Origin of the sequence: Streptococcus sp. VTCC 12905 (genome assembly GCF_049893385.1) — a bacterium.
Taxonomy (GTDB): Bacteria; Bacillota; Bacilli; order Lactobacillales; family Streptococcaceae; genus Streptococcus; species Streptococcus suis_AA.
In genome coordinates this window covers 1-56,903 of record NZ_JBMVJC010000011.1, presented here as the reverse complement: position 1 = coordinate 56,903, position 56,903 = coordinate 1, and the positions used below count along the sequence as shown (strand labels likewise).

General features: G+C 40.2%; 58 protein-coding genes and 3 pseudogenes (1 of these 61 running past the window's edge). 15 read left to right on the top strand and 46 right to left on the bottom strand.

From position 1 onward, the window contains the following. Positions 1-673, bottom strand: partial view of a surface-displayed alpha-enolase gene (gene eno / locus ACPC58_RS05555; RefSeq protein ID WP_024391935.1) — the 5' portion only. The gene continues 635 nt to the left of window position 1, outside the view; the window shows 673 of its 1,308 coding nt (coding positions 1-673); the start codon lies at positions 671-673; the stop codon falls past the left edge of the window. 149 nt (positions 674-822) lie between these two features. Here eno and ACPC58_RS05550 point away from each other — a divergent pair, with 149 nt between their 5' ends. Then, a complete protein-coding gene (locus tag ACPC58_RS05550; RefSeq protein ID WP_289648635.1) occupies positions 823-1,275 on the top strand; it encodes a DUF1694 domain-containing protein in 453 nt (150 codons plus the stop codon). Between the two features lie 77 nt (positions 1,276-1,352). Here the strand turns inward: ACPC58_RS05550 and ACPC58_RS05545 are convergent, their stop codons facing one another. Next, a complete protein-coding gene (locus ACPC58_RS05545) occupies positions 1,353-1,511 on the bottom strand; it encodes a hypothetical protein (protein WP_171988812.1) in 159 nt (52 codons plus the stop codon). Beyond that, positions 1,502-2,629: a glycerate kinase family protein gene (locus ACPC58_RS05540; RefSeq protein ID WP_434065483.1), complete on the bottom strand. Its 1,128-nt coding sequence runs from the start codon at positions 2,627-2,629 to the stop codon at positions 1,502-1,504. The genes ACPC58_RS05545 and ACPC58_RS05540 overlap by 10 nt, the downstream gene beginning before the upstream one ends. Before the next feature lie 109 nt (positions 2,630-2,738). Here ACPC58_RS05540 and ACPC58_RS05535 point away from each other — a divergent pair, with 109 nt between their 5' ends. Continuing rightward, positions 2,739-3,383, top strand: a complete 645-nt coding sequence (locus ACPC58_RS05535) for an HAD family hydrolase (protein WP_277837082.1) — start codon at positions 2,739-2,741, stop codon at positions 3,381-3,383. A 515-nt stretch (positions 3,384-3,898) separates the two neighbouring features. On the opposite strand, the gene ACPC58_RS05530 is transcribed toward ACPC58_RS05535, so the two are convergent. The 14 genes from ACPC58_RS05530 to ACPC58_RS05465 form a co-directional block, all read right to left on the bottom strand. Further along, entirely contained in the window at positions 3,899-4,609 is a 711-nt protein-coding gene (locus ACPC58_RS05530; protein WP_217374000.1) for an ABC transporter ATP-binding protein, read from the bottom strand. After that, positions 4,609-5,373, bottom strand: a complete 765-nt coding sequence (locus tag ACPC58_RS05525) for an ABC transporter ATP-binding protein (protein WP_024391941.1) — start codon at positions 5,371-5,373, stop codon at positions 4,609-4,611. Before ACPC58_RS05525 ends, ACPC58_RS05530 begins: the two co-directional genes overlap by 1 nt. Beyond that, positions 5,373-6,320 (bottom strand): branched-chain amino acid ABC transporter permease, encoded by a 948-nt coding sequence (locus ACPC58_RS05520; RefSeq protein ID WP_274504105.1) that lies wholly within the window; start codon positions 6,318-6,320, stop codon positions 5,373-5,375. The genes ACPC58_RS05525 and ACPC58_RS05520 overlap by 1 nt, the downstream gene beginning before the upstream one ends. Before the next feature lie 2 nt (positions 6,321-6,322). Then, the gene (locus ACPC58_RS05515; protein WP_434065482.1) at positions 6,323-7,210 is read right to left on the bottom strand and encodes a branched-chain amino acid ABC transporter permease; all 888 of its coding nucleotides are present in this window, start codon (positions 7,208-7,210) and stop codon (positions 6,323-6,325) included. A gap of 280 nt (positions 7,211-7,490) precedes the next feature. Then, on the bottom strand, positions 7,491-8,660 hold the full coding sequence (locus tag ACPC58_RS05510; protein WP_434065481.1) for an ABC transporter substrate-binding protein: 1,170 nt from the start codon (positions 8,658-8,660) through the stop codon (positions 7,491-7,493). Positions 8,661-8,824: 164 nt separating this feature from the next. Next, positions 8,825-9,112, bottom strand: a complete 288-nt coding sequence (locus ACPC58_RS05505) for a DUF2129 domain-containing protein (RefSeq protein ID WP_434065480.1) — start codon at positions 9,110-9,112, stop codon at positions 8,825-8,827. Positions 9,113-9,228: 116 nt separating this feature from the next. After that, a complete protein-coding gene (locus ACPC58_RS05500; RefSeq protein ID WP_277837118.1) occupies positions 9,229-9,840 on the bottom strand; it encodes an ATP-dependent Clp protease proteolytic subunit in 612 nt (203 codons plus the stop codon). 100 nt (positions 9,841-9,940) lie between these two features. Then, positions 9,941-10,570: a uracil phosphoribosyltransferase gene (gene upp / locus ACPC58_RS05495; protein ID WP_024391947.1), complete on the bottom strand. Its 630-nt coding sequence runs from the start codon at positions 10,568-10,570 to the stop codon at positions 9,941-9,943. Between the two features lie 79 nt (positions 10,571-10,649). Then, complete coding sequence (locus tag ACPC58_RS05490) at positions 10,650-12,266, bottom strand: glycoside hydrolase family 13 protein (RefSeq protein ID WP_434065479.1); 1,617 nt, start codon at positions 12,264-12,266, stop codon at positions 10,650-10,652. 71 nt (positions 12,267-12,337) lie between these two features. Next, on the bottom strand, positions 12,338-13,786 hold the full coding sequence (gene gtfA / locus ACPC58_RS05485; protein ID WP_318150422.1) for a sucrose phosphorylase: 1,449 nt from the start codon (positions 13,784-13,786) through the stop codon (positions 12,338-12,340). A gap of 68 nt (positions 13,787-13,854) precedes the next feature. Beyond that, positions 13,855-14,685 (bottom strand): carbohydrate ABC transporter permease, encoded by an 831-nt coding sequence (locus tag ACPC58_RS05480; RefSeq protein WP_171989738.1) that lies wholly within the window; start codon positions 14,683-14,685, stop codon positions 13,855-13,857. A gap of 10 nt (positions 14,686-14,695) precedes the next feature. Next, complete coding sequence (locus ACPC58_RS05475) at positions 14,696-15,568, bottom strand: carbohydrate ABC transporter permease (RefSeq protein WP_434065485.1); 873 nt, start codon at positions 15,566-15,568, stop codon at positions 14,696-14,698. A gap of 134 nt (positions 15,569-15,702) precedes the next feature. Then, positions 15,703-16,938, bottom strand: a complete 1,236-nt coding sequence (locus ACPC58_RS05470; protein ID WP_434065478.1) for an extracellular solute-binding protein — start codon at positions 16,936-16,938, stop codon at positions 15,703-15,705. A gap of 12 nt (positions 16,939-16,950) precedes the next feature. Then, complete coding sequence (locus tag ACPC58_RS05465; RefSeq protein WP_434065477.1) at positions 16,951-19,125, bottom strand: alpha-galactosidase; 2,175 nt, start codon at positions 19,123-19,125, stop codon at positions 16,951-16,953. Between the two features lie 104 nt (positions 19,126-19,229). Here ACPC58_RS05465 and ACPC58_RS05460 point away from each other — a divergent pair, with 104 nt between their 5' ends. After that, positions 19,230-20,069, top strand: a complete 840-nt coding sequence (locus tag ACPC58_RS05460) for an AraC family transcriptional regulator (protein WP_434065476.1) — start codon at positions 19,230-19,232, stop codon at positions 20,067-20,069. A gap of 30 nt (positions 20,070-20,099) precedes the next feature. Here ACPC58_RS05460 and ACPC58_RS05455 read toward each other — a convergent pair whose 3' ends face one another. Then, a complete protein-coding gene (locus ACPC58_RS05455) occupies positions 20,100-21,260 on the bottom strand; it encodes a MalY/PatB family protein (RefSeq protein WP_434065475.1) in 1,161 nt (386 codons plus the stop codon). A gap of 1 nt (position 21,261) precedes the next feature. Further along, complete coding sequence (locus ACPC58_RS05450) at positions 21,262-22,353, bottom strand: cystathionine gamma-synthase (RefSeq protein WP_172035806.1); 1,092 nt, start codon at positions 22,351-22,353, stop codon at positions 21,262-21,264. 556 nt (positions 22,354-22,909) lie between these two features. Here ACPC58_RS05450 and ACPC58_RS05445 point away from each other — a divergent pair. From ACPC58_RS05445 to ACPC58_RS05425, 5 genes are all read left to right on the top strand, one after another. Continuing rightward, entirely contained in the window at positions 22,910-24,340 is a 1,431-nt protein-coding gene (locus ACPC58_RS05445; protein WP_434065474.1) for a UDP-N-acetylmuramoyl-L-alanyl-D-glutamate--L-lysine ligase, read from the top strand. 319 nt (positions 24,341-24,659) lie between these two features. Then, entirely contained in the window at positions 24,660-25,445 is a 786-nt protein-coding gene (locus tag ACPC58_RS05440; protein ID WP_434065473.1) for an ABC transporter ATP-binding protein, read from the top strand. A gap of 13 nt (positions 25,446-25,458) precedes the next feature. Next, positions 25,459-26,388 carry an ABC transporter substrate-binding protein gene (locus ACPC58_RS05435; protein ID WP_130555146.1) on the top strand — a complete coding sequence of 310 codons (930 nt, stop codon included), beginning with the start codon at positions 25,459-25,461 and terminating at the stop codon, positions 26,386-26,388. 12 nt (positions 26,389-26,400) lie between these two features. Then, positions 26,401-27,435 (top strand): FecCD family ABC transporter permease, encoded by a 1,035-nt coding sequence (locus tag ACPC58_RS05430; RefSeq protein WP_434065472.1) that lies wholly within the window; start codon positions 26,401-26,403, stop codon positions 27,433-27,435. After that, positions 27,405-28,433: a FecCD family ABC transporter permease gene (locus tag ACPC58_RS05425; protein WP_434065471.1), complete on the top strand. Its 1,029-nt coding sequence runs from the start codon at positions 27,405-27,407 to the stop codon at positions 28,431-28,433. Before ACPC58_RS05430 ends, ACPC58_RS05425 begins: the two co-directional genes overlap by 31 nt. 18 nt (positions 28,434-28,451) lie before the next feature. Here ACPC58_RS05425 and ACPC58_RS05420 read toward each other — a convergent pair whose 3' ends face one another. Both ACPC58_RS05420 and ACPC58_RS05415 read right to left on the bottom strand, forming a co-directional pair. Further along, positions 28,452-28,931, bottom strand: a complete 480-nt coding sequence (locus tag ACPC58_RS05420; RefSeq protein ID WP_434065470.1) for a glutathione peroxidase — start codon at positions 28,929-28,931, stop codon at positions 28,452-28,454. A gap of 2 nt (positions 28,932-28,933) precedes the next feature. Next, a complete protein-coding gene (locus ACPC58_RS05415) occupies positions 28,934-29,662 on the bottom strand; it encodes a pseudouridine synthase (RefSeq protein ID WP_434065469.1) in 729 nt (242 codons plus the stop codon). 137 nt (positions 29,663-29,799) lie between these two features. Between ACPC58_RS05415 and ACPC58_RS05410 the strand changes: the two genes are divergently transcribed. Then, complete coding sequence (locus ACPC58_RS05410) at positions 29,800-30,756, top strand: glutathione S-transferase family protein (RefSeq protein ID WP_434065468.1); 957 nt, start codon at positions 29,800-29,802, stop codon at positions 30,754-30,756. A 368-nt stretch (positions 30,757-31,124) separates the two neighbouring features. Here the strand turns inward: ACPC58_RS05410 and ACPC58_RS05405 are convergent, their stop codons facing one another. After that, positions 31,125-31,829: a glucosamine-6-phosphate deaminase gene (locus ACPC58_RS05405; protein WP_130555140.1), complete on the bottom strand. Its 705-nt coding sequence runs from the start codon at positions 31,827-31,829 to the stop codon at positions 31,125-31,127. 307 nt (positions 31,830-32,136) lie between these two features. Between ACPC58_RS05405 and queA the strand changes: the two genes are divergently transcribed. Further along, positions 32,137-33,165, top strand: a complete 1,029-nt coding sequence (gene queA / locus ACPC58_RS05400) for a tRNA preQ1(34) S-adenosylmethionine ribosyltransferase-isomerase QueA (protein ID WP_434065467.1) — start codon at positions 32,137-32,139, stop codon at positions 33,163-33,165. Positions 33,166-33,189: 24 nt separating this feature from the next. Beyond that, a pseudogene (locus tag ACPC58_RS05395) lies at positions 33,190-33,663 on the top strand (arginine repressor). A gap of 47 nt (positions 33,664-33,710) precedes the next feature. Here the strand turns inward: ACPC58_RS05395 and ACPC58_RS05390 are convergent. The 18 genes and pseudogenes from ACPC58_RS05390 to ACPC58_RS05305 form a co-directional block, all read right to left on the bottom strand. Beyond that, entirely contained in the window at positions 33,711-34,931 is a 1,221-nt protein-coding gene (locus ACPC58_RS05390; RefSeq protein ID WP_434065466.1) for an MFS transporter, read from the bottom strand. A 231-nt stretch (positions 34,932-35,162) separates the two neighbouring features. Continuing rightward, entirely contained in the window at positions 35,163-35,333 is a 171-nt protein-coding gene (locus tag ACPC58_RS05385; RefSeq protein WP_434065465.1) for a hypothetical protein, read from the bottom strand. Positions 35,334-35,450: 117 nt separating this feature from the next. Further along, positions 35,451-36,464 carry an ornithine carbamoyltransferase gene (gene argF / locus ACPC58_RS05380; protein WP_434065464.1) on the bottom strand — a complete coding sequence of 338 codons (1,014 nt, stop codon included), beginning with the start codon at positions 36,462-36,464 and terminating at the stop codon, positions 35,451-35,453. 176 nt (positions 36,465-36,640) lie between these two features. Further along, positions 36,641-37,076 (bottom strand): annotated as a pseudogene (locus ACPC58_RS05375) (GNAT family N-acetyltransferase). Then, positions 37,077-37,683 (bottom strand): annotated as a pseudogene (locus tag ACPC58_RS05370) (arginine deiminase family protein); the annotation flags it as partial. It abuts the pseudogene before it with no gap. Positions 37,684-38,025: 342 nt separating this feature from the next. Beyond that, positions 38,026-38,937 (bottom strand): DNA-binding protein WhiA, encoded by a 912-nt coding sequence (gene whiA / locus ACPC58_RS05365; protein ID WP_434065463.1) that lies wholly within the window; start codon positions 38,935-38,937, stop codon positions 38,026-38,028. Continuing rightward, entirely contained in the window at positions 38,934-39,908 is a 975-nt protein-coding gene (locus tag ACPC58_RS05360) for a gluconeogenesis factor YvcK family protein (RefSeq protein WP_277837102.1), read from the bottom strand. Before ACPC58_RS05360 ends, whiA begins: the two co-directional genes overlap by 4 nt. After that, the gene (rapZ, locus tag ACPC58_RS05355) at positions 39,905-40,792 is read right to left on the bottom strand and encodes an RNase adapter RapZ (RefSeq protein WP_217374024.1); all 888 of its coding nucleotides are present in this window, start codon (positions 40,790-40,792) and stop codon (positions 39,905-39,907) included. The genes ACPC58_RS05360 and rapZ overlap by 4 nt, the downstream gene beginning before the upstream one ends. 22 nt (positions 40,793-40,814) lie before the next feature. Further along, positions 40,815-41,195 carry a RidA family protein gene (locus tag ACPC58_RS05350; RefSeq protein WP_130554943.1) on the bottom strand — a complete coding sequence of 127 codons (381 nt, stop codon included), beginning with the start codon at positions 41,193-41,195 and terminating at the stop codon, positions 40,815-40,817. A gap of 49 nt (positions 41,196-41,244) precedes the next feature. After that, positions 41,245-42,564 carry an MATE family efflux transporter gene (locus tag ACPC58_RS05345; protein WP_434065462.1) on the bottom strand — a complete coding sequence of 440 codons (1,320 nt, stop codon included), beginning with the start codon at positions 42,562-42,564 and terminating at the stop codon, positions 41,245-41,247. A 137-nt stretch (positions 42,565-42,701) separates the two neighbouring features. Further along, the gene (locus ACPC58_RS05340) at positions 42,702-42,905 is read right to left on the bottom strand and encodes an LPXTG cell wall anchor domain-containing protein (RefSeq protein ID WP_130554941.1); all 204 of its coding nucleotides are present in this window, start codon (positions 42,903-42,905) and stop codon (positions 42,702-42,704) included. Continuing rightward, a complete protein-coding gene (locus tag ACPC58_RS05335; RefSeq protein ID WP_171989763.1) occupies positions 42,886-43,224 on the bottom strand; it encodes a type II toxin-antitoxin system RelE/ParE family toxin in 339 nt (112 codons plus the stop codon). Before ACPC58_RS05335 ends, ACPC58_RS05340 begins: the two co-directional genes overlap by 20 nt. Continuing rightward, on the bottom strand, positions 43,224-43,511 hold the full coding sequence (relB, locus tag ACPC58_RS05330) for a type II toxin-antitoxin system RelB/ParD family antitoxin (protein ID WP_130554939.1): 288 nt from the start codon (positions 43,509-43,511) through the stop codon (positions 43,224-43,226). Before relB (ACPC58_RS05330) ends, ACPC58_RS05335 begins: the two co-directional genes overlap by 1 nt. 147 nt (positions 43,512-43,658) lie before the next feature. After that, complete coding sequence (locus ACPC58_RS05325; RefSeq protein WP_130554938.1) at positions 43,659-43,928, bottom strand: type II toxin-antitoxin system RelE family toxin; 270 nt, start codon at positions 43,926-43,928, stop codon at positions 43,659-43,661. Further along, positions 43,918-44,145, bottom strand: a complete 228-nt coding sequence (gene relB, locus ACPC58_RS05320; protein ID WP_130554954.1) for a type II toxin-antitoxin system RelB family antitoxin — start codon at positions 44,143-44,145, stop codon at positions 43,918-43,920. Before relB (ACPC58_RS05320) ends, ACPC58_RS05325 begins: the two co-directional genes overlap by 11 nt. A gap of 281 nt (positions 44,146-44,426) precedes the next feature. Continuing rightward, the gene (asnS, locus tag ACPC58_RS05315; protein WP_130554937.1) at positions 44,427-45,773 is read right to left on the bottom strand and encodes an asparagine--tRNA ligase; all 1,347 of its coding nucleotides are present in this window, start codon (positions 45,771-45,773) and stop codon (positions 44,427-44,429) included. 14 nt (positions 45,774-45,787) lie between these two features. Beyond that, positions 45,788-46,969 carry a pyridoxal phosphate-dependent aminotransferase gene (locus ACPC58_RS05310; RefSeq protein WP_434065461.1) on the bottom strand — a complete coding sequence of 394 codons (1,182 nt, stop codon included), beginning with the start codon at positions 46,967-46,969 and terminating at the stop codon, positions 45,788-45,790. Beyond that, positions 46,966-47,463, bottom strand: coding sequence for a DUF5590 domain-containing protein (locus tag ACPC58_RS05305; RefSeq protein WP_418126605.1), 498 nt, complete (start codon positions 47,461-47,463; stop codon positions 46,966-46,968). Before ACPC58_RS05305 ends, ACPC58_RS05310 begins: the two co-directional genes overlap by 4 nt. Before the next feature lie 146 nt (positions 47,464-47,609). On the opposite strand from ACPC58_RS05305, the gene ACPC58_RS05300 reads away from it, so the two are divergent. Together ACPC58_RS05300 and ACPC58_RS05295 are read left to right on the top strand one after the other, a co-directional pair. Next, entirely contained in the window at positions 47,610-48,050 is a 441-nt protein-coding gene (locus tag ACPC58_RS05300; RefSeq protein ID WP_130554934.1) for a MarR family winged helix-turn-helix transcriptional regulator, read from the top strand. A 75-nt stretch (positions 48,051-48,125) separates the two neighbouring features. Then, entirely contained in the window at positions 48,126-48,638 is a 513-nt protein-coding gene (locus ACPC58_RS05295; protein WP_277843927.1) for an NADPH-dependent FMN reductase, read from the top strand. Positions 48,639-48,943: 305 nt separating this feature from the next. On the opposite strand, the gene ACPC58_RS05290 is transcribed toward ACPC58_RS05295, so the two are convergent. The 6 genes from ACPC58_RS05290 to ACPC58_RS05265 all read right to left on the bottom strand — a co-directional run bounded on the left by ACPC58_RS05290 (position 48,944) and on the right by ACPC58_RS05265 (position 55,971). Continuing rightward, a complete protein-coding gene (locus tag ACPC58_RS05290) occupies positions 48,944-49,378 on the bottom strand; it encodes a CoA-binding protein (protein ID WP_434065460.1) in 435 nt (144 codons plus the stop codon). Positions 49,379-49,425: 47 nt separating this feature from the next. Next, a complete protein-coding gene (locus ACPC58_RS05285; protein WP_434065459.1) occupies positions 49,426-50,184 on the bottom strand; it encodes a glucose-6-phosphate isomerase in 759 nt (252 codons plus the stop codon). 18 nt (positions 50,185-50,202) lie between these two features. Then, a complete protein-coding gene (gene polA / locus ACPC58_RS05280; protein WP_434065458.1) occupies positions 50,203-52,839 on the bottom strand; it encodes a DNA polymerase I in 2,637 nt (878 codons plus the stop codon). 457 nt (positions 52,840-53,296) lie between these two features. Beyond that, positions 53,297-54,058, bottom strand: coding sequence for a type II toxin-antitoxin system toxin PezT (gene pezT, locus ACPC58_RS05275; RefSeq protein ID WP_434065457.1), 762 nt, complete (start codon positions 54,056-54,058; stop codon positions 53,297-53,299). After that, the gene (gene pezA, locus ACPC58_RS05270) at positions 54,058-54,534 is read right to left on the bottom strand and encodes a type II toxin-antitoxin system antitoxin PezA (protein ID WP_434065456.1); all 477 of its coding nucleotides are present in this window, start codon (positions 54,532-54,534) and stop codon (positions 54,058-54,060) included. Before pezA ends, pezT begins: the two co-directional genes overlap by 1 nt. 129 nt (positions 54,535-54,663) lie before the next feature. Then, complete coding sequence (locus ACPC58_RS05265; RefSeq protein ID WP_434065455.1) at positions 54,664-55,971, bottom strand: hypothetical protein; 1,308 nt, start codon at positions 55,969-55,971, stop codon at positions 54,664-54,666. A 227-nt stretch (positions 55,972-56,198) separates the two neighbouring features. Between ACPC58_RS05265 and mazE the strand changes: the two genes are divergently transcribed. Next, on the top strand, positions 56,199-56,414 hold the full coding sequence (gene mazE / locus ACPC58_RS05260) for a type II toxin-antitoxin system PemI/MazE family antitoxin (RefSeq protein ID WP_434065454.1): 216 nt from the start codon (positions 56,199-56,201) through the stop codon (positions 56,412-56,414). Further along, positions 56,404-56,748, top strand: a complete 345-nt coding sequence (locus ACPC58_RS05255; protein ID WP_434065484.1) for a type II toxin-antitoxin system PemK/MazF family toxin — start codon at positions 56,404-56,406, stop codon at positions 56,746-56,748. The genes mazE and ACPC58_RS05255 overlap by 11 nt, the downstream gene beginning before the upstream one ends. The last annotated feature ends 155 nt before the right edge of the window (positions 56,749-56,903 follow it).

Here is a 56,903-nt window from a genome sequence, read left to right as displayed (position 1 = left end):
CTTCGATGATTGTTTCAACGCCATCTTCAGTACCTTCAAATTTAGGAGCGAAACCACCTTCGTCACCAACAGCTGTTACCAAACCACGAGCTTTCAAGATTTTTTTCAAAGCGTGGAATACTTCAGCACCCCAACGAAGACCTTCTTTGAATGATGGAGCACCAACTGGTACAATCATGAATTCTTGGAAAGCGATTGGAGCGTCAGAGTGAGAACCACCGTTGATGATGTTCATCATTGGAGTTGGCAATACTTTAGTGTTGAATCCGCCAAGGTAAGTGTAAAGTGGCACTTCAAGGTAGTCAGCGGCAGCACGCGCAACAGCGATAGAAACACCGAGGATTGCGTTTGCACCCAATTTACCTTTATTAGGAGTACCGTCAAGAGCGATCATAGCGCGGTCGATAGCTTGTTGATCACGAACGTCGAAACCGATGATAGCATCAGCAATCACGTTGTTCACGTTGTCAACAGCTTTTTGAGTACCAAGACCAAGGTAACGTGATTTGTCACCGTCGCGAAGCTCAACTGCTTCGTGCTCACCAGTAGAAGCTCCTGAAGGAACCATACCACGTCCGAAAGCACCTGATTCAGTATAAACTTCAACTTCAAGTGTAGGGTTACCGCGTGAGTCAAGGACTTCGCGAGCGTAAACATCAGTAATAATTGACATTATATTACTCTCCTTTGAGTTTAAAATTGTTACATTGCTATCATACCCTAAAATACGTTATTTTTCAAGAAAAAGTCGGTATTTTTACAGAATGAAACAATGTAAACGCCTTCCTTTTTTCTTACATAGTTTTATGTTATACTAATATTATGAATAACGATATAAATACAAGTATTTTAAGAAAGGCTTCCGGGGAAACTCGTCTAAATCCGGATGAACAACGTCTGTACATGGGAACCTACCGGGAGCGGATTGTTCTCCTACTTTCTTTTGACGAATTGGCAAAGGAACAGGTCTCTCAAGATTTCAATCAGATTTGCCAAAAATTAGTTAGTAACTACCAACCGCTCTTTCTTAAACTATCCCCCTCTCTATCAGATAAGCAACAGATTTCGCTGATGAAAGTGGCACAAACTCACAGCATTACTTCAGCTATTATTGACGAGAAAGTTGGTCAATCACCATATGCTTTGATTTTTCATACTGACCATGCTGTAGATAGAGAAGATGTTACCTTAGAATCAGTATTTCCAAATATTTTCTTAATACAAGATAAAAAGGAAGATACAAAACCTTCCTTCTGGAAAAAATTATTTGGATAGACTGATTTATCAATGAACAAAAATAAGTACAAGACAAATAATCATACTTAATAAACACAGAATTCCTGGCAATCTGCCTATATCATTTTTTCATTGAAAAAGAAAATAGAATCATTTCCTTTCAATACATTCGATTCTGTCCCTCTTTCATTCTTAGAAAGACTTACAAGGGTTTGCAGCTTTGCCAGACAAATTAGAATAAATAAGATAGTTGCCATTGATTTCATCAATTCCATCTTAGAGTTCCTCCTAATTGAATTACTCTTGCCACCTGTTCTGCTGTACGGATCAGGTTTTTTTCTGCATTTTTGAGCGTGTGTTCTAAACTGTCAACACTTGCGATGATAGGAAATGCGGCGCAGATATTTTCAAAAGGAAAATCAGGTAGATCATCTTTGAGACTGCCACATATCGCAATGATAGGAACTCCATCTGGTGTTCGTCGAGCCACTCCTATCGGAGTTTTCCCTGCTAGACTCTGGATATCCATCCGACCCTCACCCACAATAACAAGATCAGCCTCAGCAACTCGGTGATCAAAACTCAATTGATTCATGACAAAATCTACACCCTTTTGGATATGTGCACCAGCAAATTGGACCAATCCAGCAGCCATACCTCCACCAGCACCTGCTCCACTTACAGCAAGTATTTCGGGATTCACATTATTATAAAACTCAGCCATTTCTTCATCAATACGTTCAAACTCTTCAGGCGCTAGACCTTTCTGACCCGCAAAAACATAAGTTGCACCCAATGGCCCACAAAGTGGATTATTCACATCCGTAACCAAGTCAATCCTAACTTGGGATAGGTCCACCAACATTTCGTCTGTTGAATAGCGTACTATCTTTCCCAAATGAGCACCAATAGCCTCGACCTCATCTCCATCACAGTCATAAAATCTAACACCAAGACCTGATGCCATACCAATGCCACCATCATGACTAGCAGATCCGCCAACACCAATTAAAATTCTCTGAGCTCCATTTTGCACAAGTTCAACGATTAGCTCTCCAATTCCTTCTGTTTTGAGCAAAAGCGGATTTCTTTTTTTGTGTGGAATACTGCCAAGGCCAACTATTGCAGCCATTTCAAACACTGCAAGGTCATCTTTCATCGCATAGGTAACCTTGACTTTGTCTCCAAATGGACCAGTAACATAGGTATGTTTCACATCCAGCGATAAGGCATCTGTCAAACTCTCAACAGTACCTTCCCCACCATCACCCAAGGGAAGTAAGTCATAGCTTGCATGAGGATAAACCTTTGAAAATCCAAGTTTAATCGCTTCAGCGACCTGTGCTGCTGAGAGAGATTCTTTAAACGAATCTGGCGCTATGAGAATATACATAGTGGACCAACCTCCTTTATATTAATAGTATACCATTCCCAAAAGAAGCTTTCAATAATTCCTATCAGATTTTAAAAGAGTATGATATACTGAAAGAAAGGAGGCAGCTATGTATCAAACTATATTATTTGATTTAGATGGAACATTAACAGATTCTGGTCAAGGCATTTTAAATTCCGTTGCCTTTGCACTCGAAAAAATGGGGATTGAAGAAACGAAGCCAGATCATTTGAGACGGTTCATCGGACCGCCACTCTATGAATCTTTTTCACAGTTCTATCAATTGAACCCGGAAGAAACACAGGCTGCAGTCGATGCTTTTCGCATCTATTTTAAAGAAAAGGGAATGTTTGAAAATCAACTTTATCCTGGAATTGTTCTACTTCTTGAAAAGTTAAAGTCTGCCGGCAAAACCCTTGTGATTGCTACTTCGAAACCGGAATTATTCGCAAAACAAATCCTTAAACATTTTGAAATTGATCATTTTTTTGATGTGATTGCGGGAGCAAGTCTGGACAATAGTCGTATCAGTAAGGCAGATGTGATTGCATATGCGCTGAAACAATTAGGCAATTTTCCTCAACCTGCAGTCATGGTCGGTGACAGAGAGCATGATATAGAAGGTGCTCACATGAACCAACTTCCTGCAATCGGAGTTCTTTACGGCTATGGAAATACTGAAGAGTTTGAAAAAGCAGGTGCGACTTGTATTGTAAAGAATGTAGCTCAACTGAGTGATTTTCTTCTAAGTTAATACACTTACCGAAAATTTTATATTTTTCCATGCACAGTTGTCATAAAAATTCAGTAGTTATTTTTTGTCAATAGATATTGTTTAAGGGAATTGGTATCAAATGCATAAATCATATCATTAAATATTCTTACAATGGAGAATTACCAAACACTCTCAAAAACAACGATAGGAATTTGTACCTAAGCAATACTTACCCAAAAAGTATTCTACTACATAATGTTAAACAACCACTTAAAAACAATTTTAAAAATGTTTTCGAGTGGTTGTTTCTTTATGATAAAAGAAAAATAAAAACATACTCTCCTTTGAATCGCGACAACTTCCTATTATTTCGTTGTTTGTTTTCAAAACATGATACTTCACTGTGTTGAGAGCGAAATCGTTAACTGATTACAGCTTTGAAAGACTTTTTCTTTTCCTATTTCCAACCTAAAAAAGTCCACCGAACCTTGATATATAGAAAAACGCCTGCCGGCGTTTCTCATTTCCTACCTAAAAAGGTCCCCCGGACCTTTTTAGCCACCCAGATATGCTTTTTTGACTTCTTCTGAGGCGAGGAGTTCTTTTCCTGTTCCTGAGACGACGACTTTTCCTGTTTCGAGGACGTAGCCGCGGTCAGCGATGGCGAGGGCTTTGTTGGCATTTTGTTCAATCAAGAGAACAGTTGTGCCTTGTTTTTGAATATCTTGGATAATATCAAAAATTTCTTGGATGAAGATTGGTGCTAGTCCCATTGAAGGTTCATCAAGGAGCAAGAGTTTTGGTTGGCTCATGAGTGCACGTCCCATTGCTAACATCTGTTGTTCACCACCTGATAGGGTAGCAGCATCCTGATTTTTTCGTTCTTCCAAGCGTGGGAAACGAGCAAATATTTTCTTCAAGTTTGCTTGGTTCTCTTCACGATTATTGCGTAGGAAGGCACCCATCTCCAAGTTTTCCATAACGGTCAAACCTGCAAAAACATGACGGCCTTCTGGAACTTGTGATAAACCATCTGCTACAATTTTACGGGCTGGAACTTTTTGAATCTCATTTCCAAGGAAAGAAATCGTTCCTGAAGATGGGCGAACAAGTCCAGAAATCGTACGAAGGATAGAGGTTTTACCTGCACCATTGGCACCAATCAAGGTAACGACCTCTCCTTCGTTTACTTCAAATGATACATTTTTTACCGCCTCAATGACGCCATAATGTACCGATAAATTTTCAACTTTTAACATTGGCATTAGGCTTCACCTCCGAGGTATGCTTCAATGACACGTTTGTTGCTACGGATTTCTGCAGGAGTTCCATGCGCGATTAAACGGCCATATTCCAATACATAAATTCGCTCTGTAACTTCCATAACCAGACTCATATCATGTTCAATCAACATGATTGTGATGTTAAATTCTTCCTTGATTTTACGGATGAGTTGGGTCAATTCTGCTGTTTCTTGTGGGTTCATACCAGCTGCAGGTTCATCCAAGAAAAGAATTTTTGGTTCAGTCGCAAGAGCACGAACGATTTCCAAACGACGTTGTTGACCGTATGGAAGGTTTTTAGCTAGAGTATCTGCATCGCCATCCAAATCAAAAATTTTCAAAAGTTCAATCGCTTTTGTTTTCAAGGATTCTTCATTCTTATAGAATGCTGGAAGACGGAAAAAACTTGCAAAAACTTCTGCTTTCCCATGGTTGCCAAGACCAATCAAAACATTTTCTAAAACGGTCATGTTTTTGAAGAGTCGGATATTTTGGAATGTCCGACCAAGACCAAGTGAGGCGATTTTTGATGGCGCTTTACCATTTAAAAGTGTACCAGCAAGAGTGATTGTACCTTCGCTCGGTTCATAAACTCCAGTTAAAAGGTTAAAAAGCGTTGTTTTACCAGCACCGTTAGGACCGATAAGCCCAACCAATTCTCCTTCATGGAGCTCCATGGTTACATCACCAACAGCAGTTAGTCCACCGAAGTTCTTGGTTAAATCTTTTACTTCAAGTAATACCATTACTTAACCTCCTTCTTCTTGAGTAGAGCTGCTACGCTAAATTCTTTGGTTCCTAAAAGACCACCAGGACGGAAGATCATCAAAAGAATCAGTGCCAATGAGTAAATGATCATTGAAATATCTGAATAACTCTTCAAGAAGACGTTCAAGATACCAAGTACAATAGCTGCCACAAAGGTACCAGTGATTGAACCCAAACCACCTAATACAATGACAATCAAAATATTCACTGAAGTCATGAAGGCAAAGTCTTTAGGAACAATTGTTCCAACATAACCTGCATGGAGACCACCTGCAATGGCTGCTGTCATGGCACCGAAGACAAAGGCTGAAACCTTAACAAATGTCGGATTAACACCGACAGACTCAGCTGCAATTTCGTCCTCACGAACTGAAATCGTTGCTCTTCCCATTGGGCTACGTAAGAAGTTTACTGTTACCAAGGTTGTGATAATAACAAAAATATAAACTAAAGGCCAGCTTGTAAAGAGTGGAATAGACATGATACCAGCTGCACCGTTGGTAAGACTTCCACCGTTGATAATCAAAATACGAATGATTTCTGCAACACCAAGAGTCGCAATTGCAAGATAGTCACCCTTTAAGCGCAAGGTTGGGATACCAACCAACAAAGCAACTGCACCTGAAATCAACATTCCAACAATCAACGCAATAGCAAATCCACCGTAGGATGGCATCATTTTACCAATAATCCCGACAGAATATGCTCCAATAGCCATAAAACCAGCATGACCTAGAGAAAATTGACCAGAGAAACCAACAATCAAGTTTAAACCAACTGCCAAGATAATTTGAATACCGATTTGTTGCACAATTTGGATATAGTAGAAGTTTAAAATCCCTGCTGCAACAAGACCTTGAATCAGACCAAAACCAGCTAAAAAGATAGCCAACCAAATCGCATTAACTTTTAAATTTTGCTTCATGGTTACACCTTCTCTTTCACATTCTTACCAAGGATACCACTCGGACGTACCAAGAGGATGATAATAAGCACAGCGTACACGATTGCATCACGGAATGTATCTAAACTTATCACATAGGTGAAGGTTTCAATAATACCGATAACAAATCCACCAAGAGCCGCACCTGGAATAATACCAATACCACCTAATACCGCAGCAACAAAGGCTTTCAAACCTGGTGTCATCCCCATCAAAGGCTCGACTTGGTTGTAATAAAGGCCTAAAAGAACACCGGCTGCACCAGCAAGGGCTGATCCAAGAGCAAAAGTAAAGCTGATCGTACGGTTTACGTTAATCCCCATCAACTGCGCTGCATCACTATCAACTGAAACCGCACGCATGGCTTTCCCCATTTTTGTACGCTTCACGATTAATTGTAGAGCAATCATCAAGAACAATGAGACACCAAGAATAATCAACTGAATATTGGTTACAGAAACTGGACCCAAGTGGAAGGTTACTGCCTCAATTGCTTGTGGGAATGCTTTTACATCAGCCGAAAAGAACTTAATCATAGTGTATTCCAGGAAGAAAGAAACTCCGATAGCTGTAATCAAGGCAGCAATACGTGTTGAATTTCGCAAAGGACGATAGGCCAAAAACTCTATTACAACACCGAGAATAGCTGTTCCTACCATTGCCAGAATAAGTGCAATAAAGAAACGAGTTCCTCCATCGGCAATAAACGTTAAATTATTTAATAGAAAATACCCCATAAACGCACCCATCATGTATAGGTCACCGTGGGCAAAGTTAATGAGTTTGATGATTCCGTACACCATGGTATACCCAAGGGCTAATAGTGCGTAAACAGAACCAAGAATCAAACCATTGACAAGTTGTTGAAGCATAGGTTCACCAATCTTTCTAAATATTTTTCTAGCTCAGTAAGCATTATTACATTATACAAAATTTTCTGAAAATAAGCAAGTTCGATTGCCACTCATCAGCCACATAAAGGGTAAAATAAATCTGAGCTAATCAAACAGTTATGTCCACTCAAAAGTCTGCATTGTCTCCTTAAAATTCGTATGATCAATTTGTACAAGCAGAAGAATAAACACTTTTTAAGCGATGTAGCAAAGATAACATAATTTGAAAAAAGAGGGAAATCCCTCTTCTATCTTTTTATTAGTCAGCTGAAATTGTATCCACTGAAGATTGCTCACCATTTGTCAAACCAACAACATAAACTGATTTCACAACGTTATGGTTCTCATCAATAGACATGGAACCAGTAACACCTTCGAAGTCTTTCAAAGCTGCAAGGTTATCTTTCACAGCTACTGAATCTTTTGCACCTTTTGCTGCTTCTGCTGCCATATAAACTGAGTCATATGCAAGAGCTGAGAACATTGATGGCTCTTCGTTGTATTCTTTCACATATGCATCGTAGAATGCTTGTGCTTTTTCACTTGCTGATGTTACAAATGCTGAAAGGTAGTAAACGTTTGAAGCTGCTGAAGCAGTTGCCAACTCAGTAAATTGTGGAGAATCGAAACCGTCTGAACCAAGGATTGGCTGTTCGATACCAAGACCACGCGCTTGTTTCACAATTGTACCAGTTTCATTGTAATAACCAGGCATAATGATAGCATCGAATTCTTTGTCTTTCAATTTTGTCAATGCAGCTTGGAAGTCTTTATCACCAGAAGCAAATGTAATTTCTGAAACAATTTCTCCTGTGTAAGCTTTCTTGAAGGCCTCAGCTACACCTTTACCGTAATCAGATGAGTTGTCAAAGTAAAGAACAACTTTCTTAGATGACAAGTTTTCAGTAGCGTACTTAGCCATGATTTCACCTTGGTATCCATCTGTAAAGGTTGTACGGAAGAAGTATTCTTGTACCTCACCTTTATCATTTTCAACCAAGTTTGTTTGTGTACCTGAAGGAGAAATCATTGGAACACCTGCTGAAGTTAAAGCTGGAATAGATGCTGCTGAAGCTCCTGATGTAGCAGGGCCGATCACGACGTTTGCACCCTCACTTGCCAAGCTTGTTGCAACCGTTGCAGCTTCAGCGGTTTCAGATTTATTGTCTTTTGTGATAACTTCAATCTTTTTGCCATCAATACCACCAGCAGCATTGATTTCTTTTACTGCAAGGTTGGCACCTTTTTCTTCTGTTTGACCATAAGATGAAACAGCACCAGATAACTCCAAGTTATAACCGATTTTAAATGTTTCCCCAATAGTTGAACCAGCTGCGGATGTATTGGTTGTTGAAACATTGCCACAGGCAGCGAGGAGAGCTGCTGAAGCAAATGTAGCGATTGCTACTGCAAATTTTCTTGTTTTCATGAAAATACCTTAAAACTTTCTTAAATTTAACATGTATCTAATATACAGAATTATCTGAAAATTGTCAATACAAATGAACAAAATTTTTAAAAAAATTAAAATTTTAATAATTCTCCAAATAATTCACAAAAAAAGCCATCATTACTGATGACTCCATATTACCATTATGACGATATGCGGGCTGGCTCTGGCTTATCAATCGATTCACGCCATAGACTCCCTACAAAGTTATGATCCAATTCTTTTATATATGAAGGAACTAATTTTTTAACAAACTTCTCCTTCTTTAGTTTTGTAATAGCCACATCTACTTTATCTTTATCCATATAGACAAGAACATACCGTAAGCGTTTGGAGTGATAGACGATATCTCCATATTGGTTTAATTTACGGGCATCACGGTTATAATGTAAATATACTGCTAAACTAATCCGATCTTTCTTCTCAAACATGTCAACTCCTCTAAAATTGATTCTTCCTATATTATACCGCTTTCAATTAAAAATGAAAAGCTCCAACAATCAAGTCGATCATCAGAGCATGTAAGAATAATCTTATAGAAACAACATTACTTAGTCTTTGTATTATACATAATTTGGTCGATAAAGCCGTATGCCAAGGTTTCTTCAGCAGACATCCAATAGTCACGTTCTGCATCCTTATGGATTTGTTTGACTGTCTTACCAGAATTTTCCGCCAAGATTTTTTCTAACTTGTTACGAGTATTTAAGAGGTGTTCTGCTGCAATTGCCATGTCAGTTTGCTGAGTACCACCACCAGTGCCTCCCATTGGTTGGTGAATCAGGTATTCTGCATTAGGAAGCATGAAACGTTTGCCTTTTGTACCACTTGAAGCAATGATTGTTCCCATACTTGCTGCAGTACCCATTACAATTGTCTGTACGTCTGCTTTAATGAAGTTCATTGTATCCACGATGGCAAGACCTGCAGAAACAGAACCCCCTGGTGTATTTACATAGAGATAAATATCTTTTGTTGGATCTTGTGCATCTAGGAAAAGCAATTGGGCAATAATCGAATTGGCCATATTGTCCTCAACCGGACCTGTCAACATAATGATGCGGTCTTTCAGCAAACGTGAATAAATATCATACGAGCGCTCACCGCGACTAGTTTGTTCAATAACTACTGGAATCATAAATTTACTCCTTTTCGAGATTTTCTTTTCCCATTATATAAGAATAGTCAAAATTGGTCAAATAAAAAACACGATTTAAAACCAGAAAAAAGAAATCAGCTCAACTGATTTCTTACGGAGATTATTTAGTACCGAAAAGGCGATCACCAGCATCTCCAAGACCTGGAACGATATAGCCTTTATCATTGAGTTTTTCATCCAAGGCTGCTGTAAAGATATCGATATCTGGATGTGCATCTTGAAGTGCTTTCACACCTTCTGGAGCAGATACCAAGGCAACAAATTTAATATTTGAAGCTCCACGTTTTTTCAAGGAATCCACTGCAAGAATTGCTGAACCACCAGTTGCTAACATTGGGTCTACTACCAAGATATGGCGTTGATCAATATCTTCTGGCAATTTCACAAGGTATTCAACTGGTTGTAAGGTTTCTTCATCGCGGTACATACCAATATGACCAACTTTAGCTGCCGGAACCAAGCTAAGCAATCCATCGACCATACCAATACCAGCACGAAGAATTGGCACAATAGCTAATTTCTTACCTGCAATTTGTTTTTGAACTGTTTTTGTAATCGGTGTTTCAATTTCCACATCTTCAAGTGGCAAGTCACGCAATACTTCGTAGCCCATTAACATGGCAATTTCATTGACCAACTCACGGAAATCTTTTGTAGAAGTTGTTGTTCTACGAAGGATAGACAATTTATGCTGAATGAGTGGGTGTGAAATGACTTGGAATTTACCCATGATGATGAAACCTCTCTTTTTTGTTTTTTCTATTTTACCAAAAATTCATGAAAAAAGCTCGTGAATATTGAAAATTATCTTATTTTTTGAGAACGATTGCCTCATACGGTCTCAATAATTGTCCAGCCAAAAATGCAGCCTCTTCGTAATTATGCATAAACAGGGAATATCCCTCGCTCGATACTTCGAAGGCTTGCTCATCACTTGTGAAATTCACCAGAATGATGAAATCATCCTGTTCATCATATTTACGGTAGGCCATTACCGAGCTATTTCCAGTCTCCATCACTTCATATTTTCCTTCGGACATACAAGGATACTCTTTCCGAAGAGCGATTAATTTTTGATAGGTATAGAAAAGAGATTGTTTGTCTGCAAGTGCTTTTTCAACGTTGATGTCTTTGACAGTATCTCCAAAAGCCAGCCAGGCTTGACCTGTACTGAAGCCTGCTCCTTCTGCTCCTGTCCATTGCATTGGACGGCGAGCATTATCACGACCTTTGGCATTTATAGAAGTAATCAATTCCTCCTTGGTAAAGCCATTTTCAATCCGTTCCGCATACATGCGACGTGTTTCAATATCATCTGCCTGGTTAATATCTGTAATTGGCGTATTAATCATACCGATTTCCTCACCTTGGTAGATATAAGGAGTCCCTGACATAAAATGAAGATAAATAGCCAACATTTTGCCACTTAGCTCACGAAATGCAGGTCGATCATCACCGAAGCGAGAAATGGCACGAGGTAAATCATGATTATTCCAGAAAAGTGAGTTCCAGCCTTTACCAACCAGTTCAGTCTGCCATTTGGATAGAACGTTATGCAAACGAGCTGGATCAAGCGGTGCCAAATCCCACTTTTCTTTCCCTTCCTGCTGATCAAGTCCCACATGTTCAAATTGGAAAATCATCGAAAATTCTTTTCGATCAGGATGCGAATATAACTGAGCATTTTCTGGATTGGCACTCCATGTCTCCCCAACAGTCACTAAGTCGTAAGCACCAAAGGTTTTCTCATTTAATTCCTGAATAAGAGGATGGAGAGTCGGTCCGTCGGCTGTAATTAATTTTTCCGGTTCTTTTCCAATCAAATCAATCACATCTAGCCTGAAACCGCCAACACCTTTTTCAATCCAAAAATTGATCATATCCCAGATTTCTTGTTTCATAGCAGGATTTTTCCAGTTCAAATCCGGTTGCTTAACAGAGAATTGGTGGAGATAGTATTTGTTCAGATGTGGAACGTATTCCCAAGCAGAGCCAGAGAAGGTCGAGCGTAATTCATTCGGTTCATCAGCCCAAACATAATAGTCATAGTAGGGATTATCTGGTCCTTTGAGGGCTTCTTGAAACCAAAAATGTTCATCCGAGGTATGATTGAGCACCAAATCCATGATTATTTTGATATTGCGCTTATGGCCTTCTGCAATCAGCTCTTCCATATCTTCCATGGTCCCAAATTCTGGAGCAATTCCTTGGTAGTCACTGATGTCGTAACCATTGTCATCCATGGGTGACTGATAAACAGGACTGAGCCAAATAGCATCAATTCCAAGCTCGTGAAGATAATCTAATCTGCTGATAATCCCTCGAATATCCCCTACTCCATCTCCATTTGAATCTTGAAAACTACGAGGGTAAATTTGGTAAATGACGGACTTCTTCCACCAATCTGTTTTTTGTATTTCTGACATGTATTGAACCTTTCTGTACAATCTAATTTACGCAATAAAAAGGGGAATTCCCCTCTTTCTATATAATCATATTATAACTCAATTGTAGTAATTTTTTCCTCTTCTATTTCAACAATTTCAAAGGATTTTTCTTTTAGATTTGCTGTTAGGCGGGCAGATACCCCTGCATCTTGATTATTCCAGAAAATTTCCATACTTGTTTCATCCAACATCTTAACAGAGAACTCTCCGTCGAAAGCTGGACTTGTATTGCGGAATTTTAAGAGTTTAAACAAGGATTGTACCACAGGACGTTGCACTTGCTGCTCAATTTCATCCAAATCATAGTAATGGCGATTGATATTGCGACCTTCCTTACTTGATTCTAAAAGTTCAATATCATTTTCGCCTGCAAGTAAACCAACATAGTAAATCTGTGGAATACCTGGTGCAAAACATTGTAGAACACGCGCTAATAGGTAAGCTTGATCGTTATTGCCAAGGGCAGAATAATAAGTACAGTTAATCTGATAAATATCCAAATTATTATAGGCTTCTGTACTATAAATTTTCTTCACATTGGCACCTTGTGCATACAAGGCTTCACGCGTTTCCTCTATCTCCTCATCCGTCAGCAAATCTTTAACGTCCACAACACCTATTCCATCATGTGTATCAAGAGTTGTAAATTGCTTGCGAGGGCAAATCTCCATCCAGTGAATCAGGCGATTGACATGACCAGAATACAAAGCGTGGAGAACTAGCATTGGCAAGGCAAAGTCATAAACATAATAATCCTGTTCCGCAATTTTCTGCTGAATGGTGTAGTGTTCATGAATTTCTGGCAAGATTTCTACATCTTTTGGTGCCAATAACTGACGTGGAAAATGGAGCATTTCCCAAATATCAGGCTCCACAAAGAAACAGTTGGTTCCTATTTTTTTATTAGCATAAGCAAAGGCGTCCAAACGAATGATCGAAGCACCATGTTCTGCCAACTGTTCCAGATTTTCTTGGATGAACTGGCGTGTTGTCTCAGTAGTCACATCCAAGTCAATCTGTTGCTCATCAAAGGTACACCATACCTTCTCCTCGCTACCATCAGCAAATGTTGCAATTCGATATGGAGCACGAGGTTTACGCTTATAGATCAAATCAACATCTTCTTGTGTTGGTTCTCCATTTGGCCAAAAGTTTTTATAGCGAATAAACAAATCCGCATAAGCTGATTCATCTTTCTTTTCAAGAAAATCAAGGAAATAAGGAGATTTTGCAGAAATATGATTGATCATAAAATCGAACATCAGATAATAGTCCTTGCTCAATGCTTCAATATCTGACCAATCTCCAAATGCAGGATCTACCTTTGTATAATCCATTGGCGCAAACCCACGGTCACCTGATGATGGGAAAAACGGCAGAATATGGATACCTCCCACAACATCCTTTAATGGCCCCTCAAGAACATTTTTCAAATCCTTGAGATTCTTTCCTAAACTATCCGAATAAGTAATCAACATAGCTTGATTTTTAATTTTCATAGATTTCCTCCTCGTAAGCCTTTTCTTTTTTCATTGTTAGAAAAGGTTGAACAAGTCAACCTTTAGATTTATTTGACAGAACCACTCGTCATACCTGAAATAATATGTTTTTGGAAGATTAGGTAGACAAGTAGGATTGGGATAATTCCTACAACATAGGAAGCAAATGATGGACCGTAGTCACTAAAGTACATTCCTTTGTAATTATACTGGAACAAGGGCAGGGTCCACATAGCTTGATCTCTGTTTAATACTAGGAGTGGCAAAAGGAAGTCATTCCACACCCACAATGCATTGATGATCAATACCGTCGCATGCATCGGTTTCATCAGAGGGAAAATAATTTTCCAATACATGGTAAACTTATCACAGCCATCAATAGCTGCCGCCTCATCCATTTCTTCAGGAACAATGGTCTTAATATAGCCGACGTAGAGGAAGAGGGCCTGAGGAACTGCATAGGTCAAATATAGAATAATCAAACCGACAACATTGTTCAAACCAAGGCTTGACATTAATTTGGTCATTGGGAGCATAATCACTTGGAAAGGTACAAAAATCCCAATAATCAAGAAAAAGTAGATAAAGTTAAACACTGTCTGGCGTTTCATTTGACGGGCTACGGCGAAAGCTGCCATTGGAATAACCAATAAAATGAGGGCAATTGATACGATTGTAATAATAGCTGAGTTGCTAAAATATTGAACAATTCCATCATTAAATAGGCGTTCATAGTTGCTCAATGTAAACTCTTGTGGCAAACCAAAGAAATTTCCTGTAATTTCCTTTGTTGGTTTAAAAGAACTGATAATGGTCACCAATAGTGGAATAAACATGAACAATATTCCACTAAAGAGAACTAAGTAAACCCACCAATTTTTCTGTTTGTGCTTGTTCATATATACTCTCCTATACTTCAAATTTCTTAGAAATCTTCATCTGAATCAACGAAATCACAATGATAATGATAAAGAGGACCACCGCTAAAGCATTCGCATACGAAAACTTATTATTAACAAAGGCATAGTTATAGACTAATAAACCAAGTGATTCTGTCTTACCATCTGGACCACCACTTGTCAGGGCAAAGATAAGGTCGAAAGCGGTCAAACCTGATTTCATCGCCAAGATAAAGACCATACTAATGGAAGGTAGTAAAAATGGAAGTTCAATATTAAAGAATTGCTGAGACCGTGTTGCCCCGTCAATCGTTGCTGCTTCTTTGACATCTACTGGTATACTTTGTAAACCAGACAAGAAAATGATGACCGGCATGGCTAATCCTTGCCACAAAGCAACAAATAAGACAGAAGGAATAACAGTTTTCTCATTCACTAACAAGTTTTCCTTCAACCAATCAATATTTAAGACTTCACCAATTTGGGTAAAACCATAGTTAAAGAGCTGAACAAAAATCAAACCCAAAGTAACAGTTGACAAGACAGCTGGGAAGAAATACCAGGTTCTAAAGAAACCAACTGCTTTAATCTTACGATTGAGCAGGGTGGCCAACCAAATCCCAATCACTATCTCACCAATGACCAAACCAATGGTGAAGATAATCGTGAAGGTCATTGATGTGTAAAAATCAGGATTTTTTAAAATATCCAGATAATTGTGAAAACCAATGAGGTCAAAATCAGAGGTTAATCCATTCCAGTCTGTTAGACTATAGTAAATCCCTGTAAACAGCGGATAGAAGAAAAAGATTAACTGTAATCCAATCGGTACCGCCACAAATAGATAGGGCCAGTATTTTGCAACAAATCCTTTTTGATTCATCATGGTACTCCTTTTTGATAAAGTTATAGTTACTTAGTCTCAGTTCAAGGAATCCCATAGGGTTACTAAAACTGACACTAGGCAACTATAAGGAGGCTAGGCTGCAACTAGCCTCTGCTTATAGTTTTTCTGACTTATTTTTTCATTGGATCAAAGAATGCGTTCAATTTTTTCACAAATTCTGCTGAATTTGGATTTTTAACCATTTCAACTGTGATATTCCAAAACTCTTCTTCTGATTCCCATTCAGATTGCAACCAAACTACGTGTTTGTCAGTGAAGGCATATTGTGTCACTCCAGCAGTTTCTTCAAACTTGCCTTCAGTGTCTACTCCTTCAACTGAAGTTGGTGAGCCATCTACATCATAGTATTTTTGCATCACTTCTGGACGTGAGAGGTATTCTAAGAATTTTTTAGATTCTTCTGGGTGCTCTGTATCAGCAGAAATTGAAAGAGCAAGGTCTGCTGCACCGATGGTATAGTCGCCACCTTCTTTATCACCAGGGAAGGTAAACATACCATATTCAAATTCTGGTTCTTGTTGGTTAACGACTGTAGCTGCCCATGTACCTTGTGGAAGCATGATAGCATCTCCTGCCGCAAAAGCTGCCACTGCATCTGAATAGAGCGCGCCTGTTGCACCTTGTTGACCATTATCTGTCAACAGTTCCAAGCGTTCTAAGACAGCTTTTGTTGTAGCGTCATCTTGAATTGCTCCCTTTGCACTGCGGATCAGAATATCTTGAGCACCATCAAATCCACCCGCAACAGTTACCCAAGCTAACTGATGGTAGCCATTCAATGACCAAGCATCTTTCAATGAAAGAGCAAACGGTGCTGCACTGCTATCAGCCTTGATTTTGTCTACCAAAGCCACTAATTCTGCATAGGTAGTTGGAACTTCAAGACCCAATTCTTTGAACTTATCTTTATTATAGTAAATACCATAAGCATTAGCTGTCAAAGGAAGGGTGTAATTTTTTTCATTAACAAGATAAGGCGTTACAGCACCATCTTTTAGATGACCGAGACCTGCATCATCACCAATTTCTAGGAAACGACCATCCGCTGCATATGCTTTGAAGTCCGCATTTTGTGGATAAATATTGATGACATCTGGCGCTTCGTTATTTGCCATACGGGTTTTCAGAACAGTTCCTGGATCTGGTACATTCGAAAATTTAACGTCAATCGTAGGATTTTCTTTTTCAAAATCCTCAATTATTTCCTGCAGAGTCGCTTGCATTTCAGGTTTTTGCGAGAAATATTCAATTTCTACCTTATCGCTATTACTTGCATTCCCACAAGCAACCAAGAAGCTAGCAAAAGCAATCACTGACGCACATTTTAAAAATGTTTTCATTTTCATTATAAAATCCTCCTAGATTTTGTTAAAAATATATTGTACACTAAAATAATCTTGTTGAACATGTGGCATTATGAGACCAATGTTCATCAATTCATCTCCGTAGAATGTTTCTCCTAATTGAGGGCATTCATACAAGGCATCTGGGTCTAGGCCCTTCAACCGAACATGAAGCAAAGGCGCTTCTGGCTTGGCAAGAATTTTTATAAATGTAAAGACCGCTTGATTCTTATCTTGACTAACATAATTGGCAGCCCAGGTATTGGTCGTCTTTTTCAGACGGTAGAGCTGACCGAATTGGATAGTTTCACGAATGGAGTGATAGGTTTCGATCTGCTGACTGATTTCATCCAATTCCTTTTCCGAAAGTTTCGTTAAATCCAGCTCGTAACCAAATGCTCCTCCCATCATAGCCACATTGCCTCGTGTAGCAAGAGGTGTGATCCGACCAACCTGATGGTTCGGAACGGCAGAAACGTGTGCGCCAATTGAGGAAGGGGGATAAATCAAACTAGTACCTTCTTGAATAGATATGCGCTCAATCGCATCTGTATCATCACTTGCCCAAGCTTGCGGCATGTAATACATGATTCCCAAATCATTACGACCTCCACCGCCTGCACAGGATTCGAAAAGAATATCTGGGAACCGCTTGGTAAGGTGGTCTAATACACGGTACAGACCTAGCATGTAACGATGGTGGAACTCAAAACACTGGTCATTTGCTAAACCTTCAGGGATATTGGTGATATTACGATTCATATCCCATTTTACATAAGTAATGTTGGCTGATTCTAATATCGAAGAGACGCTATCAATGATGTAGTCACAGACTTCCTGTTTGGTCAAATCCAAAACTAATTGTTCTCGGCTGTAGATTGGTAAGCGTCCTTCTATGTGAATTGCCCAATCAGGATGCTCACGATAAAGATCGCTATCAATAGAAATCATCTCTGGTTCAAACCACAGTCCGAATTTCATGCCAAGCTCATTTATTCGCTCTGCTAAACCATTCAAACCATTTGGCAACTTATCCAAATTGACTTTCCAATCGCCCAATGAACTTTCATCATTGTTTCGTTTACCAAACCAACCATCATCCAGAACAAACAATTCAATACCAACTCGACTTGCAACCTGAGCTAACTGTAAAATCTTTTCTTCTGTAAATTCAAAATAGGTCGCTTCCCAGTTGTTGATTAAAACAGGCCTTGGTTTGTTTACAAACGATGATCGAATGAGGTGTTTTGTAATAAAGTGATGACTATTTTGTGTCATGCCAGTAAATCCTTTATCAGTATATGATAAGAGAACTTCTGGGGTTTGAAACCGGTCATCCTTAGCCAATTGCCATGAGAAATAGTGACTTTCCAATCCTAGTCCCAAACGACAGGTTTCCATGGCTGTCGTTTCGACAAAGGCTGAAAAGTTGCCACTATAGACAAGGTGAGCTGCAAATACATCGCCCTTGTCCTCACCTGCATCGGGTGAGGTAAGTGCTAAGAAAGGTGTTCTTGAGTGACTTGAGGCACCTCGAATGCTACCAATCGAATACTGACCTTTTGTCAGCGGGGTCTGTGTCCACTCTTTTTCATAAGCATAACGTCCAGTCAAGCTGTGAACAATGAAATCTTGATGTGGAAAATCAACCGTTGCAGATAAGGCCTTCTCTAGTTTACATGGATATTTGCCAGTTTGAATTGTAGCTGACCGTGCGAGATAGGAGGCTTCTTCAAAAACAGAATACTGAAGTGTTACAGTAACATCTGTCAACTGATCATAAAGATCAATTTCAAGACTCTCTACTTCTTCTTGATTTCCAAAACTTGCTGGTAAACCATTTAACTCTTTTTTTCCTTTATAGGTTCTATACGATTTAAATTTTAAATCTAGGGTCGTTCCAAATTCACTTCGAACATCTAATGCAGTAGTCCTAAAATCACCCAGACCACTGCTAGAGTATTCGAGTGGGAGGACATCCAACGAAAATGTCCTATCTCCAGTAATTGGACTAGGAGAAAACGCTCGATCTAAATATGTTATTTTGTTTCCATCACTAAATTTTTCGATTTTTTTCCCAAAATAACGATGAACCAGATCTCCTGTTTCCAGCACTTGAATGATATAAGAGAATTCTCTTGTTTTCAGGTGAAAAATCTGTTTTGTTTCATCAATCTCAATCACATTCATCTCCCTCATTTCTTCTTTATGGTCTTATTGTACAAAATGTAAACGCTTTATTTAATAACCTTTTGTTTTTAAAACATGTTATAATGTTTCCTAGGAGGATTGAAATGAATATTCTAAATATCTATAATGAATTGGATAGTCATAATTTTGACCTAAATGTAGACCATTACGGTGGCGAACAATGTGACAAGGGCTATTCCTTCGGTCCTACTACCCGTGATAATTTTGTCCTGCATTTTATTACAAAAGGAAAAGGGAAAATTCTTGTTGACGGAAAAACAATTTATCTATCAGCAGGTGATTTGTTTATTCTGCCAAAAGATGTTTCCATTTTCTATCAAGCTGACGATATAGATCCGTGGACCTATTTATGGGTTGGTTTTAGTGGTTCACGAGCAAAAGACCTACTGAATCAAAGTCAACTGCTAGAAAACTACTATCTCCACTCCAGTCTAGCGTCCCCAATTCTAGACTATATGCATCAGATTAACCATGTTCAGATGCATCCCATCCCCTCTATCACTGAACTAGTCTTAATTGGCTACCTCAATCAACTCTTGGCTACGCTCATCGAGGAATTTCCAAGTGAAAAACTGATGAAACCCGAAACACAAACCAAATATTATGTTCAGCAGGCCATCAAAATGATACATAGCCACTATTCGCATCCAATTAAGGTCTCTGAAATAGCGGACTATTTGGCCTTGAGCCGAAGTTATCTCTATAAGATTTTTAAGCAGGAAACAGGCTATTCTATCAAAGATTATATTTTACAAGTAAAAATGAATCGTTCTTGTCAACTCTTAGAAGATGCTTCTAGGAGTATCACTGAAATTTCCTATTCTGTCGGCTACCAAGATCCTCTCACCTTCAGCGCGGCCTTTAAAAATTATTTTCACATGAGCCCAACAGAATTTCGAAAAACACAAAAAAATAAGGATTAGGTGATTTTACTCCACCTAGTCCTTATTTCTTTATCCAAAAACGTTTCTAAGTCGTTGACAGGCCTCTTCAATGACATCAAATGGAGCTGCCGTATTTAGACGCGCATGATGTTTGCCCTCTTTACCAAAGCTTAAACCATCGTTCAAAATCAATTTTGCCTGATGTTGCAACAATTCGAACAATTGGTCATGTTCCAGCTGATAGTCAGAAAAATCAAGCCAGATAAGGTAGGTTCCCTGGGGCTTCATGACCTTGATCCGAGTATGGGAAGTCAAATACTCTTCAACATAGTCAATATTTTTTTCTAAAACATTTTTTAACTCTGTCAACCACTCATCTCCATAAGTGAAGGCGGCTTCTGTGGTTAACAAACCAATTGTTGGAACTTCATGCTGATTGTTTGCCAATTGACGCTTAGCAAAAGTCTTGCGGATGCTTGGATTTTCAATAATAGCAAAGCTATTTTTCGTTCCAGCAATGTTAAATGTTTTAGTTGCAGATGATAAGATAATTGAAAAATCTTTGAAATTTTCATCTACCGTATTAAAGGTATCATGTTTATGACCATATAAAGCCAAATCTTGATGAATTTCATCTGATACAAGAACGACGCCATGTTTCTGACAGAGACGTCCAATAGCTAAGAGTTCTTCCTTGCTCCAAACCCTACCACCTGGATTGTGTGGATTACAGAAAATATAGAGTTTCACTTGATTCTCTACAATGTCCTTTTCAAGCTGGTCAAAATCAATCCTAAAAACACCATCCACTTCTACAAGTGAATTGGTAACAAGCTGGCGATTGTTTAATTTGACAGTCCGTGCAAAGGGTGAGTAGACTGGCGTGTTAATTAGGACTGCATCCCCTTCTTCTGTCAAAGATTGAATAGCCACAGTTAAGGCAGGAACAACACCTTCGATGAGCAGGATGGACTCTCTTTCAATCTTGTAGCCATGCTGTCTACCTTCCCAGTCAATAATAGACTGATAAAGGCTGTCGCTAGCATAGGGATAACCAAAAATGTGATGATCTGCATAGTCACGGATTACTTGGCGAATTTCTGGAAGTGGCTCAAAGTCCATATCCGCAATCCATAAAGGTAGGAGTTCCGGATCAGCCTCCACTTTTTTCCATTTTTCAGCATGGTGCGTTAAGCGATTTGGTTTACTAGTAAAATCATATCTGGTCATCTTATCCCTCCAAGGCTACTTCCAAGTCGGCAATCAAATCATCCGCATCCTCAATACCGATAGACAAGCGAAGCAGATCATCTGTCAAACCGTAAGAATGACGGGTTTCCACTGGAATGTCTGCGTGAGTTTGTGTGGCTGGATAAGTAATCAAACTTTCTACCCCACCCAAGCTTTCCGCAAATGTAAAGATTTTCAAGGTATTTAGAATGTGTGGAATCTTACTCTCATCAACCACCTTCAATGAAATCATTCCACCTTTACCTGTGTAATATACTTGCTTGACTGCAGGACTCTTCTTCAAAAAGGCAACAATTTTCTGAGCATTTTGAGTCGCCCGCTCCATTCGAAGCGAAAGAGTTTTCAAACCACGCATGAGTAAATAAGAATCCAGTGGTGAAAGAGTTGGACCAGTTGTGTTTTGATCATAGAAAAGCTTATCATATAGGTCCTGATCATTAGTCATTAAAGCACCAGCCAAGACATCATTATGACCTGACAAATATTTTGTCGCCGAATGTAGAACAACATCTGCACCCAATTCAAGAGGATTTTGATAAATAGGGCTATAAAAAGTGTTATCGACAATCACCTTGGCACCTTTGGCATGGGCGATAGCCGAAACCTTAGCGATATCAAACTCCACCATCAAGGGATTAGTTGGAGTTTCCAAATAAACATAGTCCGTCTGGTCTGTGATTGCTGCAATCAGCTCCACTTCACTATTCGCATAGGTAAACTGAAATCTGCCTAGGCTTTCCTGCTCGTTGAACCAGCGGAATGAGCCACCGTACAAATCACGCGCCGCAACTACTTGGCTTCCAACAGGGAAACCATTAAAAAGCAAGACAAGCGCAGCCATGCCTGAACTCGTCGCAAGGGCATGATCTGCTTTTTCGATCGCTGCCAAGGTCGCTTCCAAACCGGCGCGTGTCGGGTTCTTAGTTCTCGTATAGTCAAAACCGGTCGAGTGACCAAACTCAGGGTGCTGATAAGTGGTCGAAAGGTGAATAGGAGAAATCAAGGCACCTGTTTTCTCATCATTGTTAATACCTGCATGGGCTAAAATCGTATCTATCTTATAATCTGTCATAACGAAATCTCCAATCTAACTTATTAAATAGTCTAGCATGAATAGTCTACTTTTGTTAAAAAAATATCCAAAATGACTTATATAATTTTTTTTAACAAATGGTATAAGTAAAAACTATGACAACCTATTTATCATTGCTTTTTGGTTATAAATCATTTACAATAATAGCAAGTTTAGACTATCAGAAGGAGGTTTTACAATGTTTACGTCATTCAATCAACAGTATTACAGTATTATAGAAACTTTTATTTTTAGCATGCACTTGTTTGGTCAATAGTGACAGTAAAGCAATTTGACCGTAGTCCAATCGGTGTGCTATTCCTCCTATTACTACCAATTCAATATTATAATGCTTTTTTTCGCCCTAGCTATAATCTTGTTAAAAATTGGCAATTAGCTATCTGGATCGTTTTTTCAACCATTATGGGTTGTTTCTTTATTTTTATTTAGGAAACGAATGAATCCGCAATCACTAGCAAAAGCATTTTCCTAATTGTTAGATGAGTTGTCTTCCCCCGCACTTGTCAAATTCCTTTCATAAGTTTACAATAGAAGCATGATAACATTTGACCATATAATTGAAATTTTAAAGACAGATGCAAATTTTCGTTCGATTACAAGGAATGAGACTACAGATATTGAATTCGACGCTTTGAGTTATGACAGTCGAACCGTAAGTCCAACAACCCTTTTCTTCGCCAAGGGCTTAGCCTTTAAAAAGGAATTTTTAGAAAAAGCAATTGAAAACGGCTTGGCCTACTATGTATCAGAAATAGACTACGAAGTCAGCATTCCAGCCATTCTTGTTAAAGACATCAAACAAGCCATGAGTCTGATTGCAATGGAATTTCACGGTAACCCACAGAACCAGCTCAAACTCCTGGCATTCACAGGCACCAAAGGCAAAACAACCGCAGCTTATTTTGCCTATAATATTCTCAAACAGAGTCATAAACCTGCCATGCTGTCAACTATGAATACAACACTGGATGGGGAGACCTTTTTCAAATCAACACTGACCACCCCTGAAAGTCTGGACCTCTTTGCCATGATGGCGGAGTCAGTCAAAAATGGTATGACTCACCTTGTAATGGAAGTCTCTAGCCAAGCCTATCTTGTCAAGCGTGTTTATGGCCTTACTTTTGACGTAGGCGTCTTCCTCAACATTAGTCCTGACCATATCGGTCCCATGGAGCATCCGACATTTGAAGACTATTTCTACCATAAGCGTCTTTTGATGGACAATAGCAGAGCAGTTATTGTCAACGCTGGAATGGATCATTTTGAAGTCGTGAGAGACCAAGTGATGTTCAAAGACCATGACTTCTATGGTCCGTCTTCTGAAAATGAAATTACCCAGTCAGCAGGATTCGACTTCACAGCGACTGGGAAATTAGCTGGGCACTACGCTATTCAGCTCATTGGTCATTTCAACCAAGAGAATGCCATCGCTGCTGGACTAGCTTGTCTTCGCTTAGGTGCAAGCCTAGAAGATATTCAAACTGGGATTGCCCAGACCAATGTCCCTGGTCGCATGGAAGTCCTGACCCAGCAAAACGGGGCTAAAGTCTTCGTTGACTACGCTCACAATGGCGATAGCGTAAAAAAACTGCTTGATGTCGTCCTCACACATCAATCAGGAAAGGTCATCCTGATTTTAGGCGCCCCAGGTAATAAGGGAGAAAGTCGCCGTAAAGACTTCGGACTTCTACTTAATGACTATCCACAGGTTGATGTTCTTCTAACAGCTGATGATCCCAATCATGAAGACCCAGCTACTATTGCTGAGCAAATTCGTTCATATATGACCCGTCCGAGCACCTTTATCTTGGATCGTGAAGAAGCTATTCGCACCGCGATGAGGCAAACAACTTCATCGCAAGATGCTGTTATCATAGCCGGTAAAGGGGCCGATGCCTATCAGATTGTGAACGGTAAAAAAACAACTTATGATGGTGATTTAGAAATCGCCAAAAAATACTTATAGTTTCCACCCTTGTCGCTCGTAGCCGACAAGGGTTTTTTATAACGATTCTTATTAAATTAAAATTTTCAGAAAACTCTTTGTTTTGAAGACTTTTTTTGATATAATACAAGTCATACCGTTTTTTTAATGCGTAATATCAGTCATTTGAATGAGCTTTGAAAGATTGTCACTCTAGTCTTGCCTTACTCTACGAAAGTGACTTGTTTCTCAAGTCTTATTTCCAACCTAGAACAGCCTTTAGGCTGTTCTAGGTACTTGGACATCCGTTCCTTATCTGACAGCTTATTCACTCGACTATACAATCGGAAAGGAGAAATATGTGTCTTCCATTCAAGCAGAAAACATCCAAGTGGCATATGATGATCGAGTGATCATAGAAAAACTATCCACCAGAATTCCCAGTGGAAAAATAACCACTATTATTGGCGCCAACGGTTGTGGAAAGTCCACTTTACTCAAGGCATTGACTCGAATACTTCCACTTCAAGAAGGAGCTATCTATTTAGATGGTCAAGCCATTGCCCAATTACCAACTAAAGAAGTTGCAAAAAAACTTGCCCTACTTCCTCAGTTATTGGAAGCGACAGAAGGGATTTCTGTCTATGAATTGGTCTCTTATGGGCGCTATCCCCATCAAAATGGACTCGGCTATCTCACCGATCAGGATAGGCAGAAGATCAACTGGGCTCTAGAAGCGACCCAAACCGCTACTTTCGCCAGGTTTCCCGTTGATGATTTATCTGGTGGACAGAGACAACGAGTTTGGATTGCCATGGCTCTTGCCCAAGATACCAATACCATTTTCTTAGATGAGCCAACGACCTATCTTGACCTCAATCATCAATTGGAAGTTTTAGAGCTCTTGAAAGACCTCAACCTGAGCCAACAGAAAACCATTGTGATGGTTCTCCATGATGTTAATTTATCCGCTCGTTTTTCAGACCACATGATTGCCATGAAAGAGGGAAATATTCGCTACAATGGATCCGTGTCCAGTATCATGACTACTGAGATACTGAGTGATATTTTCAACATCGAACCTCAATTAATACAGGCTCCTGATCAAGAGTATCCTATTTTGCTAACTTACGATTTAAAAAAATAATTAAGGAGAAAAAATGAAAAAGTTTTTAGCTATTTTTAGTTTATTTGTTGGGCTGGTTTTCTTAACAGCTTGTTCTACCTCTTCCTCTTCAACAGACGTTGAATTGTCTAGCATGCCTGAAATTGAAGGCATTACCTACTATGGAGATATTCCAAAAAATCCTAAGAAAGTTGTTAACTTTGCCTATTCTTATACAGGCTATCTCCTGCAATTGGGGATCAAGGTTTCCAGTTATAGTCTGGATCTAGAAAAAGACAGCCCTGCATTTGGTGACCAATTAAAAGACCTACCATTATTAACAACAGCAGATACAGAAGCTATCGCTGCTCAAAATCCAGACCTTATCCTTGTTTTTGCTGGTGATGACAACATAGAAACACTAAAAGAAATCGCGCCAGTTATTGAAATCACCTATGGAAAGAGTGATTACCTGAAAATGCTGACGGATATGGGACAAATTTTCGGAAAAGAAAAAGAGGCTCAAGCTTGGCTTGACCAGTGGGATAAAAAAGTTGCTGCAGCCAAGGAAGAACTCAGTGGAGTTGTAGATACAAGTGCGACATTTACAGTGATGGACTTCTTTGATAAAAATATCTTCCTCTACGGAAACAACTTTGGCCGTGGTGGTGAATTGGTTTACAGAGCGCTTGGTTTCGCTGCTCCTGCTAAAGTCCAAGAAGATGTTATCAACAAAGATGGCTGGTTTGGCATTTCGCAAGAAGCCCTACCAGACTATGTTGGTGACTACCTCCTGGTCAATGTCAATGAAACAACCAAAGACGCCGCATCATCGCTAAAAGAAAGCGATATTTGGAAAAATTTACCAGCTGTGAAAAATGGGCATATCCTTGAAGTAGATTATAACCTCTTCTACTTCTCAGATCCTATGTCACTTGATTTGCAAATAGACGCCTTTGTCTCTGCATTAAAAGAGATTCAGTAAAAGGAATGAACTATGAATAGAGTAATACGTTCTCATTCTTCAAGGAGAGGAACTGGATATCTAGTCCAGCCTCTTCTTATTTTTTTCATCATTAGCCTGCTTTTCGTAATCGGTGCCTATTTGAGTTTACGATTTGGTGCTATTTCTTACAGTCATCAGCAACTTGTAGAAACACTACGCCATCCGATGACAGATTCACCTGTACAGGATGTTGTCATTGATTTACGATTGCCTCGAATGGTGGCTGCCATCTTGGTTGGAGCTGCTATGGCTCAAGCAGGAGCGATGATGCAGGGAATAACGCGAAATGTAATCGCAGATCCTGGCTTATTAGGAATCAATGCTGGAGCAGGCCTCGCCCTCATCCTTGGCTATGCTATTTTTGGTAGCTTGCATTACAGTCAAATTTTAGTGATCTGTTTACTAGGCTCTTGCCTAGCAGCTGGTTTAGTCTTCGGTCTGTCTTATCAAGTGCAAAAAGGCTATAATCAACTCCGTTTGATTTTGTCGGGTGCAATGGTAGCCAGCTTATTTTCCGCAATAGGGCAGGCCATTACAATCTATTTCGATCTATCAACAGCTGTCATCGGTTGGCAAGCAGGGGGCTTAGTACAGGTCAATTGGGAAATGTTAGCTATTATCGGTCCACTTATCATTGTTGGCCTCATCCTTGCCCAACTCTTTTCACATCAGCTGACCATCCTGAGTCTTAACGAGACTATTGCTAAAAATCTTGGGCAACGAACTGCACTAATAACCATGGTATTGTTGGGTATCGTCCTTTTGCTCTCAGCTGCTGCAGTGGCACTGGTAGGTTCCCTCTCATTTGTTGGGCTCATCATTCCACATTTTATCCGCATGTTTACAGGAAAAAATTACAAAATGCTCTTACCTTTAACAGCTTTTGCTGGAGCTAGTTTCCTGATCTGGGTAGACTTGGTTTGTCGTTCAATCAACCCACCTGCTGAAACACCTATTAGTGCAGTAATCAGTATCATCGGCTTACCTTGTTTCCTATGGTTGATTCGAAAGGAGAAACACCTTTGATAAGACGTCATAACTACCTTAAGATTTTTTCATTCCTCTTCATCCTCCTTTCTGCTGGTTTTCTCATCTCCTTATCAATAGGATACGCTAACTCATCCTTTTCAGATGTGATGGATGTCGTCAGTGGACGAGCCAGCTCCTCAACTCTCCTTATCATTGGTAGAATTCGTTTACCGAGAATATTTGCCTCAATGATTGGAGGGGCTTCCCTGGCTTTAGCTGGACTCTTGTTGCAAACATTAACTCGAAATCCTCTGGCTGATTCTGGCATATTGGGAATTAATGCTGGAGCTGGTCTTGTTGTAGCACTCTTTGTTGGCCTTTCATCAACAATCAGTCCGACCTTATTAGATACATTGCCACTATTTGCCATGATAGGAGGCGGATTAACTATTTTTCTCGTTTACTGGATTGCTCGCAAGAAACTATATGGTATCCATCCAACCCGCTTGATTATCACTGGGGTCGGTATCTCAAGCATGTTATCTGGCATCATGGTCAGTCTAATTAGTCGCTTGGATGATTTCAAAATAGAATACATCGTCCAGTGGCTCAGCGGTCGAGTAAATGGTGGAGATTGGAAGACTATCGCCATCTATACTCCACTTCTTCTCATAGTTTGGCTAGTAACATATAGTCGCTGTCGTTCCCTCAATATTATGAATCTCAATGACCAGACAGCTATGGCACTGGGACTCCACTTACAACGCGAAAGACGGATCGTCTTGATATTGGCTACTGCTCTTGCTTCCCTCAGTGTCATTTTGGTGGGAAATATTACTTTTGTTGGCCTCATCGCTGGTCATATCGTACGAAAGTGGTTGGGAAATGATCATCGAATCATCATACCTGCTAGCATGATTGTCGGGAGTCTCATACTTCTCATTGCTGATACAATTGGCCGTGTACTACTTGTTGGAACAGGCATTCCAACCGGTATTATCGTTTCCCTTATCGGTGCACCCTATTTTCTTTGGTTACTAAAACAAGAAGGCTAGATGAATCCAGCCTTCTTGTTATTTTTCTAGGTAAAGTTCAATATCCTCTTTAAGTTTTAATGGACTAGTCGTTGGTAAATACCGTTTGATCACGCGCCCTTGTCTATCGACCAAAAACTTTGTAAAATTCCACTCAATTCGACCGCCAAGTAAGGTAGATTTTTCTTTCTTGAGATAGCGATATAGTGGACTGGTTTCAGCTCCATTTACAGCAATTTTTGCAAAACGAGGAAAAGTTGTACCATAATTCAAACTGCAGGTCTGATTGATTTCTTCATCAGAACCAGGAGCCTGATTTAAAAATTGATTACATGGAAAGTCTAGCACGACAAAACCTTGGTCTTTATATGTATCATATAACTCTTGTAATTCTTCATATTGAGGTGCCAAGCCACAACCTGGCGCCGTATTGACTACTAAAAGAACCTGACCCTGAAAATCTTGCATGGACTGGTCTGTCCCATCTTGTTTTCGAACTGTAATATCGTAAATGCTCATTCTCATTTCCTCCCTTTATCAAAATAAGTTAACAAATGTTCCATTTCATTTGGACTGAGTTGTCTGTACGCACCTCGTTCCAAATCCCCGAGCTCAAATCCTCCAAAAGAGATGCGTTTGAGATAGGTGACCTTGAGACCATAGGCTAAAAACATCTTCTTAACCTGGTGAAATTTGCCTTCAGCCAGCTTGATGATCGCTCTGCTATGGTCCAAAGAAGCTGCCATTATCGTCAATTCCGCTGGCTGACACCGTGTTCCGTCCAAGAATGCAATGCCTGATGCAAAAAATGATGGCGCATCATCTGCCAAAAATCCATTTACCTCAACATGATAAATCTTGTCCACATGATGGCTGGGATGGAGCATCCGGTAGCCGAGCGGACCATTATTGGTGATAAGGACTAGTCCTTCCGTATCACGGTCTAAACGACCAACGGGATAGAGCCCTTCCCTACTATCTTGTGGAGAAATCAAGTCGATGACAGTTTGGTGTTCTTTATCCCTCACAGCTGAAACGACTCCTGATGGTTTGTGAAGTAAATAATAGGCAGAACCTTCTAATGCAACTTTTTTCCCAGAGACTTGAATAGTTTGCAACTCTGGGTCAACAATCTGGCTTAGGCTTTGAGCGGGTTGACCATCAATGACAATCTGTTGGGACTTAAATAATTTTTTCACCTGCTTACGGGAGCCAATCCGAGCCGCCTCCATACACTTGTCCAACCTCATGAGACTATTTTACCATAAATCATTTTGCTTGACTCTTTTTAAAAAAACTTTATAATACTAGTTAGTGATATATTTTTTTACAAAGGAAATCCTCTTTTAATAGGCGGATTTCCTGCTTTTGCATTCAGGAGGATGTTATGGGACTTTTAGTTGAAGGAAAATGGGTAGACCAATGGTATGATACCAAATCAACAGGCGGGAAGTTTGTTCGTACAGTGACACAATTCCGTAATTGGATTACACCTGATGGACATGCAGGGCCTACAGGACATGGGGGTTTTAAAGCTGAATCAGGACGCTATCACCTCTACATCTCTCTTGCCTGCCCTTGGGCCAGTCGGACATTGATCATGCGAAAATTGAAAGGCTTGGAAAATCACATTTCCATTTCTATCGTCCACCCCCTCATGTTGGAAAATGGTTGGACCTTCTCTGACGGACCTGGTGTCATTAAGGACTCCCTTTTTAACAGTGACTATCTCTATCAAGTTTACCTGAAAGCTGATCCAAATTATTCTGGTCGTGTTACTGTTCCAGTTCTTTGGGATAAGCAAACGAACACGATTGTCAATAACGAGTCCGCTGAAATCATGCGCATGTTCAACACTGCTTTCAATAACATTACAGGCAACTATGATGACTACTATCCAGAACACCTGCAATCTGAAATCGATGCCATGAATGACTTTGTCTATCCAAATATCAACAATGGGGTGTATAAGGCAGGTTTTTCAACCAATCAAGCTGTCTACGAAAAAGAGGTAACAAAGCTCTTTGCTGCATTGGATAAATTAGAAGAACAGTTGGCAAATCAGCAATTTCTAGTAGGAAACCAATTAACCGAAGCAGATATTCGTCTCTTCACGACCTTGGTTCGTTTTGATGCTGTCTATTTTGGGCACTTCAAATGTAATATAAAGGCCTTAGTCGACTATCCAAACCTATGGGACTATACAAAACGTCTCTACAATCATGCTGGAATTGCTAAAACTGTGGATTTCGACCATATCAAGCAACATTATTATGGTAGTCATAAAACCATAAACCCAACTGGAATTGTGCCAGTCGGACCAGACTTGGACTGGAAACTCTAAAACAAGGAACAAGTACATAATACTAAGAATGCTTAAATGTTCAGGAAAAAAACATTTGAAGACACCCACGATGGCCACCCATGGGTGTTTTTTTTTTGCTTGCTTAAGACAAGCAATCTATAATCCTGTCGCGTTGTTTATTTGAGTACATTTAAATGAACCTAATGATATTCTCACATTCGGCTACGCATACTTTACTGCTGCTCTTACCTTGGTTCCTTGTCTGAAGGCTGGTGCCTTTGACAATACAAAGCAAAGAAATAATAATTATTAAATAGCATCCATTCCTATTCTAATTATGGGGAGAAAATCAAAAGACCACAATAGGCATTTCTATTGGATAGAACAACCCCTTGTGGTTTTTTCTGTTATCCTAATTTACTCGCAGCTGCTTGGTCAATAATCAATACTACATCGTTATGTTTTTGGAGGATACTTGCTGGAACTTCTTCCGTAACTTCTCCTTCTACCATAGCTTTAATTGCATCTGCCTTTTCTTTCCCATAAGCCATGAGGACAATGGTCTTGGCTGCCATAATATTGGCAATCCCCATTGAAATGGCTTGTTTTGGAACATCTTCTGGATGAGCAAAGAAACGAGCATTGGCTTCAATGGTTGATGGTGCCAAATCAACCACACGAGTAACAGCATCAAATGACGCTCCTGGTTCATTAAAACCGATATGACCGTTGCGGCCAATTCCTAAAATTTGGAAATCTACCGGATGGTCTGCCAAAATCTGATTGTAACGGGCAATTTCCTCGGTCAAGTCGCTTGCCAAGCCATTTGGTATAAATGATTGTTTGAATGGTTTAGCATTGAAAAGATTCTCTTTCATAAAGTGAACATAGGATTGGTCACTGTCTTCACCCAATCCCACGTACTCATCCAGATTGACAGAAGTCACATCAGAAAAGTCCAAATCTGATTCGCGAAGGACCGAATAAAATTCCAATGGGCTAGAACCCGTTGCCAAACCAAGCACTTTTGCACCATTTGCCAACTTTTCTCTCAACAAATCTACAGCTAGTACCGCACCATCAACTTGATTGTTTACAACATGAATTTTCATATGATTCACCTCTTGCCTATTTCTTAAGTATATTATATGGTATATACCAATTTTTGTCAATTGATATATACCAATCTTCATCGATCCACACCACGTTTGATTGAAATTATGATATAATGGAGGCATGACATTAGAATTATTGATCTTATTTTTTACAGGAATTGCTCTCTGCCTCCTTGGTTATCTGATCCCTCACCCCAAAAGTCTAAGAGTGATAATGATGCTACTGGGAGTACTATTAATGGTTCTACCAATAGCACTTTTGATCTATCTAATCACCATCATCGTTTAGAAACAAGGAGAGTCTATGAATACTGCAGATTTTGATTTTGATTTACCAGAAGAACTTATTGCCCAAGTACCGCTTGAGAAGCGTGACAGCTCAAAACTTCTCATTCTCGACCGCGAGAAGCACAGTATGGTTGATAGCCGTTTTGACCATATTATTGACCAGCTTCACCCAGGTGATGCCCTTGTGATGAACAACACGCGCGTTCTGCCTGCCCGCCTCTACGGCTACAAGCCCGAAACAAACGGACATGTTGAACTTTTACTTTTGAAAAATACCCAAGGTGATCAGTGGGAGGTTCTTGCAAAACCAGCGAAGCGCTTGAAAGTCGGTACGACAGTTGCCTTTGGAGATGGACGTTTGACAGCTACCATTGTAGAGGAATTGGAACACGGAGGCCGAATCGTTGAGTTCACTTACGATGGAATCTTCTTAGAAGTCTTAGAAAGCCTCGGTGAAATGCCACTCCCTCCATATATTCATGAAAAATTAGAAGACCGCGAGCGATACCAGACTGTTTATGCCAAAGAAAATGGTTCTGCCGCAGCTCCAACTGCCGGCCTCCATTTTACCCAGGAACTACTTGAAAAAATTGAAGCCAAAGGTGTGAAATTAGTCTATTTGACACTTCATGTTGGTCTTGGAACCTTCCGCCCAGTCTCTGTCCAAAACGTTGATGAGCATGAGATGCATTCAGAATTTTACAACCTAACCGCTGAAGCCGCTCAAACACTCAATCAAGTCAAAGAAAATGGTGGACGTATCGTTGCAGTTGGAACCACTTCTATTCGCACGCTGGAAACCATTGGAAACAAATTTGATGGGCGTTTAGAAGCAGATTCTGGCTGGACAAATATTTTTATCAAACCAGGATATACCTTCCGAATTGTCGATGCCTTTTCAACCAATTTCCATCTTCCAAAATCCACTTTGGTCATGCTTGTTTCAGCTTTTGCAGGTAGAGAATTTACCTTAGAAGCTTATAAACATGCTGTTGAAGAACGTTACCGCTTCTTTAGCTTTGGAGATGCCATGTTTATCCAATAAAACTTTTTAATTGAGGTCACCCCCATGAATAAGATTGAAAGTCGCCATAAATTAATCCTTTCCTTAATAAAAGAAAAAAACTTCACACGCAACAAGAACTATAAGAATTGCTGGAATTAAACGGTGTCATCGTTACCCAATCAACCTTGTCTCGTGATATCAAATTATTAAATTTAGTAAAGGTCAATGAAGATGCCTCTTCTTATTACATGGTCAACCCGATCGTACCAACCCGTTGGGAAAAACGCCTCCGTCTGTATATGGAAGATGCTCTCATTATACTCAAAACAGTACAGCACCAAGTTATATTAAAAACACTTCCAGGACTGGCCAGCTCCTTCGGCTCAATTCTTGATGCCATGGAAATTCCTGAGATTGTCGCGACGCTTTGTGGAGACGATGTCTGTCTCATTATTTGCCAGGATAATCAGGCAGCTCAAACTTGTTATGGACTACCTCACCCAATTTACCCCACCATTCTTTTCATCAAAGGAATAAGAAAAAAATATCCTAGGTAACATGTGATTGCCTAGGATATTTTGTTTTTATCGAAATTGATTGTATGCTTCTTTTTTTAAATTACTAATGGAGAGCATCGCTGCAAAGCTAATTAGATACAGGATTGAGAGAAAAATCATGACAACTGCTGTGCTGGATACATCTAAAATCCTCCCAATGATGACAGAAGAAAATCCGCCAATGGCACGTCCAACATTTAAGATCACATTATTGGCTGTTGAGCGAATATGATGCGGATAGAGCCGTGTTATCATAGCTCCGTAACCAGCAAACATTCCGTTTACAAAGAAACCAACAATCATACCGCCCAAGATCATCGTCATTTGTGAATTTGCAAACTGGAATAAGAATACACAAACTGCTGATGACAGTAAAAAGGCGCTGTAAACAGGACGAGGACCAAATTTGTCAAGAATTTGTCCGAATACTAACATTCCTATGCACATCCCTAAAATGGTGGTCACCATCCACAATGATGAATCTTTCACGCTAATCTTTAAACTAGTTTGAATAATAGTCGGTAACCAATTCATCATACCAAAATAACCAGCAATCTGCACAGTTGTCATCACCATTAGAGCCAGCGTTTGTCTAGCTAGACCAGGTGTCTTGAAGAGTTGACCTACATGGGCAACTTCAGAATCTACTGGATCTTCTCCCTCAGTATGGTCCTTAATATTTTCATCATCAATTGCAAATTGCATCCAAAGAACCAACAAGAGGGGTGCTAATCCAAAGAGAAATAAACCTTTCCAACCCAATGTTGGTGCTAACCAACCTGCTAGAAGGGCCGATGTGATGGAACCAACTTGACCAGCAATCCCATTAAGCGAAGAAATCCGTCCCATTTTTTCCTTGGGTACAATACCCGCCATGATGGCTATCGCTACCCCATACTCACCACCAACACCTATACCAGCAATAAAGCGCATGATATAAAGATAAGGCAAGCTGGTTGTGAAATATATGAGTCCAGTTGCAATAGCAAAGATTACAATGGTCCACTTAAAGACTTTAAACTTATTATAACGGTCAGCTAGGACACCAAAGACTAGTCCACCTAGAAGCATTCCTAAATTCGTAATGGTGGCTATCCATCCTGCTTGAGCACTTGAAATAGAAAGCTCTTTGATAATACTGGCCATTGAAAACGAGAGGAACATGACATTTAAATCATCCGTTCCGGAAGCAACAATGGCAGAAGCAAGGGCACGTCGATTATTTTTATCGAGCGAAATATGTAACATAAGCATCTCCTTTTAATGGCAGCTCTCAGACTGTCTTTATTAAATTGAGAAGAACTTCAAACAAATAAGGATTGGAAAAATATCCAATCCCGCCTGTTATCGATAGTAGTTAATAGATCATCTCTAACAAATTTCTAGGAAGAGATGTTTCTGTGTAAACTGCTAACTTTCTTGTCTCACGGGACACGTTTAAAGTTATCAACAATTTCTACTAGTGTAGCTCACTTCTAGCTATTTGTCAAGAAGAGTATGGTAAAGGTAAATAATCATCTGGAAATGATAAAGCTGCCATGGAAGGCCCCTTATCATCTTGAACCCCTCGGCCAACCAAATGGTCATTTTTTTTGGTTGCTTCAAAAGGGAGAGGTTCCCAGCTGGAACGACAATTTTACGATGAGTCATATTGATTCTCTTCCCTCCTTCCTGCAAAGAAATCGCTTACATTTCGATTTTCAAACTGGGGACAGGGTCAAAATTGAATCCGGTCCCCAAACATGATGATTTCACTGACCATTTAAGCTACACACGTGGTACAAATGGATCACCTAATGTTGCTGCCATCACTGCTTTAATGGTATGCATGCGATTTTCAGCTTGGTCGAAGTGACGAGCATACTTGCTACGAAATACTTCGTCTGTTACTTCCATTTCTTCTAAACCAAATTTTTCAGCGACATCTTTACTATAAACAGTATTAGTATCATGGAAGGCTGGTAAGCAGTGCAAGAAAATCAAATTCTCATTTTCAGCTTTTTTCACCAAATCCATGTTTACTTGATATGGTTTTAATAATTTCACACGTTCTTCAAATTTAGATTCTTCACCCATTGATACCCAAACGTCTGTATATAGGACATCTGCGCCTTTAACAGCCTCTTCAGCATTGTCCGTAATCAATACACGCGCACCAGATTCTTTCGCAAATCCTTCTGCAAGGGCTACCACTGTTTCTTCTGGGAAAAGTTCTTTTGGTGAGAAGATGTGCACATTGACACCAAGAATAGCCCCTGTTACCAAGAGGGAATTCGCCACATTGTTGCGTCCATCACCACAGTAAACCAAGGTCAATCCTTCTAACTTGCCAAAGTTTTCTTTCACTGTCAGATAGTCAGCCAACATTTGAGTAGGGTGCCATGCATCTGTCAGACCATTCCATACAGGTACACCTGAAAATTCGGCCAATTCTTCCACCATCTTTTGACTGAAACCACGGAATTCAATCCCATCGAACATACGTCCCAATACCTTTGCTGTATCTTCTGTGGATTCTTTTTTACCAAGCTGAATATCATTAGCGCCTAGATATTCAGGATGTGCACCCAAGTCAATCGCCGCAACAGTAAACGCAGCACGCGTACGAGTGGATGTTTTTTCAAATAAGAGGGCAATATTTTTACCTTCTAAATAGCGATGAGGGATATTGCGCTTTTTCAAATCCTTTAAGTGAGCTGCAAAATCAATCAACCATTCTAATTCAGCGCGAGTGAAATCTTTTTCCGCTAAAAAATGTCTGCCTTTAAAAATATTTGTCATTATACTTCTCCTGTTCTTTATACTCAATGAAAATCAAAAGTAGCCTAGCTTCAACTATCTCCCAGATAGTTGAAGGCTGGAAATATTGCGAGCTGTGTTCGCGACATTAAGCCGAAGATGGAACTAGAGTTCATCAAGGCGAGTTGACAACGGATAATTTTGATTTTCGAAGAGTATTACCTTAAATTTTTGGTCAGAGTCTTACACCATTCACCATCTTCTAAATAGATTTCGGAAGTTGGCTGATAACCAAGCATCTCATAAAATGGTTTAGCTGTCAACTCAGAATGTATATTTATACATAAAATATTCGTTTTTTTGGCATATCCTTCCAATTTTTGGATAATTTCCCGAGCATATCCCTTCCCACGGTGTGGGGCCAGGGTAGCAATTCGAGTCAATCTTGCAGTTCCAGATTCTGTTAGTAAGAAACGGCTGGTAGAAACTGGCTCGCTATGAACGAGTAGATTGGCATAGGCACTCATATTGATCAAACTCATCTTCTCGTGCGATGGATTTTTCCATTACAAAGACACGATATCTTACGTACATAGAACATGCACGATGCCAAGGCTCACTTCCAATAACCAGTTCAACATCTGGTTCATTCATTTAGATATCCTCTCTGACAAAAGGCATAGACATGCAACGTGGTCCACCACGACCCCGAACTAATTCACTACCGCTAATCTTGATTAACCGAAGACCTTTTGATTCTAGGATGGCATTGGTAATAGTATTTCGTTTGTACACGACGACAACCCTGGTGCGATGGTCAAGGTATTGGAACCATCGTTCTATTGTTCCCGACCAGCAGCTACAATATTTTCACCCCCACAACGAATCAAGTCAACTTTTTCAACACCCAAGTTTGCAGCTAGTAATGCAGCCAAATCACCATGTTCTTCTTCAATATGAAGCTCTTCATTTTCATAAGTAACGGAGAAGACACGCAAGCTACCTTCAATTTCTGGGTGAATGGTAAATTTATCATAATCTACCATAGTAAAAACAGTGTCCAAATGCATGAATTTCTGACTATTGGCAAATTCAAATGCAAGGACCTTCTTAAAGCCAAGGCCTCTTTCAAATATATTGACGAGTAGTTTTTCAATAGAAGCAGCATCAGTTCGTTGCGAAATACCGACAGCTAATACATCTTTAGACAAAACGAGCTGAAACCACCCTCAATACGTGTGGTTTCATCTCGATTGTAGACCAAAAGTAATCTCTTGGGTCCTGTGCATAAAAAATGACCTGTCCCTTAGCAATCTTTCTAAAACGGATATGCCTCGCTAACTGATCAAAAGCTTCTCTGGTAAGTTGTGCAAATGTCTGATGTGTTTTGAGATAATCATACTGTTCATTACTAATTATTCAGAAACCTCCAATCACGACCATCTTCTATGTATATTTTACAATACGGAATCGATAAAACCTAACATTTGTGGAAGCGAATACAAAATCACTGTAAACAAAAAAATAATCACCTACTCCCCCCCACAGCTCCTTCCTAGATGAGAACTGAAACAGGGCAAGAAGTGATTATTCACAATTTTACCTATAATTCTTCTGCAATTTTATTTAACTTACGTAAACGATGGTTAACACCACTCTTGGTAATGGGCTGTGACAGGCTTTCAGCTAACTGTTGGATCGAATAATCAGGGTGTTGAATGCGCAATTGGGCAATTTCCTGTAAATCACCCGATAGCTGGTCTATACCGATTGTGTCCATTATTTTAATAATATTATTAATGGTTTTCATGCTAGCAGTGACTGTCTTGGCAATATTGGCCGCTTCAGCATTGGTGGTACGATTTAAATCATTCCGGGCTTCCCGTAACAATTTCACGTTTTCAAACTCAGTCTTTGCATCTTCTGCCCCAATCACCAAAAGAAAGTCCATAATATCTTCTGCCCGTTGCAAGTAGGTAATGGTTCCCTTTGACCGCTCTATAACCTTTGCATCCAATAAAAATTTCTGCATCAAATTGGCCAAGTCATAGGCATGATCACTATAGACAGAGGCAATTTCTAATTGGTATTTGCCCTTTTCAGGATCCTTTACGGAACCACTTGCTAAAAAAGCTCCACGTAAATAGGCCTGACTACACGAATCATTTTCCAAAACTCTTGGTGAAATCCCTGTATCCAAACCAAAAAAACTGTCAGCCAGATGGAGATCATTGAGAATTTCGTTGACTCCATCTTCCACAAAAACCGAATAAACACGATTTTTCTTTAAATTTGACTTTTGATGATGCCGAATTTCTGCTTTTATCTGGTAAAAGTGAAAGAACAATTCATAGATATGACGCGCAATCTTGGCGTTTTCAGTGCTAATCGAAAGAGTCAGCCCTGAAGAAGCAAGACCAAGACTACCAGCCAACTTGATAATGGCTGACAGTTCACTTTTGTTTTGATTGGATTGAAGCAGTAATTCTTCTTTGACATGCACTGTGAAACTCATGTTCGCACCTGCAGAATGTTAAATAACTCTTCCACGACTAAATCCCCATCATGGAAGGCACCACCATTTTCTAGTTTCAAGAAGTTTGAAGAAATGATGCGACAGCCCTGTTCCTCTAAGCCACGAAAATCATGCTTGACCTGCACCAAATACTCATCAAAAGCATAGGTATTCATGTATTCTTTTGGAACAGGCTCAATATTCACTAACACCGTATCCACAAATGGACAGGCCAGATGTGCATTCAACACACTGACGTGATCGGCATCTGTGAAAGACTCTGTCTCACCACGCTGGGTCATGATGTTGCAGATATAGACGACTTGAGCTTCCGTCTCACAGAGGGCTTTTCCAATATCTGGAATCATGATATTTGGTAGGATGGACGTATATAGGGAGCCTGGACCAAGGACAACCAAGTCGCTGTCCATAATCGATTGTACTACCTGACGGCTGGCTTTCGGTTCCTCATCATTATACGTATTCGTCACATAAACATGACCAATCATCCCCTTGTAGTCCGCAATTTTACTTTCACCAACCACTTCTGTCCCATCTGTAAAAACAGCATGAAGCGTTAAAGGTTCCTCACTAGATGGATAGATCCTACCAGTCGTATGAAAGAAACGTGTCAATAAACGCATGGCGTCATATGTAGACCCTTGCATTTCTGAAATACCCGCGATAATCAAATTTCCCAGAGGATGACCAGCCAAGGGACCGTCCGATTCTGCAAACCGATATTGAAAAATCTTTTCATAAAGCTTTGGCATATCCGACATGGCTAACAACACATTTCGCAAATCACCCGGAGGAGTAAGCTGTAGGGCCTGACGAATCTCGCCTGACGAACCTCCATCATCGGCAACAGTCACAATCGCTGTGATATCGGCATCCTTGGCACGAAGGCTCTTCAAAATCACAGGAATTCCCGTACCGCCACCAATCACTGTAATCTTTGGTTTCCTCATGAGCGGTTGACCGTTTCCTTCCGTCTATCCTTGTCGCGATGACTACGGTTGACAATCCAGTTTTTTTCTAAATCGTCAGCAAGGCGTTTAGCAAAAGCTACGCTTCTATGTTGACCACCAGTACATCCAATGGCGATGGTCAAAATAGATTTTCCTTCCTTCTGATAGCCTGGCAGAATTGGTTCAATCAAACCAAGCAAATGCTTGTAAAACTCTTCTGATTCCTCATGCTCCATCACGTAATCATAAACAGACTGATCAAGGCCAGTCAGTTGCCGTAACTCTGGTTTATAATAAGGATTTGGCAAGAAACGGACATCAAAAACCAAGTCCGCATCTAGTGGCAGGCCATATTTAAAGCCAAAGGACATCACTTCAATCCGAAAAGACGGTTGGTTTTCTTGACTGGCAAACTGTTCGGAAATCTCCTTCCGTAAATTTCGTGGAGTCAATTCCGAAGTATCAATCACATTTTGACTCATATTTTTCAATGGAGCCAAGAGTTCACGCTCAAGCTGAATACCATCCAATACACGGCCTGTTGCTGCCAAGGGGTGTGACCGTCGTGTTTCTTTGTATCGTGCAACCAACTCACTATCGGTCGCATCCAAGAAAAGGATTTTAAAGTCAAGATCTTCTGCGTTTTCAATTTCGTCCAGCACTTCCCGAATCTCAGAAAAGAAAGATCGGCTCCGCATATCAACCACCAAAGCGATTTTGTTGTTATCCTGACTATGACGAATTAATTCTAAAAATTTTGGCAAAAGTGTCGGTGGCATATTATCAATGGTAAAATAACCCAAATCCTCAAAGGATTGGATGGCTACAGTCTTGCCCGCACCCGACATTCCTGTCACAATGACCAAATGGAGTTTATCTGACATGGCAGTCCCTCCTATTCTCTCTCTATTCTCCAATGACTGCTATTACTTCTATCTCAACCTTTACATCACGAGGCAAACGAGCCACCTCAACAGCAGAACGAGCTGGAAACTCAGCTGAAAAAGCAGTTTTGTACACCTCATTAAATGCTACAAAATCATTCATGTCTTTCAAGAAACAAGTTGTCTTCACCACATGGTCAAAATCAGTCCCTGCTTCTGATAAAATTGCACCAATATTTTTTAAAACTTGTTCCGTCTGTTCTTGAATGGTTTCCCCAACAACTTCACCAGTTTCTGGTGAAAGAGGAACTTGACCGGAAGCAAACAGGAAGTTTCCTACCACTTTTCCTTGTACATATGGTCCAATCGCCGCTGGTGCTTTATCTGTATGAATCGTTTTCATCTGTCAATCTCCTTTTTATTTACTCATACTATTATACCAAAAAACCAGCTTATTCAGCTAGTTTTCGTGTTTTTACCATAAATCTCCATGTGAGGAAGATCGCTCTCAAGAAAATGTCAATCAAAATCGACAGCCATACCCCTGCGATTCCCCAATCCAAAATCTGACCGAGGACAATTACCCCAACCACGCGCAGCCCCCACATTCCAATGGCTGTGGAATAAAGAGGCGACTTGGTATCGCCCAACCCTTGCAGTGCGCCAGCCATTATCAAGGAAACCGCGAGCCCAGGTTGGTTAAACGCATCGATTTTCAGGGCGATGACGACTTGATGAATTGCTTCAAGGTCTTTGGTGAATAGCTGAGCAAAATACGGGGCTGCGAAGTATAAAACGATACCAAGAAGGGACATGATGACTACCCCATAGGCTGAGCTCAGAAATGCGACTTTACGCACTGTAGGGACATCTCCTTTTCCCAAAGATTGACCAATTAAGACCGCCGCTGCAGTCGCAAGTCCATAGGCAGGCATATAGGTAAAACTTTCAATATTGCCAGCAATCATATGGGATGCATATACGGTCGTTCCGAGTGCAACAATCAAACTAAAATAAATAACCTGTCCCAACCGCATCACCAAGCGTTCCATGGCTGCTGGAATGATCAAATGCACCAGTTCCTGATAGTCTTTCCGAAGTCCACTTTTTTGAAATGATAAAGCCAACTCAGACTTTTGAACCTCTCTAGTAAGCAAATAGCAGCCAAGAAGTCGCGCAAAAATTGTTCCAAGAGCTGTACCTAATATCCCAAGACCATCCCACGAACCAAATCCAAAAATCAAGAAGTAATCCAGTAAAACATTAGTGACATTGGTAATAATTCCCACCTTCATCGGAGTCACCGTATCTCCAGTCGCCCTCAAAATCGTACCCAAACTAGTCATACTAGCATGAAGTAGGGAAAAACCACCTACCCAATAAAAGAAGACTTGAGCATCCTCCAAAGCACTACCGTTTGCTCCCATGGCTTGTAACATCCACCGCCCAAAGAAGATAGAAATAAAACCAAATACGATACCACCTGCTATTGACAATTCTTGTGTTTGGCGAGCATATTGTCTGGCCTTCTCTTTCTGACCCGCTCCCAGACTTCGAGCAATAAGCGCCGTCCCACCAACACCAATAGCTAAAAATACCGCCAAATAGACATTCAAAATCGTATTAGCCAACCCCACAGCTGTAACAGCAACAAGCCCCAACTGAGCAATTAAAAGGGTATCGAAAAAACCGACCAAGGTCTGAAAAATATTTTCAATTGTTGCCGGTAGGGCTAAGCGAATAATCTCGCTTCCTAAACGCTTACTTTTCATATGAACTCCACTATTTTATTTAGAATTATTATAAATAAAAATACAAAAAATTGCAAGAAAAACAGACTACATTTGTAGTCTGTCTATCCCTTAGATTAAAGGACTCTATAAAGGAAATGTAAGCAAATTATAAAATTTCAATAATCAATCAACTCTTTCTTCACGTCGCTGACGAGCAGAGCAGCAAAAGCAAAGCTTGTCGCTAATACCGTTAATCCAATGAAATTCATGAAATTTGTTTCTTTCTCACCAGTTGTAGGAAGGCTACTTTGCCCGGATTCTTTTGAATCAACCACATAATCGATAGATAAATATCCACTATTATCTAAAAAGTTTAGCATAATCAGTCTTTGATGAGAATAGGAAAGCAACTTCAACTAAATGCTCTTCCTGGTTTACAGTATAGATGACAATATATTTTCCATTTTGAATGGTTATTCCTCGGCTACTACGGCCATTCTTATCAATCTTAACTCCAATTTTTTCATCAGCATCGAATCCACGCTCTGGAAAGAGTTCTAGGCTCTCTATTTCATCAAAAATGGCCGTTACTAAACGCTCTGCAGTTTCTGGACTCAGTTTCACATTAGCAACATAATCCCTAATACTTTTGATTTGCTCAATAAGCTTTGGCGAAATAATGACTCTATATTTCTCCATTATCCTAGTACTGCCTTTCTCGCTTCCTCAACCGACAACCCTTTATCTGCTTTTAGCGCTTCATAGCTAGTGGAAACTTCTTCTTGAAGTCGAGCAATTAACTTCTCTCTCTCCTTTTCCTCTACTGTCTTAAAAGGCAGTGTTTTGGAAATTGCGACCTCTTGTACAAATTCATTGAATGCTGATGTAATATCCAGTCCGTTTTCCTGAAAGACCACTTTCGCTAATTCAAAGTATTCTGAATTTACTTTGAAGTTGATTTGTTTATCCCTTATTACTGTTGGCATAACTAAGCCCTCTCTTGTGTATAGATGATAACTATATTATATCATTTTAAATAAATATACACAAACTATATTCGTTCTGTATGTTTTCTTTTCAAAATAAATAAAAAATAAAAAAGAACCGTGCCAGTTGACACGGATAATAATCAATCATTTCCGATAAATGTCTTTCCGATGCCCAATTTCAAGAGCTAAGATGACCATTTTGTTATCAATAATATCGCAAATTACACGATAATTCCCAACTCTATACCGCCACAGGCCCTTATAGTCTCCTACCAAGGCCTTGCCAAACTGTCTTGGATTTTCCAAACCGTCCAATCTTTTTTTCAAATCCTTAGCAAGCATCATCCCTACATGCCTGTCCATTTTTTTCAACTGCTTCAAAGCATCATCGCTGAGAACAAGTTTATAAGCCATCTTCTAACTCCGCAAGCACATCATCAATCGAGTGTGTAACAGGATTTTCTTGGAATTTCTTCAAAGCCTTGATACCAATTTCATAGTCCAACTGGTCTTCTATCTGTTCAATAAGTGCTGATTTGAATAACTCAGACAGGCTTTTTCCCGTATGAATGGCATAGCTTCTGAAAATTTCTTCTTCTGTTTCATTTAATCGCAAAGATACAATTCCCATCATTCCACCTACTTTCTTATTGTAATACATTGTAAAACAATTCGTTCAAAATGTCAATTGATACTCAATGAAAATCAAAAACAGACCACATTTGTAGTCTGTCAGTGAATATTTATTTCGCAGTCTTTCAGTTTACTTTTAGTACTAGCTCTAACAGTCTAGGAATAGACTGTTAGAGGTCGGAAATAGAGCGAACTACGTTCGCACCAAAAGCTGCAGGCTGTACTAAGGTACGGCAAAGCGAGTTAACGACGTAATAAAAGAAAAACTGAACGACTGTATTACGGATGCAAGCGGTGCAACATTCTCGGGAACGGAATCGCTTCACGGATATGTTTTGTACCTGCTACGAAAGTTACCATGCGTTCGATACCAATACCGAAACCACCGTGTGGTACGGAACCGTATTTACGAAGATCAAGGTAGAAGTCATATTCCGACTTGTCCATACCAAGTTCATCCATTTTCGCTACCAAGGCATCATAGTTGTCTTCACGCATTGAACCGCCAATGATTTCACCGTAGCCTTCTGGAGCAAGCAAGTCTGCACAGAGCACACGTTCTGGGTTGCCAGGAACTGGTTTCATATAGAAAGCTTTAAAGCTAGCTGGATAGTTCACAACAAAGGTTGGTACACCAAAGTAATTTGAAATCCATGTTTCATGAGGTGAACCAAAGTCATCACCATGCTCGATGTGTTCGTAGTCTGTATCTTCATCCGCTTCATGCTCTTGCAGAAGGGTAATGGCATCATCATAAGTTAAGCGTTTGAATGGTTCTGCAATGTAGCGTTTAAGGGCATCTACATCACGCTCAAGAGTCTCCAAGGCTTGAGGAGCTCGGTCGATGGCACCCTGAATCAAAGCTTTGACATAAGCTTCTTGCAAGTCAAGTGACTCATCATGGCTGAGGAATGAGTATTCCGCATCCATCATCCAAAATTCTGTCAAGTGACGGCGAGTTTTTGATTTTTCCGCACGGAAAACAGGACCAAAGTCGAAGACACGACCAAGAGCCATGGCACCAGCTTCAAGGTAAAGCTGACCTGATTGGCTCAAGTAAGCAGGTTGACCAAAGTAGTCTGTTTCAAACAATTCTGTCGAATCTTCTGCCGCATTTCCTGACAAGATTGGGCTATCAAACTTGATAAAGCCATTTTTTTCAAAGAATTCATAGGTTGCATAGATGATGGCATTACGGATTTGCTGGATGGCAACTTGTTTACGAGAGCGCAACCAAAGGTGACGGTTATCCATAAGGAAGTCTGTACCATGTTCTTTAGGCGTAATTGGATAATCTTGTGACTCACCGATCACTTCAAGGTCTGTCACATCCAACTCATAACCAAACTTAGAACGTTCGTCTTCCTTCACAATCCCTGTCACATATACAGAAGTTTCTTGGCTCAACCGTTTCGCCATATCAAACTTCTCTGTACCAGCTTCTTCACCGAATTTTTCAATGAAGTTTGGCTTAAAAGCAACTGCTTGGAAGAAAGCTGTTCCATCACGTAATTGTAAGAAGGCCAATTTCCCTTTACCTGACTTGTTGGCAACCCAGGCACCAATGGTCACTTCCTGACCCACGTAATCTTTCACTTGGTTAATCGTAATCAATTTTCTAGACATTCTATTTCCTCTTTTTATTTTTTCATAAATGTATGTAAACGAGCGACCGCTTCCTTTAGCGTATCCATATCTGTCGCATAGCTGAGACGAATATTCTCAGGAGCACCAAAACCTGCACCAGTTACCAAAGCCACACCGACTTCTTCCAAAATGGCTGTCGTAAACTCCGTTACGTCTGTAAAGCCTTTCATTTCCATAGCTTTTTTCACATTTGGGAAGAGATAAAAGGCTCCCTCAGGTTTGACCACTTCAAAACCAGGCACCTCAGCAAGCAAGGGATAGATGGTATTGAGTCGTTCTTCAAAAGCTTGACGCATGGTCTCTACCGTATCTTGGGGACCTGTGAAGGCTTCAATGGCCGCGTATTGGGCAACAGTAGTCAGGTTTGAAGTCGTTTGACCGATAATTTTACCCATAGCCGCGATAATTTCTGGATTACCTACTGCGTAACCAACCCGCCAACCCGTCATGGCATAGGCTTTTGCAACACCATTGATAACAATGGTCTGTTGACGAATGCTCTCTGAAATACTAGAAATCGGTGTAAAGGTATTACCGTTATATACCAAACGACCGTAAATATCATCCGCCAAGATCAACAAATCATGTTCTACAGCCCAATCACCAATAGCTTCCAATTCTTCGCGACTATAAATCATACCCGTAGGATTGGATGGACTATTGAGCAAGAGGACCTTGGTCTTGTCAGTCCGAGCTGCTTCTAGCTGATCAACTGTAACCTTGAAATGATGCTCTTCCGTCGCAGTTACAAAGACTGGCACCCCTTCATTCATCTTGATTTGGTCTGCATATGAAACCCAGTAAGGTGTTGGAACGAGAACCTCGTCACCTGGATTGATGACTGCTGCAAAGAAAGCATAGAGAATAAACTTGGCACCCGTGCCCACTACTACTTGATTGCGTTGAATAGAGTATCCATAGAACTTCTCAAAGTAAGTATTTACCGCATCTTTCAACTCTGGAAGACCAGAAGCTACTGTATAAAAACTAGCCTTGCCATTTTCGATGGCTTGAATAGCTGCTTCTTGAATATTTTTAGGAGTAACAAAATCTGGTTCCCCCAGCGTTAATTCTAAAATATCGCGGCCCTCAGCCTTGAGTGCTTTCGCACGCGCCCCAGCAGCCAAGGTCACACTTTCTTCCATCTCTAAGACACGTCTTGATAACTTGCTCATAATCCCTCCATCTTGACAAAGTCACCTGTTTCAAAATCCACCAAATAATAGGCTGTCCCCGATTTGACTTCCCAAATCGGTTTGCCATCCCTATAGCCTAGAATGGTTCGATCAGCCGTTTTTGCACCATTTTCTTGAGCAATCGCTTGCGCTTCTTCCTTTGTGATCCCTGCCCCAACTGGATAGACATAAATAGTGGACGAAGAACTTGGTATCAACACATATACCTCATCTCCGCTCTTATCCTTACCTTTCAAGCTATAATAAGTTTCCGTACCATTATAGATTGCAAAGTCATCCACCTGACTCACATCCGCATATTGCTGTGCAATCTGTTGCGCCCCAACTCTAGCCTCCTCAAAAGGACGAGAAGACTGCTCCCAAACGTAGAGGATCAAAAAGATAACACTGAATGCAAGAACAAAAAAACCAATAAGACATTGACCCAAACGGCCACGAGCAAATGCCAAGAGACGACTGAATTTTTTTTCCATAGTAGCCCTATTATACTACAAATCACCTTGCAATGCTATTTTTTCTAGAAATTCAAATGGAAATTTTACAAAAAATATTCAAGTATACCTTTCTATTTTTTAGGAAATCACTTGCCAATCAATGTAAATATTGCTAAAATATTCGTATGAATAGCGTAGAAAAATCATTAAACGAAAATAAACATGCCTTACACAGCCTTGTCGTTTTTCGGAGAGCAGCAAATACTATTTCAAAAAAAGAAATGGAAACCATCAGAAAATATGGACTGACAGTTGCCCAATTTGGAGTATTGGAGGCACTCTACAACAAGGGCGATTTGAGAATTCAGGACCTAATCGATAAATTGCTGAGCACATCTGGAAACATGACAGTGGTCATCAAAAATATGATTCGAGAAGGCTACATTTCCAAAACCATCGATTGCAAGGATAGAAGAGCCTTTCGAATTGGTCTGACACCTTATGGACGAGAAACCATTGAGAAAATCCTACCTGATCACTATGCTCATGTAGGGGAACTCTTTTCTGTACTCAGTCAAGAAGAACAAGTTCAGCTAGCTGAGATTTTGAAAAAATTTAAAAATTAGGTTCATAATTATTGCTAACTAGTGATATATGATGTATACTATTACTATCACATTATTTAAGGAGCTATTTACATTATGGCAAACGTATTATTTTTAGTTGGTTCTCTTCGTGAGGGTGCATTCTCTGCTGAATTGGCAAAATCTGCTGAAAAAGCACTTGAAGGAAAAGCAACTGTTGCTTACTTAGATTGGAAAGATGTTCCTGTATTCTCACAAGATCTTGAAGCTGATGCACCTGCAGCTGTTAAAGCAGCTCGTGCAGCGGTATTGGCTGCTGATGCTATCTGGATTTTCTCACCAGTATACAACGCTGGCATTCCAGGTTCAGTAAGAAACCTTCTTGACTGGCTTAGCCGTGCACTCGATCTTTCTGACACAACTGGTGTTTCAGCAATCAACGAAAAAGTTGTTACTGTATCAATCTCATCATTTGCACACCAAGACGAAGCAGCTGTTGAATACCGCAAACTACTTCCATTTATCCGTACTACTTTGGTTGATGAATTCACTCTTGCAACAATTGGTGCACCTGTTGATGAAGCTCAACTTGCAAAACAAGCAGATGCCCTTCTTGCAGCAATCAACTAAAACCATCTGGCAATCATAAACCACCAACCGAGCCAACCGTGCTCGGTTTTTTGCAATGAAAAAGTGAAAAAGCTATAGAACTGGCCTCTTCCCCTTAAGAGGGATTCACCAAGATTCTATAGCTTTTGTAGTCTTTTGAATTAACTTTGATACATCGTCACTTTCGGTTTGCCGTACAATAGTACTGTCTGCACCTCAGTTCCTTGTCTGAAAGCTAATTCATTCGACTATATTTTTTTCACCGAAACTGATACTCAATGAAAATAAGTCAACAAGGTCTCTTCTGATTTTCGAAAAGTATGAATTTATTCTCCAATCATCTTTTGGTATTCAATCTTAATGCATCGGTTCATGACAATCTGGTCTCGACCTGCCTGACGAAGGATTTCCTCAGCTTCTTGACTTTCCAAACCGAGTTGAGCCCAGAAAATTTTAGCATCTGTTTCAATGAATTCACGAGCAACGTCTGGGAGAAATTCACTCCGTCTAAAGACATTAACAATATCGATGGAAAGAGGAATATCTTTGAGACTTGCATAAACAGTCTCACCAAGAATTGTTTCTCCAGTAGACCGTGGATTTACTGGAATAATCCGATAACCAGCGTCCTGCATGATCCTAGAAACCCGATAGGCTGCTGTTTCTTCCCGATTGGATAAACCAACTACTGCGATGGTTTTAGCTTCTTTAAGATAGTCGAAAATAGTATCCTGACTAGGATTTTGAAATGCGTACGTCATATAATTCTCCTTAATCTGAAAGATTATCAATAACTTTCAAAGCCATCTTACTTTTTAGAAATCTGATATACAACATCCTTCAATTGACCTATAGCTTTTTTCAACAAAGTGCGATCCATATCAAGTCCAGGATCCAGCGAATAATATATTGCACCAACCACAACAGAATCATCATAAGCACCAGTTGATTCCATTCGATAAAAAGTTAAACGTGCTAATTTCTGGTCCTCCAAAATCTGACGACCAACCTGCCATTCCTGACCTGCAATCTGAACAATCGTATCTTCTGAAAAATCGTGATTGGTCTCTTTCATGCGTTCGGCCAGCTCGTCCATGGTCATATTGCGGCCATCTTCTAATGGAGATTGGTTGAAGGCGTTGATATTATAAAGCTGAACCATAAAGGTACTGGCACCTTCTTTCACATCATAGACAGCCATAAGAGTCTCATCTTCGGTGTTTTCCACATTAATCGTCCATGTTGATGGAACATCGTAATAACGAAAATACTCTTTAATATTTCCATTTTCATCCTGTTCAGCTATACCATTGTTGGCCGCATGAATCTTGTGGGCTTTTTGCGTCTCATCCGCTGGTGGATTTGGGTTGACAACATTGGTTTCTGCATTGGCCAAGACATCTAACTTTTCGTTACTTGTATCTTCTTTCTCCTGTAAAATAGGCAAGGTGGCTGAGAATTCTTCTCCTGATGAACTCGACTGTTGACTTGAACTCGTTTGTTCCTTACCACCACATGCAGTGAGAAACAAACTCAGTAATCCCATCAGTACAAGTGATTTCTTCATCGATTTACTTCCTTTAACTTATTTGGCTTCGTACCAAGTCTCACCTTCATTTTCATCCGCAATCAAGGGAACTGACAACTGAATGGCCGACTCCATGGTCTCCTTGACCATAGCTTTTACTGTTTCCAGCTCTGCCATTGGCACTTCTAAGACAATCTCATCGTGTACCTGCAAGAGCATACGGGTCGAAAGACCAGCGTCTGTCAGTGCCTTATCAAGATTGATCATGGCTACTTTGAGAATGTCTGCGGCCGAACCCTGAATCGGTGAGTTGATGGCCGTCCGCTCCGCGAAATTACGGACATTGAAATTCCGAGAGTTGATATCTGGCAATTCTCGACGACGCTTGTAGAGCGTTTCTACGTAGCCCTTATCACGGGCTTCTCGCACAATGTTTTCCATGTAGTTTTTGATACCAGGGAAACGTTCAAAATACGTGTCAATATAGTTTTTGGCTTCCTTACGGGAAATTCCAAGGTTGTTGGAAAGACCGAAATCAGAAATTCCATACACCACACCAAAGTTGACAGCCTTGGCATTCCGACGATCATTTGGCGTCACATCCTCTGCCTTTTCAATCCCAAAAACACGCATGGCTGTTGACGTATGAATGTCAGCACCCTGTTGGAAGGCTTCAATCAAGTGTTGGTCTTGGGAAATATGGGCCAATACACGCAATTCAATCTGTGAATAGTCCGATGCCAAGAGGACACTATTTTCAAGCGAAGGAACAAATGCCTTCCGAATCAAACGACCTTGTTCTAGACGAACAGGAATATTTTGCAGGTTTGGATCCGTCGATGAGAGACGACCTGTCTGCGTCAAATCCTGCACATAGCGGGTATGGATCTTACCATCTTCTAAAATGGCATCCTGTAAGCCGATAACATAGGTAGACTGAAGCTTGGTAATCTGACGGTAGTCCAAAATTTTTGAAACAATTGGGGCGATCGGGGCCAACCGTTCCAAGACATCCACCGCTGTAGAATAGCCTGTCTTGGTTTTCTTGGTGTATTCCAAGGGCAATCCCATATCCTCAAAGAGAACAGTCCCTAATTGCTTAGGCGAATTGATATTAAATTCTTGACCAGCCAACTCATAGATTTCCTTGGTCAACTGCTCAATTAAGACTTCATTTTCAGCCTGCATGGCTTTTAAGGTCTCTACTTTTACCTTGATTCCAGCAATTTCCATCTTGGCTAAGACATTAGCAAGCGGCAACTCCATCTCAAAGAGAAGATCAGACTGCTGGTTTTCCTCTAACTTGGCCAACATCGCTGCTTCTGTCTCCATCAAGACCTGCACCTTGCGGGCCAAATGTGGGAAGAATACATCACGCTCAGGCAGAGCCAATTTCGCACCTTTGCCGTAAATGGCCTCGTCAGGAATCAAGCTGGTCTGTCCATAGAGATGGGCGATGGTTGTCAGCGCATTGTCGTCAACTGTCGAAAGCAAATACTTGGCGAGTCGGCTATCAAAAGTTGCAGGTGGTAAATCAATCCCTTTACGAGCAAGCAAAACCTTACCACGCTTGAAATCATAGGTTTTGATAGGCTGGTGTTCCAGAAAATCCTTCAATACCGGACTATCCAAGAGCTCAGGTCCACCAACATAGATACCATCCTTGTCCCCCCAAGCCAGACCAACCACCTCTTCTCGGTGGTAATTCTCCCCCAAGATTTCAAAGTAAAAGAATTGGTCTTTTTTGAACATAGCAGAGCTGACTTCGGATACGATTTGAAAATCCAGTACTTCTTCCTCTTGCGTGTTCGTCGTGCCTAGCTGGGCCCGTAACTGTTTGAAGCCCATATCATCATAAAACTGACCCAACTCCTCAATCCGTGGACCTTGGTAAACAATGTCATCCAAACCAATTTCAATCGGTGCCTGCGTATCGATGGTCGCAAGAGTCCGAGATAGAAAGGCCTTCTCCTTATCCGCAATCAAGTTTTCCTTCATTTTGGAAGCCTTCATACTATCGATATGTTCATAAATTCCTTCCAAGGAACCAAACTCAGTTAGAAGCTTCAGACCTGTCTTTTCACCGATTTTGGTCACCCCAGGGATGTTATCGGACTTATCTCCCATGAGGGCTTTGAGGTCAATAAACTGTGTTGGCGTGATGCCCATTTTTTCCATGAGGTAGGCAGGGGTAAATTCTTCGAACTCGGCAACCCCTTTCTTGGAAATTTCCACAACGGTGTTTTCATCCGTCAGCTGAATCAAGTCTTTATCACCGCTGACAATGGTCACATCGAAAGGAATATCTGTCTGCTCTGCCATTTTATCCAAAGTACCGATAATATCGTCGGCTTCGTACTGGCTCAGCTCATAGTGCTTAATCCCCATGGCATCGAGCATCTGGCGGATAAAGGGAAATTGCTCACGGAACTCGTCTGGAGTTTTGGCACGACCTGCCTTATAGTCCGCAAACATCTCTGTTCGGAAAGTTGTCTTTCCTGCATCAAATGCCACCAAAATGTGAGTCGGCTCAATCCGCTTCATCATGTGATCCAACATCAGGTGGAAACCATAAATGGCGTTGGTATGAAGACCAGTCGGACTCTTAAACCGATCGATTTGATGATAGAGTGCAAAGAAAGCACGAAAGGCTACAGAAGAGCCATCAATTAATAATAACTTGTTTTTATCCATAGAACTATTATAGCATGAAATCAGGGATTTTGCGGTATATGGACGCCTGATCAAATAGAAAATCCTAGCAAAAACTAGGATTTTTCAAAGTTTATCAGTTAAAAAGCAGAAAAAGCTCCATAAACGCTGTCATATCAACGTTTAGAGAGCTTTATTGACTGAAAAATTGTGTAGTGTATGCTTTTTTGTGGCTTTGTATTTGGCTTCACATTCCAAAGTGATACATATTAAACAAAGCAATCCTTCAGTGTTAATAATTAATGGCTACTAGTTTTTGCACAACCTTATGTTTTTTATAGATCTATTAATTCTGAATCTTTAGCCGATATTACGCGATTGTAATTCATTAAAACTAATAATTTCAACTGGAAACTCTACAAAGTTAGACCTTATTTTATTCACACTAATTAACAATAGAGTATGCCATAGTAATGGAATAATTATAGCTCATCCTCTTTTACTTCTCCCTCAACTCCCTCAACCGTTCCTGTCCTGCCTTCATCATATCATCCTCAACTTTACTCCATTCCCCGAAAAGGCAGTTTTGAAGAACTTCTGCTGCAGAACCTTCATCCGTTTCAGAATCGTAGATACAAGTCCTGTCTCTTTGATAAATCTGAATCTGGTCAAAGAGTTGCTCACTTTCTAACTCCTTCAAGTTATCAACCAAGTTCTCAACAATCTCATCATGGTGTTCTTTTGGTGTTGCCCTGGCCTGATTGGGATCTATGGCATAAAGCTCTTCGTAACGAATCAAGGTGCTGAGATAAGAAAGCTCTGGTTTGGTACCAATCACAGCTAAAGAAACTTGGTAACCTTTAGAAGCTAATAATTGAGCAATCTGACGAGGAACTCGAGTGGTTTGTAAGGTTGCTTCAATCAGCAAATGATAACCCTGCGTGCTGAGTTCGTCAATCAGGTACTCTACCATCTTTCCTGCAAATCCCTTGGTATAGTCCACGCTGTCCTTGCCATACTTTTCTTGCAGGGCTAGGTAATTGGGATGTTGAGAACGGTAGCTGTCACCATCTATGATAATGATATTACCTTGAAATTCTTTTTGCTTGATACGATGAATAGTTGTCTTACCTGCCCCGCTTTGTCCTCCAAGCAAGATAGCTTTCGGTCGATCTGGAATCACCTTTCCTCGGGTTAAAGCCCGAATGGTTCGCTGCAAGGCCTTCTGAAAGTCAGCCTCACTAAATTCTTCCAATCTCATTAAGCCACCACCCGATGATGCACCATGTCTAACATCCGCTCAATGCCATCTAAATAGCCATTGTAACGCTCAATTTCATCGAATGTATCGACAAGGTATATTTTCGTATGGATCAATTCGGCCAAGTCATCACTCATGAGAATCCAAGGGTTGGATGCATCATCAAAAGCAATATCCTGACTATCCTGGTATCTATAAAGCTGTGATAAAACGGCTGCTCCACGTTCTTTTATCACTTCTACTTTTAAAGTCAGTTGGTAATCTTCAACAGGTGTTAACATCTTATCCTCCCCTATAATATCGACATAAGAGACGTTAAATTTTTGACAAATGCGGTCGATGAGTTCTGTAGAAACGGTGCTGGTTCCATTTTCATAACGACTTAAGCTATTGCGTGAAATACCAACTATTTTCGCAAATTCTGGTTGTGTTAAATCATGTGTTCGACGTAGTGACTTGATGTTGTCTCCAATCATAGATATAGACCTCCTCGTATATATTTTTATTATAACACAAAAAACATTTTTGCACCAATTTTGGTGCGTAAATATATTGATATTTTTAGCTAGATGGACGCCTGATCAAATAGAAAAACCTAGCAAAAACTAGGATTTTTCTTTGCGATAATAAATGTTCTTAGCAACAACCATACTATGTGGTTTTTCATATTCTTGATCCAGATAGGTTTGATAGGTACCAGGGGCGATAAACCCTCGAATGCCAAGGATGTCCGTGCCCGCTTGTCCAATGACTGAGTCTGCCAAAAGGACACAGTTGGTGGATAGGACAAAATAGGTTTTGAATTTCGATTTTCTAAATTTAAATAACTCAGCACCGATTTCTTCTTTGATACGATAGGCGTACATTTCAATCGCTTGTCCATCTGCGGTTTTTGATACTTTTTCAGAACTTGGATTCCAAGGCACCAACAACTTGTCAATCTCATCCAACCGTTCTTCAATAGCTGCCTCTTGCTCAGGACTCAACACCATCTGGTAACCAAGTATGGTCATCCCCTCTTGGGTACAAAAGTCAATATAGGCTTGGCGCTCAGCTTTAAATAAAACACCATCACCAATCGCCCCACCCAGACGTTCCGACAAGACATCATAAGAGCCGTAGCCATAGACCCGTCCCTTATAACTCAGATCCACATGCCCTACCACACCAAAGCCTTCCTCACCCACATGAATGAAGACTTCTAGTGAGGGTACTGTCGCAATGTCTTTGTGACCATTATAAACGGACTGTGGCGTCTGACCTTTATTGTCTGCTAGAAAGTCGTTGATCCGTTGCAGGGTCAGTCGAGGAATGAGAGCAGCCATGAACAAGGGAAGAGTCACTCGAAGATGACGCTTGGGACGTTGCTGCTCGACTGCTTCTTCAAAAATGAATCCATCACGTAGATTAGTCAATCCATATAACACAAGGTAGCTCCCAATGATAAAGGTCTGGACAACTAGTTGAGTCCCAGAAACAAACAAAGACGCCACGCCTAGAATGGACAACCAAATCCCATCTATCAAAAAACGAAGCCTCGGTTCAACCTGATCTTTTCGATGCAAATAATAGGTAATAAAATTAATCACCGCTGTAAACAGCTGGTATATACCAATAAATATCGCCGCAAAATACAAGGGAATCTGAACGGCCAAGTCAATACTAGCTAGAATGCCAAACAAAACAGCCTTGCCCACCAAAGCTAAAATACTTTCATTTGAATTATTCTTTCTGAAGAAAATCATGCTCAATTCATAAAGAGCTAAGAAGAATAACCCAGCGTGAATAAAACGCAAAATCAACCCTGGAAATTGCCAGCCAGCAATCAGAAAGCCAATACCAATGATGACAAGAATCAGCCCCTCGCCAACCAGCTTTCGACCCGTTAAACCTAAATCACTAATCTTTTTCATATGAAGATTATACCATAGCACAGACGGCAGTCAAAAAGCCAGAGCTTTCTTTAAGAGATAGTTACTCAGGGTCCTTAATAAATCAAATTGTCCCGACTTTAGGATTCTTCGAATATCCTGTATTTAAACCCTTTGTAGCTATTAATCATTCGATATGCTCCATTTCTTTCAATTTGCCTTCATATTTCATTTGGTAGATACTCAGTGTGTACCAGGGAGGGATACACATGAACTCTGTTAAAACTCGAAAAGTTGGAAATTCTCTAGCAATTACCATTCCAAAAGATTTGAATATTGAAGAAGTGAAAGAGTTCATCGTTTACAAAGGTGTGAATAATGTCATTGTGCTTGCACCTAAAATTCCTAATCCATTTGACAATATTGAACCCTTCATCATCGACAATCACTTTGAAGGAGTAGTCTTGCTTGACAATGAAGGATAAGTACATATCACAAAAACAAGACATCATCTGGTTCGACTTTGACCCCTCACTTGGAAAAGAAATCCAGAAACGCAGGCCAGCGCTTGTTGTCTCTAGGCAAAAGTATAGTCAGGCAACAGGATTTGTTGCTGTCTGTCCGATTACACATGGCGCAAAGAACTTGGAAAGGCGCGGACTATCTGTCCCTATCATTCCGGATAAGGTAAATGGCGCTGTCAATCCAATGCAGTTATATACCTTTGATTTCAGAGCAAGAAATGCTAGTAAAATCAAACAGCTAGACACTTGGACCTTTCAGAAAGTCGTCCAACTATACAATTACATTTTTTATTAAAGAAAGAAAAAGTGACCTAGTCAAGCATTTTTGTAACACTAGTGTATAAAATTTCTTACGCTGCACGACATCGTGCAGCATAAGGTGTAAGTCCACCGTTTGCACGATGTGGTCTTACGTGATTATATTTCCCATAAACGAATTCATAGAGCTTT

What these genes read in the sequence shown, in the direction of transcription:
- ACPC58_RS05445 (WP_434065474.1), top strand. Translation starts at nt 22,910, where the DNA reads ATGATAACATTTGACCATATAATTGAAATTTTAAAGACAGATGCAAAT.
- ACPC58_RS05510 (WP_434065481.1), bottom strand. Translation starts at nt 8,660, where the DNA reads ATGAAAACAAGAAAATTTGCAGTAGCAATCGCTACATTTGCTTCAGCA.
- ACPC58_RS05285 (WP_434065459.1), bottom strand. Translation starts at nt 50,184, where the DNA reads ATGAAGAAATCACTTGTACTGATGGGATTACTGAGTTTGTTTCTCACT.
- ACPC58_RS05390 (WP_434065466.1), bottom strand. Translation starts at nt 34,931, where the DNA reads ATGTTACATATTTCGCTCGATAAAAATAATCGACGTGCCCTTGCTTCT.
- ACPC58_RS05430 (WP_434065472.1), top strand. Translation starts at nt 26,401, where the DNA reads ATGAATAGAGTAATACGTTCTCATTCTTCAAGGAGAGGAACTGGATAT.
- ACPC58_RS05425 (WP_434065471.1), top strand. Translation starts at nt 27,405, where the DNA reads ATGGTTGATTCGAAAGGAGAAACACCTTTGATAAGACGTCATAACTAC.
- upp (WP_024391947.1), bottom strand. Translation starts at nt 10,570, where the DNA reads ATGGGTAAATTCCAAGTCATTTCACACCCACTCATTCAGCATAAATTG.
- relB (WP_130554954.1), bottom strand. Translation starts at nt 44,145, where the DNA reads ATGGGAATTGTATCTTTGCGATTAAATGAAACAGAAGAAGAAATTTTC.
- ACPC58_RS05465 (WP_434065477.1), bottom strand. Translation starts at nt 19,125, where the DNA reads ATGAATGTGATTGAGATTGATGAAACAAAACAGATTTTTCACCTGAAA.
- ACPC58_RS05505 (WP_434065480.1), bottom strand. Translation starts at nt 9,112, where the DNA reads ATGTTTGAGAAGAAAGATCGGATTAGTTTAGCAGTATATTTACATTAT.
- ACPC58_RS05295 (WP_277843927.1), top strand. Translation starts at nt 48,126, where the DNA reads ATGGCAAACGTATTATTTTTAGTTGGTTCTCTTCGTGAGGGTGCATTC.
- ACPC58_RS05520 (WP_274504105.1), bottom strand. Translation starts at nt 6,320, where the DNA reads ATGAAGCAAAATTTAAAAGTTAATGCGATTTGGTTGGCTATCTTTTTA.
- ACPC58_RS05515 (WP_434065482.1), bottom strand. Translation starts at nt 7,210, where the DNA reads ATGCTTCAACAACTTGTCAATGGTTTGATTCTTGGTTCTGTTTACGCA.
- ACPC58_RS05550 (WP_289648635.1), top strand. Translation starts at nt 823, where the DNA reads ATGAATAACGATATAAATACAAGTATTTTAAGAAAGGCTTCCGGGGAA.
- ACPC58_RS05535 (WP_277837082.1), top strand. Translation starts at nt 2,739, where the DNA reads ATGTATCAAACTATATTATTTGATTTAGATGGAACATTAACAGATTCT.
- ACPC58_RS05435 (WP_130555146.1), top strand. Translation starts at nt 25,459, where the DNA reads ATGAAAAAGTTTTTAGCTATTTTTAGTTTATTTGTTGGGCTGGTTTTC.
- queA (WP_434065467.1), top strand. Translation starts at nt 32,137, where the DNA reads ATGAATACTGCAGATTTTGATTTTGATTTACCAGAAGAACTTATTGCC.
- ACPC58_RS05415 (WP_434065469.1), bottom strand. Translation starts at nt 29,662, where the DNA reads ATGAGGTTGGACAAGTGTATGGAGGCGGCTCGGATTGGCTCCCGTAAG.
- mazE (WP_434065454.1), top strand. Translation starts at nt 56,199, where the DNA reads ATGAACTCTGTTAAAACTCGAAAAGTTGGAAATTCTCTAGCAATTACC.
- ACPC58_RS05340 (WP_130554941.1), bottom strand. Translation starts at nt 42,905, where the DNA reads ATGCTAAACTTTTTAGATAATAGTGGATATTTATCTATCGATTATGTG.
- ACPC58_RS05530 (WP_217374000.1), bottom strand. Translation starts at nt 4,609, where the DNA reads ATGCCAATGTTAAAAGTTGAAAATTTATCGGTACATTATGGCGTCATT.
- ACPC58_RS05475 (WP_434065485.1), bottom strand. Translation starts at nt 15,568, where the DNA reads ATGAATCAAAAAGGATTTGTTGCAAAATACTGGCCCTATCTATTTGTG.
- ACPC58_RS05265 (WP_434065455.1), bottom strand. Translation starts at nt 55,971, where the DNA reads ATGAAAAAGATTAGTGATTTAGGTTTAACGGGTCGAAAGCTGGTTGGC.
- ACPC58_RS05325 (WP_130554938.1), bottom strand. Translation starts at nt 43,928, where the DNA reads ATGGCTTATAAACTTGTTCTCAGCGATGATGCTTTGAAGCAGTTGAAA.
- ACPC58_RS05490 (WP_434065479.1), bottom strand. Translation starts at nt 12,266, where the DNA reads ATGTCAGAAATACAAAAAACAGATTGGTGGAAGAAGTCCGTCATTTAC.
- ACPC58_RS05350 (WP_130554943.1), bottom strand. Translation starts at nt 41,195, where the DNA reads ATGAAAACGATTCATACAGATAAAGCACCAGCGGCGATTGGACCATAT.
- ACPC58_RS05255 (WP_434065484.1), top strand. Translation starts at nt 56,404, where the DNA reads ATGAAGGATAAGTACATATCACAAAAACAAGACATCATCTGGTTCGAC.
- ACPC58_RS05470 (WP_434065478.1), bottom strand. Translation starts at nt 16,938, where the DNA reads ATGAAAATGAAAACATTTTTAAAATGTGCGTCAGTGATTGCTTTTGCT.
- ACPC58_RS05460 (WP_434065476.1), top strand. Translation starts at nt 19,230, where the DNA reads ATGAATATTCTAAATATCTATAATGAATTGGATAGTCATAATTTTGAC.
- ACPC58_RS05525 (WP_024391941.1), bottom strand. Translation starts at nt 5,373, where the DNA reads ATGGTATTACTTGAAGTAAAAGATTTAACCAAGAACTTCGGTGGACTA.
- ACPC58_RS05385 (WP_434065465.1), bottom strand. Translation starts at nt 35,333, where the DNA reads ATGACTCATCGTAAAATTGTCGTTCCAGCTGGGAACCTCTCCCTTTTG.
- rapZ (WP_217374024.1), bottom strand. Translation starts at nt 40,792, where the DNA reads ATGTCAGATAAACTCCATTTGGTCATTGTGACAGGAATGTCGGGTGCG.
- ACPC58_RS05410 (WP_434065468.1), top strand. Translation starts at nt 29,800, where the DNA reads ATGGGACTTTTAGTTGAAGGAAAATGGGTAGACCAATGGTATGATACC.
- gtfA (WP_318150422.1), bottom strand. Translation starts at nt 13,786, where the DNA reads ATGAAAATTAAAAATCAAGCTATGTTGATTACTTATTCGGATAGTTTA.
- ACPC58_RS05540 (WP_434065483.1), bottom strand. Translation starts at nt 2,629, where the DNA reads ATGTATATTCTCATAGCGCCAGATTCGTTTAAAGAATCTCTCTCAGCA.
- ACPC58_RS05335 (WP_171989763.1), bottom strand. Translation starts at nt 43,224, where the DNA reads ATGGAGAAATATAGAGTCATTATTTCGCCAAAGCTTATTGAGCAAATC.
- ACPC58_RS05305 (WP_418126605.1), bottom strand. Translation starts at nt 47,463, where the DNA reads ATGGAAAAAAAATTCAGTCGTCTCTTGGCATTTGCTCGTGGCCGTTTG.
- whiA (WP_434065463.1), bottom strand. Translation starts at nt 38,937, where the DNA reads ATGAGTTTCACAGTGCATGTCAAAGAAGAATTACTGCTTCAATCCAAT.
- relB (WP_130554939.1), bottom strand. Translation starts at nt 43,511, where the DNA reads ATGCCAACAGTAATAAGGGATAAACAAATCAACTTCAAAGTAAATTCA.
- ACPC58_RS05405 (WP_130555140.1), bottom strand. Translation starts at nt 31,829, where the DNA reads ATGAAAATTCATGTTGTAAACAATCAAGTTGATGGTGCGGTACTAGCT.
- pezT (WP_434065457.1), bottom strand. Translation starts at nt 54,058, where the DNA reads ATGAGATTGGAAGAATTTAGTGAGGCTGACTTTCAGAAGGCCTTGCAG.
- ACPC58_RS05360 (WP_277837102.1), bottom strand. Translation starts at nt 39,908, where the DNA reads ATGAGGAAACCAAAGATTACAGTGATTGGTGGCGGTACGGGAATTCCT.
- ACPC58_RS05290 (WP_434065460.1), bottom strand. Translation starts at nt 49,378, where the DNA reads ATGACGTACGCATTTCAAAATCCTAGTCAGGATACTATTTTCGACTAT.
- asnS (WP_130554937.1), bottom strand. Translation starts at nt 45,773, where the DNA reads ATGTCTAGAAAATTGATTACGATTAACCAAGTGAAAGATTACGTGGGT.
- ACPC58_RS05480 (WP_171989738.1), bottom strand. Translation starts at nt 14,685, where the DNA reads ATGAACAAGCACAAACAGAAAAATTGGTGGGTTTACTTAGTTCTCTTT.
- ACPC58_RS05300 (WP_130554934.1), top strand. Translation starts at nt 47,610, where the DNA reads ATGAATAGCGTAGAAAAATCATTAAACGAAAATAAACATGCCTTACAC.
- ACPC58_RS05345 (WP_434065462.1), bottom strand. Translation starts at nt 42,564, where the DNA reads ATGAAAAGTAAGCGTTTAGGAAGCGAGATTATTCGCTTAGCCCTACCG.
- ACPC58_RS05455 (WP_434065475.1), bottom strand. Translation starts at nt 21,260, where the DNA reads ATGACCAGATATGATTTTACTAGTAAACCAAATCGCTTAACGCACCAT.
- ACPC58_RS05450 (WP_172035806.1), bottom strand. Translation starts at nt 22,353, where the DNA reads ATGACAGATTATAAGATAGATACGATTTTAGCCCATGCAGGTATTAAC.
- ACPC58_RS05545 (WP_171988812.1), bottom strand. Translation starts at nt 1,511, where the DNA reads ATGGAATTGATGAAATCAATGGCAACTATCTTATTTATTCTAATTTGT.
- ACPC58_RS05310 (WP_434065461.1), bottom strand. Translation starts at nt 46,969, where the DNA reads ATGAGCAAGTTATCAAGACGTGTCTTAGAGATGGAAGAAAGTGTGACC.
- pezA (WP_434065456.1), bottom strand. Translation starts at nt 54,534, where the DNA reads ATGATTGGAGACAACATCAAGTCACTACGTCGAACACATGATTTAACA.
- polA (WP_434065458.1), bottom strand. Translation starts at nt 52,839, where the DNA reads ATGGATAAAAACAAGTTATTATTAATTGATGGCTCTTCTGTAGCCTTT.
- ACPC58_RS05420 (WP_434065470.1), bottom strand. Translation starts at nt 28,931, where the DNA reads ATGAGCATTTACGATATTACAGTTCGAAAACAAGATGGGACAGACCAG.
- argF (WP_434065464.1), bottom strand. Translation starts at nt 36,464, where the DNA reads ATGACAAATATTTTTAAAGGCAGACATTTTTTAGCGGAAAAAGATTTC.